This is a genomic window from Galactobacter caseinivorans (genome assembly GCF_003640665.1).
GTDB classification, from domain to species: Bacteria; Actinomycetota; Actinomycetes; order Actinomycetales; family Micrococcaceae; genus Galactobacter; species Galactobacter caseinivorans.
In genome coordinates, this window is the sequence record NZ_QQXL01000001.1 from 456,266 (window position 1) to 513,936 (window position 57,671).

50 protein-coding genes (2 of these 50 running past the window's edge) are annotated in these 57,671 nt (G+C 67.0%); 40 read left to right on the top strand and 10 right to left on the bottom strand.

The features are described from left to right. The 25 genes from dinB to nrdR form a co-directional block, all read left to right on the top strand. Positions 1-886, top strand: partial view of a DNA polymerase IV gene (gene dinB, locus DWQ67_RS02120; RefSeq protein ID WP_233555866.1) — the 3' portion only. 368 nt of this gene lie to the left of the window's left edge; 886 of the gene's 1,254 nt are visible here — the last part of the coding sequence; its start codon lies off the left edge, out of view; the stop codon is at positions 884-886. A gap of 129 nt (positions 887-1,015) precedes the next feature. Continuing rightward, on the top strand, positions 1,016-1,402 hold the full coding sequence (locus DWQ67_RS02125) for a DUF3040 domain-containing protein (RefSeq protein WP_121484234.1): 387 nt from the start codon (positions 1,016-1,018) through the stop codon (positions 1,400-1,402). A 492-nt stretch (positions 1,403-1,894) separates the two neighbouring features. Then, on the top strand, positions 1,895-2,326 hold the full coding sequence (gene mraZ / locus DWQ67_RS02130; protein ID WP_121483920.1) for a division/cell wall cluster transcriptional repressor MraZ: 432 nt from the start codon (positions 1,895-1,897) through the stop codon (positions 2,324-2,326). 147 nt (positions 2,327-2,473) lie between these two features. Next, positions 2,474-3,493: a 16S rRNA (cytosine(1402)-N(4))-methyltransferase RsmH gene (gene rsmH, locus DWQ67_RS02135; protein ID WP_199712573.1), complete on the top strand. Its 1,020-nt coding sequence runs from the start codon at positions 2,474-2,476 to the stop codon at positions 3,491-3,493. Further along, positions 3,490-4,245: a hypothetical protein gene (locus tag DWQ67_RS02140; RefSeq protein WP_121483921.1), complete on the top strand. Its 756-nt coding sequence runs from the start codon at positions 3,490-3,492 to the stop codon at positions 4,243-4,245. The genes rsmH and DWQ67_RS02140 overlap by 4 nt, the downstream gene beginning before the upstream one ends. Positions 4,246-4,286: 41 nt before the next feature. Further along, positions 4,287-6,101 carry a peptidoglycan D,D-transpeptidase FtsI family protein gene (locus DWQ67_RS02145; RefSeq protein WP_121483922.1) on the top strand — a complete coding sequence of 605 codons (1,815 nt, stop codon included), beginning with the start codon at positions 4,287-4,289 and terminating at the stop codon, positions 6,099-6,101. Positions 6,102-6,105: 4 nt separating this feature from the next. Continuing rightward, positions 6,106-7,776, top strand: coding sequence for a UDP-N-acetylmuramoyl-L-alanyl-D-glutamate--2,6-diaminopimelate ligase (locus DWQ67_RS02150; RefSeq protein WP_233555867.1), 1,671 nt, complete (start codon positions 6,106-6,108; stop codon positions 7,774-7,776). Between the two features lie 13 nt (positions 7,777-7,789). Further along, entirely contained in the window at positions 7,790-9,265 is a 1,476-nt protein-coding gene (locus DWQ67_RS02155) for a UDP-N-acetylmuramoyl-tripeptide--D-alanyl-D-alanine ligase (RefSeq protein WP_121483923.1), read from the top strand. Between the two features lies 1 nt (position 9,266). Beyond that, positions 9,267-10,376 (top strand): phospho-N-acetylmuramoyl-pentapeptide-transferase, encoded by a 1,110-nt coding sequence (mraY, locus tag DWQ67_RS02160; RefSeq protein ID WP_121483924.1) that lies wholly within the window; start codon positions 9,267-9,269, stop codon positions 10,374-10,376. Continuing rightward, the gene (gene murD, locus DWQ67_RS02165; protein ID WP_121483925.1) at positions 10,373-11,905 is read left to right on the top strand and encodes a UDP-N-acetylmuramoyl-L-alanine--D-glutamate ligase; all 1,533 of its coding nucleotides are present in this window, start codon (positions 10,373-10,375) and stop codon (positions 11,903-11,905) included. Before mraY ends, murD begins: the two co-directional genes overlap by 4 nt. A gap of 37 nt (positions 11,906-11,942) precedes the next feature. Beyond that, positions 11,943-13,196 (top strand): putative lipid II flippase FtsW, encoded by a 1,254-nt coding sequence (gene ftsW / locus DWQ67_RS02170; protein ID WP_158595331.1) that lies wholly within the window; start codon positions 11,943-11,945, stop codon positions 13,194-13,196. Continuing rightward, on the top strand, positions 13,193-14,302 hold the full coding sequence (gene murG / locus DWQ67_RS02175) for an undecaprenyldiphospho-muramoylpentapeptide beta-N-acetylglucosaminyltransferase (RefSeq protein WP_121483927.1): 1,110 nt from the start codon (positions 13,193-13,195) through the stop codon (positions 14,300-14,302). Before ftsW ends, murG begins: the two co-directional genes overlap by 4 nt. Next, on the top strand, positions 14,299-15,711 hold the full coding sequence (gene murC / locus DWQ67_RS02180) for a UDP-N-acetylmuramate--L-alanine ligase (RefSeq protein WP_121483928.1): 1,413 nt from the start codon (positions 14,299-14,301) through the stop codon (positions 15,709-15,711). The genes murG and murC overlap by 4 nt, the downstream gene beginning before the upstream one ends. Further along, positions 15,708-16,457 carry a cell division protein FtsQ/DivIB gene (locus DWQ67_RS02185; protein WP_121483929.1) on the top strand — a complete coding sequence of 250 codons (750 nt, stop codon included), beginning with the start codon at positions 15,708-15,710 and terminating at the stop codon, positions 16,455-16,457. The genes murC and DWQ67_RS02185 overlap by 4 nt, the downstream gene beginning before the upstream one ends. 220 nt (positions 16,458-16,677) lie before the next feature. Then, a complete protein-coding gene (gene ftsZ / locus DWQ67_RS02190) occupies positions 16,678-17,901 on the top strand; it encodes a cell division protein FtsZ (protein WP_121483930.1) in 1,224 nt (407 codons plus the stop codon). An 80-nt stretch (positions 17,902-17,981) separates the two neighbouring features. Further along, the gene (locus DWQ67_RS02195; RefSeq protein ID WP_121483931.1) at positions 17,982-18,677 is read left to right on the top strand and encodes a polyphenol oxidase family protein; all 696 of its coding nucleotides are present in this window, start codon (positions 17,982-17,984) and stop codon (positions 18,675-18,677) included. 53 nt (positions 18,678-18,730) lie between these two features. Then, entirely contained in the window at positions 18,731-19,498 is a 768-nt protein-coding gene (locus DWQ67_RS02200; protein WP_121483932.1) for a YggS family pyridoxal phosphate-dependent enzyme, read from the top strand. Between the two features lie 62 nt (positions 19,499-19,560). Beyond that, positions 19,561-20,100 (top strand): cell division protein SepF, encoded by a 540-nt coding sequence (locus tag DWQ67_RS02205; protein WP_121483933.1) that lies wholly within the window; start codon positions 19,561-19,563, stop codon positions 20,098-20,100. A gap of 13 nt (positions 20,101-20,113) precedes the next feature. Next, positions 20,114-20,419, top strand: coding sequence for a YggT family protein (locus DWQ67_RS02210; protein ID WP_325049601.1), 306 nt, complete (start codon positions 20,114-20,116; stop codon positions 20,417-20,419). A gap of 148 nt (positions 20,420-20,567) precedes the next feature. After that, positions 20,568-21,275, top strand: coding sequence for a DivIVA domain-containing protein (locus tag DWQ67_RS02215; RefSeq protein ID WP_121483934.1), 708 nt, complete (start codon positions 20,568-20,570; stop codon positions 21,273-21,275). Between the two features lie 102 nt (positions 21,276-21,377). Continuing rightward, positions 21,378-21,983 carry a signal peptidase II gene (lspA, locus tag DWQ67_RS02220; protein ID WP_199712575.1) on the top strand — a complete coding sequence of 202 codons (606 nt, stop codon included), beginning with the start codon at positions 21,378-21,380 and terminating at the stop codon, positions 21,981-21,983. After that, a complete protein-coding gene (locus DWQ67_RS02225; protein ID WP_121483935.1) occupies positions 21,983-22,915 on the top strand; it encodes an RluA family pseudouridine synthase in 933 nt (310 codons plus the stop codon). Before lspA ends, DWQ67_RS02225 begins: the two co-directional genes overlap by 1 nt. 47 nt (positions 22,916-22,962) lie before the next feature. Next, positions 22,963-26,529, top strand: coding sequence for a DNA polymerase III subunit alpha (gene dnaE / locus DWQ67_RS02230; RefSeq protein ID WP_121483936.1), 3,567 nt, complete (start codon positions 22,963-22,965; stop codon positions 26,527-26,529). Positions 26,530-26,624: 95 nt separating this feature from the next. Beyond that, entirely contained in the window at positions 26,625-28,010 is a 1,386-nt protein-coding gene (gene hisD / locus DWQ67_RS02235; RefSeq protein WP_407645776.1) for a histidinol dehydrogenase, read from the top strand. Between the two features lie 117 nt (positions 28,011-28,127). After that, on the top strand, positions 28,128-28,613 hold the full coding sequence (nrdR, locus tag DWQ67_RS02240; RefSeq protein WP_121483937.1) for a transcriptional regulator NrdR: 486 nt from the start codon (positions 28,128-28,130) through the stop codon (positions 28,611-28,613). A 186-nt stretch (positions 28,614-28,799) separates the two neighbouring features. Here nrdR and ppgK read toward each other — a convergent pair whose 3' ends face one another. Further along, entirely contained in the window at positions 28,800-29,627 is an 828-nt protein-coding gene (gene ppgK / locus DWQ67_RS02245) for a polyphosphate--glucose phosphotransferase (protein WP_121483938.1), read from the bottom strand. A 33-nt stretch (positions 29,628-29,660) separates the two neighbouring features. Next, positions 29,661-30,548 carry a type I methionyl aminopeptidase gene (gene map / locus DWQ67_RS02250; protein ID WP_121483939.1) on the bottom strand — a complete coding sequence of 296 codons (888 nt, stop codon included), beginning with the start codon at positions 30,546-30,548 and terminating at the stop codon, positions 29,661-29,663. Between the two features lie 108 nt (positions 30,549-30,656). Between map and DWQ67_RS02255 the strand changes: the two genes are divergently transcribed. The 9 genes from DWQ67_RS02255 (at position 30,657) to DWQ67_RS02285 (ending at position 39,854) form a co-directional block, all read left to right on the top strand. After that, on the top strand, positions 30,657-30,839 hold the full coding sequence (locus DWQ67_RS02255; RefSeq protein WP_121483940.1) for an SPOR domain-containing protein: 183 nt from the start codon (positions 30,657-30,659) through the stop codon (positions 30,837-30,839). A 148-nt stretch (positions 30,840-30,987) separates the two neighbouring features. After that, on the top strand, positions 30,988-32,328 hold the full coding sequence (glnA, locus tag DWQ67_RS02260; protein ID WP_121483941.1) for a type I glutamate--ammonia ligase: 1,341 nt from the start codon (positions 30,988-30,990) through the stop codon (positions 32,326-32,328). A 2-nt stretch (positions 32,329-32,330) separates the two neighbouring features. Further along, on the top strand, positions 32,331-35,375 hold the full coding sequence (locus DWQ67_RS02265; protein ID WP_233555868.1) for a bifunctional [glutamine synthetase] adenylyltransferase/[glutamine synthetase]-adenylyl-L-tyrosine phosphorylase: 3,045 nt from the start codon (positions 32,331-32,333) through the stop codon (positions 35,373-35,375). Continuing rightward, positions 35,372-36,760, top strand: a complete 1,389-nt coding sequence (locus DWQ67_RS02270; protein WP_121483942.1) for an anthranilate synthase component I family protein — start codon at positions 35,372-35,374, stop codon at positions 36,758-36,760. The genes DWQ67_RS02265 and DWQ67_RS02270 overlap by 4 nt, the downstream gene beginning before the upstream one ends. 27 nt (positions 36,761-36,787) lie before the next feature. After that, complete coding sequence (locus tag DWQ67_RS02275; protein ID WP_121483943.1) at positions 36,788-36,988, top strand: hypothetical protein; 201 nt, start codon at positions 36,788-36,790, stop codon at positions 36,986-36,988. 538 nt (positions 36,989-37,526) lie between these two features. Then, complete coding sequence (locus DWQ67_RS14190; RefSeq protein WP_267899638.1) at positions 37,527-37,652, top strand: hypothetical protein; 126 nt, start codon at positions 37,527-37,529, stop codon at positions 37,650-37,652. A gap of 446 nt (positions 37,653-38,098) precedes the next feature. Beyond that, a complete protein-coding gene (locus tag DWQ67_RS13575; protein ID WP_147433585.1) occupies positions 38,099-38,653 on the top strand; it encodes a hypothetical protein in 555 nt (184 codons plus the stop codon). A 357-nt stretch (positions 38,654-39,010) separates the two neighbouring features. Beyond that, the gene (locus DWQ67_RS02280) at positions 39,011-39,199 is read left to right on the top strand and encodes a hypothetical protein (protein WP_121483944.1); all 189 of its coding nucleotides are present in this window, start codon (positions 39,011-39,013) and stop codon (positions 39,197-39,199) included. 67 nt (positions 39,200-39,266) lie between these two features. Beyond that, positions 39,267-39,854, top strand: coding sequence for a recombinase family protein (locus DWQ67_RS02285; RefSeq protein WP_121483945.1), 588 nt, complete (start codon positions 39,267-39,269; stop codon positions 39,852-39,854). Positions 39,855-40,504: 650 nt separating this feature from the next. Here DWQ67_RS02285 and glnA (DWQ67_RS02290) read toward each other — a convergent pair. Further along, the gene (glnA, locus tag DWQ67_RS02290) at positions 40,505-41,929 is read right to left on the bottom strand and encodes a type I glutamate--ammonia ligase (RefSeq protein ID WP_121483946.1); all 1,425 of its coding nucleotides are present in this window, start codon (positions 41,927-41,929) and stop codon (positions 40,505-40,507) included. A gap of 168 nt (positions 41,930-42,097) precedes the next feature. Here glnA (DWQ67_RS02290) and DWQ67_RS02295 point away from each other — a divergent pair, with 168 nt between their 5' ends. After that, complete coding sequence (locus DWQ67_RS02295; RefSeq protein ID WP_121483947.1) at positions 42,098-42,559, top strand: RDD family protein; 462 nt, start codon at positions 42,098-42,100, stop codon at positions 42,557-42,559. Positions 42,560-42,708: 149 nt separating this feature from the next. Here DWQ67_RS02295 and DWQ67_RS02300 read toward each other — a convergent pair whose 3' ends face one another. The 3 genes from DWQ67_RS02300 to lipB are packed head-to-tail and all read right to left on the bottom strand — an operon-like array spanning position 42,709 to position 45,315. Further along, positions 42,709-43,491 (bottom strand): DUF4191 domain-containing protein, encoded by a 783-nt coding sequence (locus DWQ67_RS02300; RefSeq protein WP_121483948.1) that lies wholly within the window; start codon positions 43,489-43,491, stop codon positions 42,709-42,711. Between the two features lie 31 nt (positions 43,492-43,522). Continuing rightward, positions 43,523-44,629 carry a lipoyl synthase gene (lipA, locus tag DWQ67_RS02305; protein ID WP_121483949.1) on the bottom strand — a complete coding sequence of 369 codons (1,107 nt, stop codon included), beginning with the start codon at positions 44,627-44,629 and terminating at the stop codon, positions 43,523-43,525. Further along, complete coding sequence (gene lipB, locus DWQ67_RS02310) at positions 44,626-45,315, bottom strand: lipoyl(octanoyl) transferase LipB (protein ID WP_121483950.1); 690 nt, start codon at positions 45,313-45,315, stop codon at positions 44,626-44,628. The genes lipA and lipB overlap by 4 nt, the downstream gene beginning before the upstream one ends. A 115-nt stretch (positions 45,316-45,430) precedes the next feature. On the opposite strand from lipB, the gene DWQ67_RS02315 reads away from it, so the two are divergent. Then, on the top strand, positions 45,431-47,275 hold the full coding sequence (locus DWQ67_RS02315) for a serine/threonine protein kinase (RefSeq protein WP_121483951.1): 1,845 nt from the start codon (positions 45,431-45,433) through the stop codon (positions 47,273-47,275). Positions 47,276-47,304: 29 nt separating this feature from the next. Here DWQ67_RS02315 and DWQ67_RS02320 read toward each other — a convergent pair whose 3' ends face one another. From DWQ67_RS02320 to DWQ67_RS02335, 4 genes are all read right to left on the bottom strand, one after another. Further along, on the bottom strand, positions 47,305-47,655 hold the full coding sequence (locus DWQ67_RS02320; RefSeq protein ID WP_121483952.1) for a hypothetical protein: 351 nt from the start codon (positions 47,653-47,655) through the stop codon (positions 47,305-47,307). A 120-nt stretch (positions 47,656-47,775) separates the two neighbouring features. Then, a complete protein-coding gene (gene sucB / locus DWQ67_RS02325) occupies positions 47,776-49,584 on the bottom strand; it encodes a 2-oxoglutarate dehydrogenase, E2 component, dihydrolipoamide succinyltransferase (RefSeq protein ID WP_121483953.1) in 1,809 nt (602 codons plus the stop codon). A 127-nt stretch (positions 49,585-49,711) separates the two neighbouring features. Beyond that, positions 49,712-51,091, bottom strand: coding sequence for a dihydrolipoyl dehydrogenase (gene lpdA, locus DWQ67_RS02330; RefSeq protein WP_121483954.1), 1,380 nt, complete (start codon positions 51,089-51,091; stop codon positions 49,712-49,714). A gap of 212 nt (positions 51,092-51,303) precedes the next feature. After that, positions 51,304-52,818 (bottom strand): leucyl aminopeptidase, encoded by a 1,515-nt coding sequence (locus DWQ67_RS02335; protein ID WP_121484240.1) that lies wholly within the window; start codon positions 52,816-52,818, stop codon positions 51,304-51,306. Positions 52,819-53,142: 324 nt separating this feature from the next. Between DWQ67_RS02335 and DWQ67_RS02340 the strand changes: the two genes are divergently transcribed. The 4 genes from DWQ67_RS02340 to DWQ67_RS02355 all read left to right on the top strand — a co-directional run. Beyond that, a complete protein-coding gene (locus tag DWQ67_RS02340) occupies positions 53,143-54,045 on the top strand; it encodes a PAC2 family protein (protein ID WP_158595332.1) in 903 nt (300 codons plus the stop codon). Continuing rightward, positions 54,042-55,349, top strand: a complete 1,308-nt coding sequence (locus DWQ67_RS02345; protein ID WP_121483956.1) for an MFS transporter — start codon at positions 54,042-54,044, stop codon at positions 55,347-55,349. Before DWQ67_RS02340 ends, DWQ67_RS02345 begins: the two co-directional genes overlap by 4 nt. Positions 55,350-55,467: 118 nt before the next feature. Further along, on the top strand, positions 55,468-56,592 hold the full coding sequence (locus DWQ67_RS02350; protein WP_121483957.1) for a DUF4192 family protein: 1,125 nt from the start codon (positions 55,468-55,470) through the stop codon (positions 56,590-56,592). A gap of 287 nt (positions 56,593-56,879) precedes the next feature. Continuing rightward, positions 56,880-57,671: the 5' portion of an RNA polymerase sigma factor gene (locus DWQ67_RS02355; protein WP_121483958.1), read on the top strand. 534 nt of this gene lie beyond the right edge of the window; the window shows 792 of its 1,326 coding nt (coding positions 1-792); its start codon is at positions 56,880-56,882; the stop codon falls past the right edge of the window.

Sequence of the window (57,671 nt, forward strand, 5' to 3'; positions counted from 1 at the left end):
GCGGGTGGCGCAGCTGATCCGCGAGCGCATCCAGGAACAGCTGGGACTGCCGGCCTCCGTTGGCCTGGCCGCCAACAAGTTCCTGGCCAAGATGGCCTCCGGGCGGGCCAAACCGGATGGAATCTTCTCCATCCCACCGGGCCGGGTCCGCGAGTTCCTTGACCCGTTGCCGGTCGGCGAGCTGTTTGGGGTGGGGGCCGCGACCGCCACCACGCTGCGGCCCGCGGGTTTCTCCACCGCGGGGGACCTGGCCGCCGCGGATCCGGCGCAGGTGGAGCGCCTCCTTGGCAGGGGTGCCCTGAAGCTTGCCGCTCTGGCCCGCGGGATGGATGATCGCGAGATTGTGCTGGAACGGGAGGAGAAGAGCCTCAGCGCCGAGCACACCTACAGCGTGGACGTCACCGACCGGGAGACGCTGGAGCGCACGGTGCTGTGGCTCTCTCACCGCGTGGCAGAACGGGCCCGCCGGGCCGGGCGCGTGGGGGAGGTGGTGGCGCTCAAGATCCGGTGGGAGGACTTCACCACGCTGACGCGGCAGCGCCGCCTGCCCCGCCCAAGCGACGCCGCGACGGAGATTGACGCGGCGGTGCGGGAGCTCATGGGCGCGCTCCCGCGGCCGCTGCCCCCGGTCCGGCTGATCGGCGTGCGCCTTGACGGGTTGGCGCCACATGGTGCAGGCCTCCAACTCAGCCTTGACCAACAGGTGGACGCACGGCGGGACGTGGAGGCGACCATGGACCAGGTCAACGCTCGCTTTGCCGGCTCGCTGTCCCCGGCCTCGCTGCTGCAGCCAGGTGCTGGTCGCAGAGCGCAGCCCACGCCGCCCGCTCAGGGGAGTTCGGGTCACCAGCCAGGGAGTTCGCCGGGAGCACAGGGGTCCGGCTAGGTCAGAGTCGCGATGTCGGCTTAGAATAATGAGAACCTTGCACCGAGGAAGGAACTGGGCAGCCGCTTCGTTCGTTCTTTGGAGGGACCACCCCTCGTGACGCTCGGGGGAGAGGAAGTGGAGGACACCATGCCGCTGTCGGAGCACGAGCAACGCCTGCTCGCTGAGATGGAGAAGCAACTCCACGAGGATCCGCACTTCACCGACTCGTTGCGCCAAGCCGAGTCCGCTGGCAGGTACTCCACGCGCAACATCGCCGTGGGCCTGCTCATCGCCGTGGTTGGTCTTGCCCTTGTCCTGGTGGGTGTCTCGCTCAATCACCTCGCGGTGATTGGCATTGTGGTGGGAGTCGTTGGCTTCCTGCTCATGTCCGCTGGCGTCTACGTGGCGCTGGCCAAGCGCCCCGGCACCCCCGGCTCGGCTGAGTCCCCGGCCCCCCAGAACGCCCGCAAGTCCTCTTACATGGAGCGCCTGGAGCAGCAGTGGGAGGATCGCCACCGCGGCGACGCTCGCTAAGAGCCCAGCGCCTCGGCGCACCTGCCTCACGCACCGCCCAGATCTTGTTTCACGCACTGCCCAGATCTAGCCTCACCTCGGCTTGGCTCCAGCCGGATTGCACCTTGGTCGTCAGCCCCGCACCTCACAGTGCGGGGCTTTTTTGTGCGCCCAGAGCCGTCCTCCACTTCCCACCACCGCCCCGGCTGTTGACCCTCCACTTCCCTCCCCGTGGCCCAGTCGCCGCGCTGATGGCGGCCAATTGAGGCGGAAAGAGGGCTCCGGGCGACGCGCCGACGGGGATTCAGTGGCTTTGCACAGGCTGAAGCCCTCCACCGCGCCCCACCGCCAATTTTTCCCGTGTTTCAGCGGATTCTGAGGACTGTTGACCACCGCGAGCCCCCCGATGTTCGTTGACAGTGGAGGGTTGTGGAGTAAAGTGGGGCCATCTGGTAGGCCAGGGAGGTACTGGAGGCAAAAACGCCTCATTTTTATCCACGAAGGGGGCTGTGCATGTTTCTCGGGACATACACCCCTCGATTGGATGAAAAGGGGCGCCTGATCCTCCCCGCAAAGTATCGGGACGAGCTGGGCAATGGGCTCGTCCTCACACGGGGGCAGGAACGGTGCATTTACGTCTTTAGTGCCAGGGAGTTTGAGCGGGTCCACGAGCAGTTGCAAGGGTCCTCAATGACTTCCAAACAAGCGCGGGATTACATCCGCGTGTTCCTCTCAGGAGCGTCGGACGAACAGCCCGACAAACAGGGGAGGGTCACGATCCCGCCGCCACTGCGGCAATACGCCGGCCTCGAGCGTGAGGTCACGGTGATTGGTGCGGGCAATAGGGCGGAGATCTGGGATACAGCGTCCTGGAACTCCTATTTGGAGGAGCAGGAGCAGTCCTTCTCCGAGACAGATGAACATGTGATTCCGGGCCTGACCTAGGCCCCGGACCGGTGGGGTGCGGTCTCCTCCCCGCTCCGGATCTCCTGACTCAACTTCCCCTGAGTCAGGCCATCCGGCGCGGAGGGGGACCGGATCCCATGGGACACGGCACCAGGCAACACGCTGCAACTGAGGGGGACACGCTCTGTGACGGACGAGACGGCTACGCCCCGCCCTGCAGGAACGCGACACGTACCGGTGCTCCTTGAGAGGTGCATCGGGCTGCTAGAACCGGCCATCACGGCCGCCATCAAGAACCGCGGTTCCGCCACGGTCATTGACGCCACCCTTGGCATGGGTGGTCACTCCGAGGCGCTGCTGCAGCGCTTCCCCGAACTGCACCTCGTGGGCCTGGACAGGGACACGCAGGCGTTGGACATCGCGACGGAGCGCCTGGCCCACTTTGGCGAGCGCTTCCACCCCGTGCACACCATCTACGACCGCATCCCGCAGGCGCTGAATGAGGCCGGCTTTGATGCGGCGGACGGCGTCCTCTTTGATTTGGGCGTTTCTTCCTTCCAGCTGGATGAGAAGGAGCGCGGCTTCGCGTACTCCTACGACGCGCCGCTGGACATGCGCATGGACTCCACCACCGGCCCCACGGCCGCGGACGTCGTCAACGGATACGAACTGGACGACCTCACCCGGGTGCTGCGCACCTGGGGGGAGGAGCGCCATGCCCGACGCCTGGCGGTCGCCTTTGTGAAGCGACGCGAGTCAAAGCCCTTCACCACCACCGGGGACCTGGTTCAGGTCCTGCTGGAGAACTACCCGCGCGGCGTGGGCGGCGGTCACCCGGCCAAGCGCACCTTCCAGGCCCTGCGCGTGGAGGTCAACGACGAACTGCGCGTCCTGGAGCGTGCCATCCCGGCGTCCATGGACGCCTTGCCTGTCGGCGGGCGCGTGGTGGCCATGAGCTACCAAAGCCTCGAGGACCGGATCGTCAAGCAGTTCTTTGCCGAGGGTTCCAAGTCCTCCGCCCCGGTGGGTTTGCCGGTGGAGCCGGAGGAAAGTAAGGCACGTTTTAAGGTCATCTCCAAGGGCACGGAACGCCCCACGGAGGCGGAAATCGAAGAGAACTCCCGCGCGGCGTCAGCACGCCTGCGGGCAGTTGAACGCCTGCGGCCCCCGGTGAGCGGGAGCCACGGGAACAGGAGGACACGATGAGCGCCCTGCCCATGCCAGAACGCGATCTCGCGATCGGGCTGCCAGCGCAGCCGCTGAGCCCCACCCGGACGCGTACTCCTTTGGCGATGGTTGCCCCGCGCGCCTCCAAGCGCCGCAAGGCGCCCTTCGTTTTGCTGTGCCTGGTGCTCGTGGTGGGTGTGGTCGCCTCCGTGCTTGCCATGAACGTCTCCGTGGCGCAGACCCAGTACCAGCTGGTGGAGATGCGCAACCATGAGAAGGACCTCACGCAGTCCAACGAGGCCATGACGGCGGAGTTGGATAACAAGAAGGCGCCCCAGAACTTGGCGGCAGCCGCCGCCAAGCTGAGCATGGTCCCTGCGGGCCAGCCGGGCACCGTGGACCTGGGCTCCGGGAAGGTGACGGGGAAGGCGGACGCGGCGGCAAAGCCGGAGAAGCAGGACAAGCCCCAGCTCTCGCAGCCGCTGACGCCCGCTGAGCAGTCCGCACTCAACGCCAAGAAGCAGGCCGCGGCGCAGAAGTCCACGTCCCCGGCGGCGGAGAACACCACCGCCAAGGCTGGCGCGGCGGCCGGCGCGGACGCCGCAGACGCCGCGACCGGAGACGGCGCGGCCGAGGGCACCACCGCCCAGGCCGCAGAGGCAGCCAAGAAGGCCGCCGAACGTGGCGCTGGGACCGACGCCGCGGCGTCGGGCACCACCACGCCTCGCAACCCCACCTTCTCCAAGAAGGAACTGGGCGGCGGAACCATTCCGGCGCCCCGCAGCAACTGATCCGCGCGGTCCCCGACCGTCAACGCCCGCAGGAGGGCCCCATGCCGCAGCAGAACGCGACGACCCGCCCACCGCTCTCGGTGCGGCGCATGCGCTTCACGCTCTTCGCCGTGCTCGCCGTACTGGTGCTGCTCGGCGCGCGGCTGGTCTGGGTGCAGGGCATTGACCCCACGGACGCGGCGGCCGTGGCCACCAAGAACCGCAGCAGCGGCGACGTGGCGATCCCGGCTAAGCGCGGGCAGATCATCGACGCGGACGGCAACGTCCTGGCCACCTCCACCATCCGCTACGACCTGGTGGTGGACCAGCGACAGGTCAAGGACACCTTCCGTCGCAAGGACGCCGCGACCGGCAAGATCGTGAGTCTGAAGACAGAGGACGGCGTGAAGGAGCTGGCCCAGGTCCTTGGTCTGGACCCCCAGGCCGTGCACACCGCTTTCTTTGGCAAGGAGGGGGCCAAGAAAAAGGGCTACTCCGTCATCACCAAAAACATCACCCCAGAGGCCAATGACAAGGCGCGAGAGATTGGCCTGACGTGGCTGACCTCGGAGGAGACCACCCAGCGCAGCTACCCCAGTGGCAAGCTCGCTGGCCCGGTGCTTGGCTTCATCGACGCCAAGGGCAAGGGTGCCGAGGGCCTGGAGCTCTCCCAGAATGAGAAGCTCACGGGCAAGAACGGCTCCATGACCTATGAGCGCGGCGCGGACGGCGTGCGCATCCCCAACGCCCCCGTGACAGAGGAACCGGCCGTGGACGGGCAGAGCGTGAAGCTCACCCTGGATTCTGACATCCAGTATGTGGCGCAGAACGCGGTCATGGCCAAGCAGAAGCAGTTCAAGGCCAAGTGGGTCAACGCTGTGGTGATGGATGCGAAGACCGGCAAGCTGCTGGCGCTGGCGGACTCCACCTCCATGGATCCCAACAACCCGGGCGCCACGGATGCCGAGTACCGCACCTCCACCACCGTGACGCAGGCCTTTGAGCCGGGCTCCACGGGCAAGATTCCCACCTTCGCGGCGGCGCTGGATCAGGGCGTGGTGACCCCGGAGAGCCAGTTCAAGGTGCCCAACGCGTTCAAGATCGACAACGAGACCATCAACGACTCGCTCAAGCACTCCACCTATGACATGACGGCGGCCGGCGTGTTTGCCCGCTCCTACAACACCGGCACCGTGCAGGTGGGTGACAAGATCAGCGACTCCTCCCGCTATGACTTCATGTCCAAGCTTGGCCTGGGCAAGAAGATCGATGTGGGCCTGCCCGGCGCAAGCCCTGGCATCCTGGCCAAGCCGGATGACTGGGAGCGCCGCCAGCGCCTGACCACCATGTTTGGCCAGGGTTACACGCAGACCGCGATCCACACGGCCTCCATCCTGCAGGCCATCGCGAACAAGGGCGTGCAGGTGGCCCCCACCCTGATCGACGCGTACGTGGATGCAGACGGAACGGAGCACCCGGTGGAGGCGGCCAAGACGCAGCGGGTGGTCTCAGAGAAGACCTCAAGCGAGATGCGCCGCATGATGGAGACCGTCGTCACTGCCGGCACCTCAACGAAGATGGCCATTAACGGCTACCGTGTTGGTGGTAAATCCGGTACCGCGCAGGCCCAGGGCGAGGACGGCAAGTTTGACCAGCACACCAACTCCTTTGCGGGCATGGTGCCGGTGGAGGATCCGCGCTACCTGGTGGTCGTGACCATGCAGCACCCCAAGGGCTACTGGAGGGACTGGAGCGTGGGTGACACCTTCACCACCATCATGTCCTCCGTGCTCTCGAAGTACTCGGTGGCCCCGGATACCACCAAGCCCAACCCCTACAAGGCGTTTGTTGGCGAACGCCAGAAATACGCATGGTGACTCGATGAGCTCGGCCGAGAAGGCGCTGGACCCCCACGCAAACGTGGGCCAGGCGGAGAAGGCATTTCGCCCGGAGCACGAACCCACCAGGGCCCTCACGGAGCTCACGGGTGTGGCGGGGCGGGGGGCCCACTGGCTCATGGGCGGCACCCCTGCGGAGGGCATGAGTGCGGTAGCGCTCGACGCCGCTCGGGTCCACGGCGTGTGCCTCGACTCCCGCGCGGTGCAGCCGGGCGATCTTTACGCGGCGCTGCCGGGGGCTAAGTCCCACGGCGCGCGCTTTGCCAAGGGGGCCCTTGATCGAGGCGCTGCCGCGATCGTGACCGATCCACGCGGCGTCGAGCAGTTGCGTGAAGCCGACTTGCTCAGCGCGGTCCCCGTGCTGGTGACGCAGGACCCGCGGGCGGTGCTCGGCGCGCTCAGCGCCGCCGTGTACCAAAGCCACACGCTGGCGCCGGAGACTTTCGCGGTCACCGGGACCAACGGCAAGACCACCACCACTTATCTGCTGCGATCCCTGCTCAGCGCGCTGGGATGCACCACCGGCCTGATCGGCACCATCGAGATCCTGGCGGGGGAGGAGCCCATCCCCTCCGTGCTCACCACCCCTGAGGCGCCGCAGTTGCATGCGCTCATGTCTCGCATGGCGCAGGCCGGCGTGAGCAGCGCGGCCATGGAGGTCTCCTCCCACTCGCTGGAGTTCCGGCGCGTGGCCGGGCTGCGTTTTGCCGTGTCCGGGTTCACCAATCTGACCCAGGATCACCTTGACCTGCACGGGTCCATGGAGGAATACCTGGCCGCGAAGGCCCGGCTGTTCACGCCCGAATACTCCGACCGCGCCGTGGTGAGCGTGGACGATCAGTGGGGGCAGGCGCTGGCAGTGACCTCCGCCGACCTCGGCGTGCCCACCGCCACCCTGCTCACGCGCCCGGCACGCGCCGGTGAGAGCGCCGACTGGATGGTCACGGACGTGAGCCGCGTTGGCCTGGGGCACCGCTTTGGCGTGCGCCACCGCGACGGACGCTCGCTGATGGCAGGCACGGAGCTTCCCGGAGCCTTTAACGTCTCCAATGCCGCGCTGGCGTTGGTCATGCTGCTGGAGGGCGGCGTGTCTCTTGAGACGCTGCAGGCGGCGCTGGACTCTGAGGACGCACCGCTGACCCCGTCCGTTCCCGGCCGCATGCAGGTGGTGCACACCCACCCCACGGCGATCGTGGATTTTGCCCACAATCCTGACGCCCTGGTGCGCGCGTTGGAGAGCGTGCGCACGGATCAGGGCCGCGTCATTGTGGTCTTTGGCGCCACTGGAGAGCGAGACACCTCAAAGCGACCCATCATGGGTGAGCTGGCAGCGCGCCACTCAGACGTGGTGATTGTCACCGATGACGACCCACACGGTGAAGAGCCGGGCGGGATCCGCGCCCAGGTCATGCAGGGCGCCCGCGACGCGGCCGTGCCAGGCGTGGAGCTGTTGGAGGTGGCCCCGCGCGCGGACGCGATCGCCGCGGCGGCGCGGATGGCGGGGGAGCATGACGTGATCCTGGTGGCAGGGCGCGGGCATGAGGTGTGGCAGGAGGTCAAAGGGGTCAACCTGGCCCTTGATGACCGCGAGGAACTGCGCCGGGCCTTCGGCAACGGTGTCAGCGATTCATCAAGCAGGATCGACACGGAGTAAACTCGGACCAGTCATGATCACTCTCACGACGGCCGAGATCGCCGCCCTCACCGGTGGCCGCCTCTCAACGACGGCCGACCCAGACACCGCCATCACTTCGGTGACCACCGACTCCCGCGCCGTGCAGCCGGGCGCCCTTTTTGTGGCCAAGCCCGGTGAACACTCGGACGGGCACCTCTTTATTAGTGGCGCCCTTGCCTCCGGGGCAACGCTGATCCTGGCCGAGCGGGAGACCGCGTCAGAGGATGGCCGGGTGGACCCGGCTGTACTTGTTCCCGACGTGGTGGCGGCGCTCGGCGCCCTGGCCCACCATGTGGTGGCCCGCGTGCGAGAGGCGGGCGGCCTGAGGGTCGTGGGCATCACCGGCTCCGCAGGCAAGACCACCACCAAGGACCTGCTGGCGGCGATCTTGGAGACCCAGGGCCCCACGGTCAAGCCGTTTAACTCTTACAACGGGGAGATTGGCCTGCCGCTCACCGTCTTTGAGATGACGGAGGACACCGAGTTTTTGGTGGCAGAGATGGGCGCCACGCACGTGGGCAACATCGACTACCTCGCACGCATGGTGGAGCCGGAGGTGGGTGCCGTCCTCATGGTCGGAACCGCCCACGTTGGCGAGTTTGGCGGCGTGGAGAACATCGTGCTCACCAAGGGCGAGCTAGTAGAGGCCCTTCCTAGCACCGGCACCGCCGTGCTCAACGCGGACGACGCCCAGGTCTGGGGCATGCGCCCGCGCACCGAGGCCGCCGTGCTCGCCTTTGGCGAGGGCCAGGCCGCCGCAGACGGCGTGCGCGCCACTGACGTCTCGGTGGATACCGACGGCCATCCGCGCCTGACCCTGAACTTTCCCGGCACCGAGAACGCAGCAGACGGTGCCAGCTTCCCCATCGTCTCCGGCCTGATCGGCCGCCACCACGTGGGGAACGTGCTGGCCGCCGCGGCCTCGGCCTTTGCGCTCGGTGTGGCCCCCGCCGCCATTGCCGCCGCACTGGGCGGTCTGGGACCCACCTCGCGCTTCCGCATGGAACGCAGCGAGCGTGCGGACGGCGTGAGCGTCATCAACGACGCCTACAACGCCAACCCCGAATCCATGATGGCCGCGCTGCAGACGCTGGCGGCCCTTGGCCGCCCGGACCAGGACGGCCAGGCGCGCCGCACCTGGGCAGTGCTTGGCGAGATGCTGGAGCTGGGCGAGGACCGCATTCACGAACACGACCGCCTGGGGCGGCTCGTGGTGCGGATGAACATCTCCCAGACGCTGGTGGTGGGTCAGGGTGCCAAGCCCGCCTACAACGCCGCCGTCATGGAGGGTTCCTGGGGGGACGAGGCCAAGTTCGTCGAGACCCTTGACCAGGCCTTCGAGGATCTCCAGGAGCGCCTGCAGCCCGGGGATATTGTCCTCTTTAAGTCTTCCAATGGCTCCGGCCTGCGGCTCCTGGGCGAGCGCGTTGCGCACGCCCTTGACACCAACCACACCGAGGAGGCCTGACATGCTTGCCCTCGTTCTGGGTGGCGTCTTTGCCCTGGTGCTCTCCTTCGCGGGAACGCCGCTCTTTATCAAGCTGCTCGTCAAGCGCGGCTACGGCCAGTTTGTGCGTGAGGACGGCCCGGAATCACACAAGTCCAAGCGTGGCACTCCCACCATGGGCGGGCTGGTTTTTGTGCTTGCCGTGGTGCTGGCCTACTTCCTGACTCACCTGGTCATGGGGCTCACGCGGGAATCTAGCCCCGGCGTCACCGCCTCAGGCCTGCTCGCGCTCTTTTTGATGTGCGGCATGGCCCTGATCGGCTTCCTGGATGACTACGCCAAGATCTCCAAGGAACGCTCGCTTGGTCTGACCCCCTGGCAAAAAATCGTGGGGCAGGCGGTCATTGGCACGACCTTTGCGCTGCTGGCCCTGAACTTCCCAGACGCCCACGGGCGTACCCCAGCGTCCCTGTTCATCTCCGGCGCACGGGACATCGAGTGGCTCAACCTGGCCTTCCTCGGCCCCGCCATCGGCGTGGTGCTCTTCGTCATCTGGGCCAACGTCATCACGACCGCCACCACCAATGGCGTCAACCTGACGGACGGGCTGGATGGCCTGGCGACCGGCATCTCCATTGCCGTGTTCTCCGCCTACGGCCTGATCGGCATCTGGCAGAACTCCCAGGCCTGCGGCGCCGTGCGCGGCGTGGAGGGCGCCTGCTACGAGGTCCGCGATCCGCTGGACCTTGCACTCCTGGCCATCATCCTGGTCGGCGCCCTCATCGGCTTCCTGTGGTGGAACACCAAGCCGGCCAAGATCTTCATGGGTGACACCGGCTCGCTGGCGCTTGGCGGCGCCGTGGCTGCGTTCGCGATCCTGGGCCGCACCGAGCTGTTGCTGATCATCATCGCCGGCATGTTTGTCCTGATCTCCCTTTCGGTGATCATCCAGGTGGGGTATTTCAAGCTTTCCGGCGGCAAGCGCGTCTTCCTCATGGCGCCGCTCCAGCACCACTTTGAACTCAAGGGCTGGGAGGAGACCACGGTGGTGGTCCGCTTCTGGATCCTGGGTGGCCTCTTTGTGGTGGCCGGCCTCTGCCTCTTCTACCTCGATTGGTTGGTCCGCGCGTGAGCCGCGATCTCTCTGTCCTGACGCGCTGGGAATCCGATTGGCGGGAGCTGCGCGTGGTGGTGGCAGGCCTTGGCCTGTCCGGATTTGCCGCCGCAGACACGCTCATTGAGCTGGGCGCCACGGTCGTGGTGGTGGATGGCACGCGCAGCGAGGAGTATCTGCGCCGGGCGGAGACGCTGAAGATTGTGGGCGCCCACGATGTGCGCTTGGGTGCCGAGCACACACAGACCCTGCCCGACGTCGTGGGGGAGCGCCCCGATGTCCTGGTGGTGTCCCCGGGGTGGCGGCCTACACAGGCCCTGCTGGCGCAGGCGGCACAAGAGAACATTGCGATCTGGAGCGAGATCGAACTGGCGTGGCGCGTCCGAGAGCGCGAGGGGCGCCCCACCGCGCAGTGGCTCTGCATCACGGGAACCAACGGTAAGACCACCACGGTCACCATGACTGCCGAGATCCTGCGCCGCGCCGGGCTGCGCGCCGTGGCGTGCGGCAACGTGGGCACCCCGGTCCTCGACGTGGTCAGGGACCCCATCGGCTTTGACGTGCTGGCGGTGGAGCTCTCTAGCTTCCAGTTGGAGTTCACGCACTCGATTGAGCCGCTGGCCTCCGTGGTGCTGAACCTGGCCGAGGACCATGTGGATTGGCACGGCTCCTTTGAGGCGTACGCCGCCGCGAAGGCCAAGATCTACGAACGCACCCACGTCGCCGCGATCTTTAACGCGCAGGACCAAGCCACCCTTGCCATGGTGGAGGACGCGGACGTGACAGAGGGCTGCCGCGCCATTGGCTTCACCACCGGCGTGCCCGGACTCTCCATGCTCGGTGTGGTGGAGGACCTGCTGGTGGACCGCGCCTTCATCGAGGAACGCAAGACCTCCGCGGCGGAGCTGGCCTCGCTGGCTGACCTGGGCGACCCGGCGCCGCACCACACCGTCGCCAACGCCCTGGCAGCTGCGGCCCTGACGCGCGCCGTCGGCGTTCCCTCCGCGGCCGTCCGCGAGGGGCTCACGCAGTATGACCGGGGCGAGCACCGCATTCAGGTCGTGGCGCAGCGGGACGGGGTGACCTGGATCAACGACTCCAAGGCCACCAACCCCCACGCCGCGGATGCCTCACTCTCCGCCTTCCCACATGTGGTCTGGATCGCAGGCGGGCTGGCCAAGGGCGTGGAGTACGACGAGCTGGTCAAGCGCCACGCCCATCACCTGCGCTCGGTGGTGCTCATCGGCACTGACGACGAGGCGCTGAGCGGTGCCCTGAGCCGACACGCCCCGGACGTCCCGGTCTTGACCACACGGGTGGGAGACCATGGAAGTTCCGAGCCCGTGGACAAACAGCTCCTGGGCGCGGAGGTCATGGCCCAAGCGGTCGCGGCCGCGGCCGCTGCGGCACAAGCCGGTGACACCGTGCTCATGGCCCCGGCCTCGGCTTCCATGGATCAGTTTGTCTCCTATGCCCATCGCGGCACCGCCTTCGCGGAGGCCGTGCTGGCACGCTTGGGGCTGGACGCAGAGGCAGAGCAAGACTGACGCGGCTGGTGTCGCGCGAGGACACGAGGAGTCAGGCGTGGCACGCAAGAACATCCCCACGGATCAGCATGCTCCACAGGGCCGGGACAAGCGCGGCTTCCTGAAGCGGCAGTGGGACCGGGTGGAGTCAACGGACGCCGCCGGGGTGCGCACCGCGTACTACCTGATCATCATCTGCACCGTCATCCTGACCTGCATCGGCATGGTCATGGTGCTCTCCAGCTCCGCGGTGGAGTACGTGAGCAAGGATCGCGATCCCTTCTCCCTTTTTTCCAAGCAGGCCATGTTTGGGCTGGCGGGACTCGTGGCGATGTTTGCCATCGCTGCGCTGCCCATGCGCTTCTTGAAGCGGCTTGCCTGGCCGGTCTTCTTTGGTGCCGTGGCGCTGCTTGGCCTGGTGCTGATCATCGGTAAGGAGGTGCTGGGTAACAAGAACTGGATCGAGTTGGGTCCGTTCTCCGTCCAGCCCTCCGAGTTCGCCAAGTTCGCCATCATCCTGTGGGGCGCCACGGTGCTTGCGCACAAGAGCCGGCTGCTCAGGGACTGGCGCCACGCGCTGGTCCCCGTGCTGTTCCCGGGCGGCCTCGCCGTGGTGGGGCTGGTCATGCTTGGCCATGATCTCGGTACCGCGATGGTGTTGCTGCTGGTGCTCTTTGTGCTGCTGTGGACCAGCGGGGCGCCCAAGATCATCTTTGTGCTGACCCTGGTGTTGAGCCTGGTGGGCGTGATCGCCATGACCATCTTGAGCCCCAACCGCATGGGCCGCATCACCAGCTGGCTCGGCCTGAACGGTGACGACTCCTCGGGGCTGGGCCTGCAGGCGCTGCAGGGACGCTATGCCTTGGCCTCCGGCGGCTGGTTTGGGGTGGGCCTTGGCCAGTCTCGCTCGAAGTGGAGTTACATTCCCGAGGCTCAGAATGACTTTATTCTCTCCATCATTGGTGAGGAGCTTGGCCTGGTAGGCACCCTCGCCATCGTGGTGCTCTTCGTGATCCTTGCCGTGAGCATGTACCGCATTGCCCACCGCAGCCGGAATCTCTTTGTGCGGGTCGCCACCAGCGGCGTGATTGCCTGGCTCGTGGGACAGGCGTTTATCAACATGGGCATGGTGACCGGCATGCTGCCCGTCATCGGTGTCCCGCTACCCTTCATCTCCTATGGTGGATCCGCCCTGCTTGCCGCACTGTGTGGCGTGGGGCTGGTCTTGAACTTTGCGCGCGATCAGATCCGTCACGGTCTGCCTGCCTCGGAAGAGGACGTGGCTGCCGGGGCGCAGGAAAGGAAAGCATGAGTGCCTCACCCTCCGTGGTCCTGGCAGGTGGGGGCACCGCCGGTCACGTCTCCCCGTTATTGGCCATGGCAGACGCCATCGCCGCCGCCCGCCCGGATGCTCGCATCACCGTGGTGGGCACAGCGGAGGGCCTGGAGTCCCGGCTGGTGCCGGCGGCCGGGTATGACCTGCGCCTGATCCCACGCGTGCCGCTACCGCGGCGGCCCAACCTGGATGCGCTCAGGTTCCCCGCCCGCTACCGGGCCGCCGTGAGCGCTGTGAGTGAGTTACTCACCGAGGTCAAGGCAGACGTGGTGGTGGGCGTGGGCGGCTACGTCTCCACCCCCGTGTACCGGGCCGCGGCCAAGGCCGGGGTGCCTGTGGTGGTGCACGAGGCCAACGCGAGGGCCGGTCTGGCCAACAAGGTCGGCGCCAAGCGGGCCGCCGTGGTGGGCACGGCCTTTGAGGGCACCGGGCTCCCGGGGGCCCGCCTGGTGGGCATGCCCATGCGCGCACAGATTGCGCACCTGGACCGGGCCGCGCATCGGGCGCAGGCGAGGGAATTTTTTGGGCTCGACCACGAGGCCCCGACCCTGCTCGTCACGGGGGGCTCCCTTGGGGCGCAATCCCTGAACCGCGCGGTGGTGGGTGCGCTGGAGAGTTTTGCCGCGGCCGGGGTACAGATCCTGCACGTGACGGGCCGCTGCAAGCAGGTCACCGGTCCCGATGGGGGCATCCTCACGGCGCCCTCCTACCACCAGGTGGAATACGTGGACGGCATGCAAAATGCCTACGCAGCCGCGGACCTGGTGCTGTGCCGTTCCGGCGCCGGAACGGTCTGCGAGCTGGCCGCCGTCGGGCTGCCCTCCGCGCTGGTTCCGTTGCCGATCGGCAACGGCGAACAGCGCCTCAACGGCGCCCCGCTGGTGAAGGCGGGCGGCGCGCTGATGGTGGACGACGCGGCGCTGGATGCCCAGTGGCTCACCTCCACGGTGGTGCCGCTGCTGGCGGACCCCGCTGCGCTGAGCGCCATGGCCGCCGCAGCCCAAGCACACGGCGTTCGCGACGCCGCAGAGACCATGGCCACGCTCATTCTGGGCGCGGCAGAGGAAGGACACCGAGCATGAGCACCACCGCCCAGCAGCCCACCGTCAACGACCTGGGCCGCGTGCACCTGCTTGGCATCGGGGGCGTCGGCGTCTCAGCGGTGGCCAGGCTGCTGCTGGCGGAGGGCGTGAGCGTCTCGGGAACGGACGCCAAGGATCTTCCCGTACTGGATCAGCTGCGTGCCGCGGGCGCCACGGTCTACGTCGGCTTTGACGCAGATCATGTCCGGGACGCAGACACCCTGGTGGTCTCCTCCGTCATCCAGGCGGGCAACCCGGAGCTGGAGGAGGCCAAACGCCGCGGCCTGCCGGTGCTGCACCGCAGCCAGGCCCTGGCCGCCCTGATGCGCGGACGCGTGGGGGTCACCGTCGCTGGCACGCACGGAAAGACCACCACCAGCTCCATGATCGCCGTCATGCTGCGCCACGCCGGGCTGGAACCCACCTTCGCGATTGGCGCGCCCATTCCGGACCTGGGGACCAACGCCGAACTGGGCCAGGGCAGCGCCTTTGTGGCAGAGGCGGACGAGTCCGATGGCTCCTTCTTGAACTACACCCCCTCCATCGCGATCGTGACCAACGTGGAGGCGGATCACCTGGATCACTACGGCACGGCGCAGGCGGTGCACCAGGCCTTTGACCGCTACGCGGACCTGCTGCCCGCCACCGGGTTGCTGGTGGCCTGCTCCGATGATGAGGGCGCCGCCGGGACGGCCTCCACCCTGGAACAACACCGCGCGGACGTGCGCGTGGTGCGGTACGGCTTTGGGGACGCGGCGCAGCTGCGCCTGAGCGCGGCAGATCACAGCGGCCTGACCTCCACCGCCACCCTGCGCGACGCGGAGGGAAGCGAGCACCTGCTGAGCCTGCACGTGCCGGGGGATCACAACCTGCTCAACGCCGCCGCCGCCTACGCCGTGGGGCGCGAGCTGGGACTTACCCCGCGGGCGGCGTTGGACGGCCTGGCCGCGTTTGGCGGGGCGGCCCGCCGCTTTGAGTTTGGCGGCACCGCGGACGGCGTGCGGGTGTACGACGACTACGCCCACCACCCCACCGAGGTGCGCGCGGCGCTGCGGGCGGCCCGCGATGTGGCGGGCCAGGGCAAGGTGCACGTGCTCTTTCAGCCGCACCTGTTCACGCGTACCCGCGACTTTGCGCAGGAGTTTGGCGAGGCGCTCTCCCTGGCGGACTCGGTACAGCTGCTTCCCATTTATCCCGCGCGTGAGGAGCCCATCCCGGGAGTCACGAGCGAACTGGTGGCGGCCTCCGTCAGCGCGAACCATGCAGTGGTGGCGCCGGCAGGCGCCGCAGCCGCCGTGGTGGCCGCGGCGAAGGAGGGGGACGTCATCATGACGATCGGGGCCGGCGACGTGACGGCCTTTGGTGCGCCCATTCTTGAGCAGCTGCGGACCAGGGCCGCCGCCCGATGAACACCGTGGACACCGACTCCGGACCCGCTCACGACAACGGGAAACTGCTGACCCTCCCGCGGCGTCCGCGGCGCCGACTGCGCGCGTGGATGACCGCGGGCGTGGTGGTGCTGTTGCTGGCAGGGATCCTCGGGTTGTTGTACCTGACCCCGCTGCTCAGCGTCTCTTCCGTGAGCGTGAAGGGCACGCGGCTAGCGGACCAGAATAAGGTGCAGACGCTCCTGGCGCCGTTGGAGGACACACCGTTGGCGCGGGTGAGCACGGACCGCGTCAAGGAACTGCTCGCCTCTGAGCCGGCCATTCAGGACGTGCGGCTGGGGCTGGATGGGCCAAGCAAGCTGGTCGTGGAGATCATTGAGCACCGCGAGGTCGCGATCCTGAAGCAGGGGGATGGCTTCTTCCTGGTGGGAGATAACGGCGCGCGGCTGAAGAAACTGGCCAAGCGCAGCGACCGCAAGCTGCCGGTGGTGCAGCTGAGCGCCCCGGATGGGGATCGGCGCATCTTCGACACGGTGGTCCAGGCGCTGGCCCAGCTTCCCACCGAGGTGCTGGCCAAGTTGGACACAGCAGGCGCCGGCTCTGTGGACACGGTGACGTTTAAGCTCACGGACGGCCGCACGGTGGTCTGGGGGGATGCGTCGCAGGGGGCGTTTAAGGCCGCGGACCTCAAGGTCTTGCTCTCCACCTCCGGACTCAAGGACAAGACGCTGGACGTCTCCACGCCGCGGCGCCCGGTCACAAAGTAGGCCCCGGCCGCGGCGGCTGGGCGGCCAGGTATTTTGCCGAATATGCGACACGCCGCCGGGGAGATTGATCAGGCCCGCCGCTGGGCGGTTAACTCTAAGAAGGCCGGTCCTTGACATCACCCAAGCCCTCAAGTAGGGGTTGAAGGTTGAGGCGGGGGCCGAGACGCGTCGCTCCCGGCGCACTCCAGTTCATCAGCACATCGAACAAGGGACGCTAGACGTGGCAGCTCCACAGAACTACCTCGCCGTGATCAAGGTCGTCGGCATCGGCGGCGGCGGCGTGAACGCCGTGAACCGCATGATCGAGGTCGGCCTGCGCGGCGTCGAATTCATCGCGATCAACACCGACGCCCAGGCGTTGCTGATGTCTGATGCGGACGTCAAGCTGGACGTGGGCCGCGAATTGACGCGTGGCCTCGGCGCCGGCGCCAACCCCGATGTGGGCCGCCAGGCAGCAGAGGATCACGCCGAGGAGATCGAGGAGGTCCTCAAGGGGGCCGACATGGTCTTCGTGACCGCAGGTGAGGGTGGTGGCACCGGCACCGGTGGCGCCCCCGTCGTCGCGCGGATTGCCCGCTCCCTTGGCGCGCTGACCATCGGCGTGGTCACGCGTCCCTTCACCTTTGAGGGCCGCCGCCGCGCCAACTCCGCTGAGTCCGGCATCGACGCGCTGCGCGACGAGGTGGACACGCTCATCGTCATCCCGAATGATCGCCTGCTCTCTATCAGCGATCGCAACGTCTCCATGCTCGACGCCTTCCGCTCCGCCGATCAGGTGCTGCTCTCCGGCGTCCAGGGCATCACCGACTTGATCACCACGCCCGGCCTGATCAACCTGGACTTCGCGGATGTGAAGTCCGTGATGCAGGGCGCCGGTTCCGCGCTCATGGGCATTGGTGCCGCTCGCGGGGAGGACCGTGCCGTGCAGGCTGCGGAGCTCGCCATCGCGTCGCCGCTGCTTGAGGCGTCCATCGACGGCGCCCACGGCGTGCTGCTCTCCATCCAGGGTGGCTCCGATCTGGGGCTGTTCGAGATCAACGAGGCAGCCCGCTTGGTCCAGGAGGTGGCCCACCCCGAGGCCAACATCATCTTCGGTGCCGTCATTGACGACGCCCTGGGTGACGAGGTCCGCGTGACCGTCATCGCCGCCGGCTTTGATCAGGTGGACATGACCAGCAAGCCGCAGACCCCGCGCATCCAGGAGCAGCCGACCCAGTCCTCGCAGGCCTCCGCGCAGCGCCCGGTCAGCTCCGTGCCCGGCACGGTTCCGGTCGCGGCCGGCACGGTGCCCGGCACCGTGCCGATCGCTCAGTCGGCTCAGCCGGCCGTTCCTCAGCTCCCCGCGAGCCTGGACGATGAGGGCGAGGATATGCCGGACTTGGTGGAGCCGGATCTGCCGCGCAGCACGCACGACGATCTGGATATCCCCGATTTCCTGAAGTAGAACTCAAACTGGAAAGCGAGTTCGCCGGGCCCCACGGGGCACGTGCGGGCTCGCTTTCCTCGTGGAGGGAGCACCGGCGCATGAGGCTGGAGCGCTTTGAGCTGTACCCGCAGTTGGTGGCGGTCTTTACCGGTCGCCAGGAGGGCAATCTCGCCGGGCACACGGGCCAGGACCCCGAGCGTGTGGCGCGGAACCGCGAGCGGCTGGCCGCGGAGCTGGGGATGGCCCCTGAGCGCCTTGGCCTGATGCGCCAGGTGCACTCCGCCGTGGTGGCGCCCGTGGCTGAGCCTGGCGCGCAGCCGCCGGAGGCCGATGGCCTGGTGGATGCCAGCGGGCTGCGCGCGCCCGTGGTGCTCACTGCGGATTGTGTGCCGGTCCTCTTTGCTGCACGCGCCGGCGCGGTGGCGCTGTTGGCGGCGGCGCACGCCGGGCGCAAGGGCCTGCTCGACGGCGTGTTGCTGGAGACGGCGCGCCAGCTTGAGTCGGCGGGCGGCACCGGACTCGAGGCCTGGATTGGCCCCAGCATCTGCGGCGCCTGCTACGAGGTGCCCGCGCAGATGCAGGTGGACTCTGAGGCGCGGATGCCAGGCATCTCTGCCACCACCTCGTGGGGCACCCCCTCGCTGGATCTGGTGGGCGCCGCCGCGACCCAGCTCCGCTCGCTCGGGGTGGCCGTGCACTCCACCGGCATCTGCACCCTGCATGATGAGGGTTACTTTTCCTATCGCGGGGCAGACGCCAGCCCGCGCAACGCCAGCCTGGTTTACTCCCTCTAGCCCCCTCGCCTCACCCCGTCCGCCTTCCACCCCACGTCACAAGGAGCCTCACGGTGAGCCAGCCGTTGCAGAGTCAGATCACCGAGGAACGCGCCGCCGAGCTGCGGAGGCGACTGAGCGGCGTCGAGCAACGAATCCAGGCCGCCACCGCGGCCTCCGGCCGCACCGAGGCCCCAGGGCTGATCGTGGTGACCAAGTTCTTCCCCGCCTCTGACGTCTTGGCGCTCACCCGGCTCGGCGTGGATCAGGTGGGAGAGAACCGTGAGCAGGAGGCGGGGCCAAAGGCCGCGGAGCTCGCGGAGGCGGGCGCGCGGCCGCACTGGCACTTCATAGGACAGCTGCAGAGCAACAAGGCCGCGCGGGTGGTGCGCTTTGCGCAGTCTGTGCACTCGGTGGATCGGGTGGGGCTGGTGAACGCCTTGGAGCGCGCCATGGCCCGGAGGGCCGAATCTGAGCCCGTGGAGGCGCCGCTGGGTTGTTACCTGCAGCTAGACCTGCGCACCCAGGCCTCGCGAGAGCAGAATCCGGACGCGCCGCGTGGTGGGGCTGAGCCGGGGGAGATGATCCGGCTCGCGGACGCGGTGGCTGGCTCCGCCCACCTGAGGCTGGAGGGCCTCATGGCGGTCGCGCCGCTGGGGGAGGACCCGGCGCCGGCGTTTGAGCGACTTGCACTGCTCTCCAGCGCGCTGCGGGAACGCCACCCTGGCGCCGTGCAGATCTCTGCCGGCATGAGCGGGGACCTTGAGGCGGCCGTTGCCGCTGGGGCGACACGCCTAAGAATCGGCTCCGATGTTCTGGGGCGCCGTCCAGGTCTGAGGTAGCGTCAGAGTGCGCGGTCGCGTCAGCACCGTGACGTGCACATCTTGAACGTAAGGGGACCGACATGGCCGGAGCACTCCGCAAGACCATGATCTATCTCGGCCTGGCCGAGGGTGACGAGCAGTCTGAGACTGAGCGTCACGAGTTGCAGGAAGTATCTTCGCGCGCCGCGGAACAGCCGCGCCAGCAGGCGGCGGCCCCCGCGCCCCGCCTGGTTGAGGCGCCGGCGCCCCGTCAGGCTCCCGTCGAGGACGAGGTCACGGAGTTCCGTGCGCCCGTGACCCCCATTAAGCGCGCTGCCGCTGCCCCGGAAGAGGACACTGATTTGCGTCAGATCACCACGGTTCATCCGCGTTCCTACAACGATGCCAAGACCATTGGCGAGAGCTTCCGTGACGGCATCCCGGTCATCATGAACGTGACTGACATGGGCGAGTCCGAGGCCAAGCGACTGGTCGATTTCTCCGCGGGCCTGGTCTTCGCCCTCCGCGGGAACATCGAGCGCGTGACCAACAAGGTTTTCCTGCTGACGCCCGCCGGCGTTGAGATCCTGGGCGAGGAACTCGCCGGGGACGAGCAGTCGGCCTTCTTCAACCAGAGCTGAGGCCCTGCCGCTCATGTCGCTGATGAACGCGCTTTTTGGAGTGCTTTACATCATCCTGACGCTGCTGATGCTGCTGCTCATGGCGCGTATCGTGGTGGACTTTGTTCAGATGTTTGCCCGGAGCTGGCGCCCGCGTGGCGCCTCCCTGGTCTTGGCTAGCACCGTGTACCGCACCACCGACGCACCCCTGAAGTGGGTCGGACGGATCATCCCGCCGCTGAACCTGGGCGGGATCCGCTTGGACCTCTCCTTCATCGTGGTGTTCTTCGTGGTGAGCATCCTGCAGAACGTGGTGCTGCGGATCGGTCTAACGCTGTAATCAATAAACTTGCGCCAAGCACTGTTCTAATCGTTATATAGTAAGAAACAGTGAAGGCGGCTCGGGGTACCTTTCCAGGAATCCCGTCCTCCGTGACGATGTCGCTCAGTCGGCATTGCCATACGTACCCAACTATCGAGGTGACCCGATGGCTCTGACGCCAGATGATGTAGTCAACAAGCGCTTCCAGCCGACGAAGTTTCGCGAGGGCTACGACCAGGATGAGGTCGACGACTTCCTCGACGAGGTCGTTGAAGAGCTCCGCCGTCTGACCAAGGACAACGACGAGCTGCGTGCGCAGCTTGCCGATTGCCAGGCAGGCAAGGCAAGCGACGCCCCCGTTCCGGCCCCCGTGGCCGTTGCGGCGACGGAGAGCAAGCCCGAGCCCGTCCCGGCCATCAACACGGTCAAGGCCGCGCCCGCCGTGGCAGAGCCTGCCGCTCCGGCCGCCGCCGTTTCCGCTCCCGTTGCCTCTGCGGCTCCCGCAGCCGGTGGCAACAGCGCCGAGAACGCCGCCGGCGTCCTCGCGATGGCCCAGCGTCTGCACGACGAGTACGTGAGCGCCGGTGCCACCGAGCGCGATCGCATCGTTGCAGAGGCCGAGACCAAGGCCGCTGGCCTGGTGTCCGGTGCAGAGGCCACCGCCCGCAAGACCACCTCTGAGGCCGAGGAGACCAAGCGCAAGACGCTGGCCGAGCTCGACCGCCAGCGGACGGGCCTCGAGTCCGAGATCGAGAAGCTGCGTGGCTTCGAGCGCGATTACCGCTCGCGTCTGCGCACGTACATCCAGGGTCAGCTCAAGGACCTGGATTCGGCCGGCCCCGTCGTGGGCGAGGCCAACGGTTCCTCGAACTAAATGTGACTGACGGCGACTCAGCCGTGACGACGGCGGCACCTCTTGGGTGCCGCCGTTGTTGTTTGACCTAGCACCCCCCCTTCCTCCAGGAGCTCCCAGCACATGCCAAGTAGCAGTACCGAAACCTCCCGCCGCCGGCCCCCGGCGACCCGTGGGACGGTCCTGACGATCGCGGCAGTGGTGCTGCTCATCGGTTACAGCGCGGATCAGTTCACCAAGTACCTCGTGGTCACCCATATGCAGCTCGGCGAGGTGATCTGGGTGCTGCCGCCGTTCCTGAAGTGGTACTCCATCCGCAACCCCGGCGCCGCCTTCTCCATGGGTGAGGGCTACACATGGATCTTTACGGTCTTTATGGCCATCGTGGCCGTCGGCGTCCTGGTGATGCTCCCGCGGGTTCGCTCACGGCTCTGGGGCCTGGCGCTTGGCGGATTGCTCACCGGCACGCTTGGCAACCTCACCGACCGGCTGTTCCAGCCCCCCGGCGCCGGTTCCGGGCACGTGGTGGACTTTGTCTCCGTCGGAAACTTTGCGATCTTCAACATCGCGGACTCCTTCATTGTCTGTTCCGTCATCGGGATCGTGGCGCTGCTGTGGTTCGGCGTGCAGATGGATGGCAGCCGCGGCGAGAAGGCCAAGGAAGAGACAGCGAAGGACTCGGCGCACGACGCCGAGGCAACACCAGAGCCTGGAAAGGACGCCGCCTGATGTCGGAAGAGAACGTGGCAGAGACTCACCTGAGCGTGGACCCCGCCGTCGTGGACGGCGAGTCCCGCCTGGACGTGCTCGTGGCGATTGAGGCAGAGGTCTCGCGCAGCGTCGCCGTGGCCTGGCTTAAGGAGGGCCGCGTGAGCGTGGACGGCAAGGTGGCCGCCAAGTCCCTCAGGCCAGCCGCCGGCGCACAGATTGTGGTGCGCGTCCCCGCCCCCAAAAGCTACGTGGAGGAACTCGTGCAGCCGCTGCCGGTCCTGTATGAGGACAACGACCTGATCATCATCAACAAGCCGGTCGGCGTCGCCGCGCACCCGTCCCCGGGTTGGGTGGGCCCCACGGTGTCCGGCCAGCTGGTGGCGCAGGGCGTGAGCATCTCCACCTCCGGAGCGGCGGAGCGCCAAGGCATTGTGCACCGGCTGGACGTGGGCACCTCCGGCTGCATGGCTGTGGCCAAGAGCGAGCGGGCCTATACGGGGCTCAAGGCAGCCTTCCATGACCGCACGCCCACCAAGGTGTACCACGCGGTGGTCCAGGGTCTCCCGGAGCCGCTCAAGGGAACCATCGACGCCCCGATCGGTCGCCACCCCGGGGCCTCCTGGCGCTTCGCCGTCACGACCGAGGGTCGCCGCGCCGTGACCCACTACGAGGTGGTGGAGGCCTTTGGCCCGGCCTCGTTGGTGCAGGTGCGCCTGGAGACGGGGCGCACGCACCAGATCCGCGTGCACTTTGCCGCGCTGCATCACGCCCTGGTGGGGGATCAGCAGTACGGTGCGGATCCCAAGGCGGCCGCCCAACTGGGCCTCACCCGGCAGTGGCTACACGCCGTCGGGCTGGGTTTTGAGCACCCCGTCACCGGGGAGCGGGTGGAGGTCCAGGCCGAGTACCCCAATGATCTGGTGACGTCGCTGGAGATCCTGCGCGGCTGAGCGCGTACACCCAGCAAGTCGTCGGGGTCACTGGCTAGGATGGATGGGTGCCAGGCAGCCTTGACGACGGTTTCGTCCATCTCCATAACCACACCGAGTACTCCATGCTGGACGGAGCCGCCCGTTTGGGCGATCTGTTCGAGGAGGTGCAACGCCTCGGGATGGATTCATTGGCCATCACCGATCATGGCTATCTCTTTGGCGCCTTTGATTTTTGGAATAAAGCGAAGGCGGCCGGGGTCCGTCCCATCCTCGGGATCGAGGCCTACGTCACCCCCGGCACAGCCCGCGGTGACAAGACCCGCGTGCGTTGGGGTGAGGAAAGCCAGCGCAAGGATGACGTCTCTGGCGGTGGCGCATACACCCACATGACCATGTGGGCGCAGAACAACGCCGGCTGGCAGAACCTCACGCGCGCCGCCTCCAGCGCCTCCCTTGACTCGGTTTTTGGCAAGTGGCCGCGCTTTGATCGCGAGCTGATCTCGCGGCACTCCGAGGGGATCATCGCCACCACGGGCTGCCCCTCAGGCGAGGTGCAGACCCGCCTGCGCCTTGGCCACTACGAGGAGGCCGTGAAGGCCGCCGCGGAGTTCCAGGACATCTTTGGCAAAGAGAACTACTTCTGCGAGCTGATGGACCACGGCCTTCCCATCGAGAATCGGGTGCGTCAGGACCTGCTGCGCCTATCCAAGCAGCTGCAGATTCCGCTGGTGGCCACCAACGATCTGCACTACACGCACGAGCAGGACGCCAAGGCACACGAGGCGCTGCTGGCCATCCAGTCCGGCTCCAATCTGCTGGAGCCCACCTATGATCAGGGCGGCTCGCGCTTTGCCTTCAGCGGCAGCGGCTACTACCTGAAGTCCCCACGGGAGATGCGGGAGCTGTTTCGCGACCTCCCAGAGGCGTGTGACAACACGCTGCTGATCGCCGAGCGCTGCGAGGTGGAGTTTGATCAGTCCATCGGCAAGTACATGCCCAAGTTCCCCACCCCTGAGGGCGAGGATGAGAACTCCTGGATCATCAAGGAGGTGGACAAGGGCCTGCACTACCGATACCCGGATGGCGTCCCGGAGGAGTCCCGCAAGCAGGCGGACTACGAGCTGGACATCATCATCAAGATGGGTTTCCCCGGCTACTTCCTGGTGGTCGCGGACTTCATCAACTGGTCCAAGGATCACGGGGTGCGCGTGGGGCCGGGCCGCGGCTCCGGCGCCGGCTCCATGGTGGCGTACGCCATGCGCATCACCGACCTGGATCCGCTAGAGCACGGTCTCATCTTTGAGCGCTTCCTCAACCCGGAACGCATCTCCATGCCTGACTTCGACGTTGACTTTGATGATCGCCGCCGGGCGGAGACCATCCACTACGTGACGGAGAAGTATGGGGCGGAGAAGGTCTCCATGATCGTCACGTACGGCTCCATCAAAACCAAGCAGGCGCTGAAGGACTCCTCACGTGTGCTGGGTTTCCCCTTCAGCATGGGTGAGCAACTGACCAAGGCGCTGCCGCCTGCCGTCATGGCCAAGGACATCTCCCTGGCGGACATCGAGGACACCAATGCCAAACGCTACGGCGAGGCGGGGGAGTTCCGGGAGTTGCTGAAGACCGATCCGGACGCCCGCAAGGTGTTTGATACGGCGATTGGCCTGGAGGGGCTCAAGCGTCAGTGGGGCGTGCACGCGGCCGGCGTCATCATGTCCTCAGACCCCATCATCGACGTGGTCCCGATCATGCGCCGCATCCAGGACGGCCAGGTCATCACGCAGTGGGACTACCCCATTTGTGAGTCGCTTGGTCTGATCAAGATGGACTTCTTGGGCCTGCGTAACCTCACGATCATCTCCGACGCCCTGGAGAACGTGCAGATCAACACGGGGGAGGAGATTGACCTAGAACGCCTTGCGGTGGACGACGCGGAGTCCTACAAGCTGCTCTCCCGCGGCGACACGCTGGGCGTGTTCCAGCTGGACGGCGGGCCCATGCGCTCGCTGCTTCGCCTGCTGCGCCCGGATAATTTTGAGGACATCTCCGCCGTCATTGCGCTGTACCGACCGGGCCCCATGGGCGCGGACTCCCATACCAACTACGCGCTGCGTAAGAACGATCTGCAAGAAAAGACCCCCATCCACCCGGAGCTGGCGGAGCCGCTCGCGGAGATCCTGGATACCACCTACGGCCTGATCGTGTATCAGGAGCAGGTCATGGCCATTGCGCAGAAGGTGGCCGGCTACTCCCTTGGCCAGGCGGACCTGCTGCGCCGCGCCATGGGCAAGAAGAAGAAGTCGGAGCTGGATAAGCAGTACGCCGGCTTCCATCAGGGCATGCTTGATCGCGGCTTCTCCGAGCCGGCCATCAAGTCGCTCTGGGACATCCTGTTGCCCTTCTCCGACTACGCCTTCAACAAGGCGCACTCGGCCGCCTATGGGTTGATTTCCTACTGGACCGCCTACTTCAAGGCCCACTACCCGGCCGAGTACATGGCCGCCCTGCTCACCTCCGTGGGAGATGACAAGGACAAGTCGGCGCTGTATCTGAACGAGTGCCGCCGCATGGGCATCTCCGTGCTGCCCCCGGACGTGAATGAGTCGAACCTGACCTTCACGCCCGTGGGCCGCGACATCCGCTTCGGCATGGGCGCCATCCGCAATGTGGGCTCCAACGTGGTGGACGGGATGGTGGCCGCCCGCGAGGAGAAGGGCCGCTTTGAGTCCTTTGCGGACTTCCTGAACAAGGTCCCCGCCGTGGTCTGCAACAAGCGCACCATCGAGTCCCTCATCAAGTCCGGCGCCTTCGATTCCCTGGGGGAGAGCAGGCGCGCGCTCTTGAGCGTGCATGAGGAGGCCGTGGAGCAGGCAGTTTCTCTCAAGCGCAACGAGGCGGCCAACCAGTTTGACCTGTTCTCCATGTCCGGTGATGACTCGCTCATGAACGCCCTGGAGATTGAGGTTCCGCCGCTTCCGGAGTGGGACAAGAAGGACAAGCTGAACTTTGAGCGAGAGATGTTGGGGCTTTACGTCTCCGATCACCCGCTGAAGGGTTTGGATGACATGTTGGCCAGCCAGGCGGACATGGCGGTGAACCGCGTGGTCTCCGAGGACGGGCCGGCGGACGGGCAGCGTGTGACGATCGCCGGCATGATCTCCGGCCTGCAGCGCCGCGTGGCCAAATCCTCCGGCAACCCCTATGCCCGCTGCGAGATCGAGGACCTCTCCGGTTCCATGGAGGTCATGTTCTTTGGGCAGGCGTACCAGCCCATTGCCACGGTCCTTGCAGAGGACCTGATTGTGGTGGTGACCGGCCGCGTGCAGCGCCGCGACGACGGTTCCATCACGCTCTCCGCGCAGGAGCTGCGGATCCCGGACATCGTGGAGGATGGCACCACGGGCCCGGTGGTGCTCTCGCTGCCCACCCATAAGGCCACGGAGCCGGTGATTCAACGCCTGGCGGACGTGCTGCGGGCCCACCCGGGGCAATCCGAGGTGAGGGTGAAGCTGCACGGGACCCAGTCGGTGGAGATCATGCGGCTGGGACACGCCTTCCGCGTGAGCCCCAACCCGGCGCTCTTCGGTGACCTGAAGGTGCTCTTGGGTCCCACCTGCCTGGACGGCTAACGGTTGACGGCTGACGGCTGACGGCTGACGGCTGAAGGGCGCGGGCCGCGCGTCACGTGGGCGGGCCCTGGGGCACGCCTCACTAGAATGGTGGGGTGAGTGATCTTGCGAACCTGAGCCTGTCCGTCACCGATCTGCGCGGTGCCGCGAAGAGCAGTACCCTCCCGGGCAGTGCCGCCCCGAGCGATGCCGAGTTGTTGGCCGCCCTGCCGCGCCTGCATCGCGCCCCGGGGGACGGACCGGAGGCCGCGGTGTGCGCCATTCTGGACCAGGTGCGTGGCCGGGGCGCCGCTGCCGTGCAGGAGTTCTCTGAGCGGTTCGACGGCGTGCGCCCGGCTCGGTTGCGCGTGCCGGCCGCCGCGTTGGTGGCGGCCCTGGAGGAGCTGGACCCTGCCATCCGGGCGGCCCTCGAGGCCTCCATCGACCGGGCGCGGGCCTTCGCCGCGGACCAGCTCCCGCAGGACGTCACCACAAGCTTTGGCGCGGATGCCTCCGTCACGGTGCGCTGGGTCCCCGTGCAGCGTGTGGGGTTGTACGTGCCCGGCGGGCTGGCCGTGTACCCGTCCTCGGTGATCATGAATGTGGTCCCGGCGCAGGCGGCGGGCGTGAGCTCGGTGGCGTTGGTGTCCCCGCCCGCGCGCGATGGCTCGGGGCTCCCGCACCCCACCATCCTTGCCGCGGCGCAGCTGCTCGGGGTGAGCGAGGTGTACGCCATGGGCGGCGCCCAGGCCATCGCCGCGCTGGCGTACGGGCTGGAAGCGGACCCGGAGCAGGGGCTTCCAGAGGCGCTGGCCCCGGTCAGCCTCATCACCGGTCCCGGCAACAAGTTTGTGGCGACCGCTAAGGGCCTGCTCAAGGGCCTCGTGGGTATCGACGCGGAGGCCGGGCCAACGGAAATCGCCATCCTCGCGGATTCCACCGCGAACCCGGAGTTTGTGGCAGCGGACCTGATCTCGCAGGCGGAGCATGATCCGGAGGCGGCGAGTGTGCTCATCACCGACTCTGAGGCGCTGGTGAGCGCCCTGCAGGAGCCGCTGGCCCGGCAGGTGGCCGCCACCAAGCACACCGAGCGCGTGGTGACCTCGCTGACGGGTGAGCAGTCTGGGGTGCTGCTCGTCGCGGACCTGGACACCGCCGTGCGTGCCGCCAATCTCTACGCCGCGGAGCACCTGGAGATCCACACCGCCGATCCGGACGCCGTGGCGGAGCGGATTGTGAATGCCGGCGCGGTGTTTGTGGGGGAGTACTCACCCGTGAGCCTTGGCGACTACTCCGCCGGGTCAAATCACGTGCTTCCGACCCTGGGCACTGCCCTTCACGCCTCCGGGCTGCACACCGCCACCTTCCTGAAGGCCCAACAGGAGATCCGCTACGGGCGTGCCGGGCTGGCCCAGGTGGCCGGCCACGTGCGCACGCTGGCGGATGCGGAGGACCTTCCCGCGCACGGCGACGCGGTGGATGTGCGCTCCAGCCTGGCGTAGCCGGGGGATTTCACAGCTTCTTGTTGTTGTTTCACAAGTCGTGGATCTATGCTTGGCGCACGAGTGCCAGCGCCGAGGCGGCGTTGGCAGATCCCCACGAGGAAAGGAGTCAGGGCCATGTTCTGTCCATATTGTCGTCACCCAGATTCCCGCGTGGTGGACTCGAGAGTCTTTGAGGACGGCTCGGCGATTCGCCGCCGTCGTCAGTGCAGCAACTGCGGCCGCCGCTTCACCACGTTGGAGACCGCGAGCCTCTCCGTCTTGAAGCGCTCCGGCGTGGCAGAGCCCTTCAGCCGAGCCAAGATCATCAACGGTGTCCGCAAGGCGTGCCAGGGGCGGCCGGTCTCTGATGATGACCTAGCACTGCTGGCCCAGGAGGTGGAGGAGAGCATTCGCGGCGAGGGCGCAGCGGAGGTGGACGCCCACCGCGTTGGCCTGGCCATCCTTGCTCCCTTGCGCCGGCTGGATCAGGTCGCCTATCTTCGTTTTGCGAGTGTTTACCAGGACTTTGAAACCCTGGCGGACTTCGAGGCCGCGATCGCCACGTTGCGTGAGGACCACGGCGACGCGGCACCGGCCCAGAGACCGCTCACGGCGCGTTAGCCGGGAGCCACGGACACCGGCGGCGGTGTGGGAGGGGAAGCCCAGGCCGTCGCCGGTAGCACGCCAGCACAACTGCCGGTCAGCACAGCTGCCAGTCGGTACAACTGCCGGTCGGCACTACTGCCGGCAAAACAGCACAGGCCCAGCACCCGTTCGGGTGCTGGGCCTGTGCTGTCACCGGGTGTCTTAGGCGCCCTTTTCGGCCTTCTCTGCCTTCTTCGCCTTGTCCTTGCTCACCTGGGTGGCGTGATGCGCGGCCCCCACGATCCCGGCGTTGTTCTTGAGCTTGGCGGGGAGGATGGGGGTCTTGAGGTTCAGCAGAGGCAGGAAGTCCTCGCTGCGCTTGGAGATGCCGCCGCCCACAATGAAGAGCTGCGGGGTGAAGAGGAACTCGACGTGGCTGAAGTAGCGCTGCAACCGGACCGCGTACTCCTCCCAGCTGAGGCCATCGCGCTCCCGCGCGGTGGCGGAGGCCTGGGACTCGGCGTTGTGGCCGTCAATCTCCAGGTGACCCAGCTCGGTATTGGGAACCAGGCGGCCGTTGCTGACCATGCCGGAACCGATGCCCGTGCCGAGCGTGATGGTCATGACGGTTCCCTCCGTCTCCTTGCCTGCGCCGTAGATCGCTTCGGCCAGCCCAGCGGCGTCGGCGTCGTTCATCAGGCGCACCGGGCGGCCGAGCGTGGCGGTGAAGAGCGCGTCCGCGTCCGTGCCGATCCAGGACTTGTCCACATTCGCCGCGGAGAGAGTCACGCCGTCCGCAACAATCGCGGGGAAGGTGACGCCCACCGTGGTGTGCGCTGCGGGGGCCTCGGGGCGCGAGGTCAGCTCGGCGACCACGGCCGCGAGCGTCATGGCCACGGCCTCCGGGGTGGCGGGTTTGGGGGTGTCCAGGCGGAAGCGTTCGCCCACCAGCTTGCCCTTGCGCAGGTCGACGATGCCGCCCTTGATGCCGGTGCCCCCAATGTCGATGCCGATGGCATAGCGGTGAGAGGCGGAGTCGTGGTGTCCCATACGAGTCGTGTACTTCCTGTACGTGGCCGGAGCTTAGGCGCCGGCGGAGGTCGGGAGGGTCAGAATTTCTGCGCCGTCCTCGTTGACGACCAGCGTGTGTTCGAACTGGGCTGTCCGGCGGCGATCGCGCGTCACCGCGGTCCAGTCATCGGCCCACAGATCCCACTCGATGCCACCGAGCGTCAGCATCGGCTCGATCGTGAAAACCATACCGGGCTGGATCACCGTGGAGTAGCCCGGCGCGGCGTCGTAGTGCGGAACCACCAGGCCGGTGTGGAAGGCCTCGCCCACGCCGTGCCCCGTGAAGTCCCTGACCACGCCTAGCCCGTGCCGTTTGGCGTAGACCTCGATGCTGCGTCCAATGATGTTGATTTCGCGGCCCGGTTTCACGGCCTTGATGCCGCGGCGCAGCGCCTCCCTGGTGTGCTCCACCAGTGCCGCGGACTCGGCATCCACGTCCCCGGCCAGGAAGGTGGCGTTGGTGTCCCCGTGCACGCCGCCGATGTAGGCGGTGATGTCGATGTTCACGATGTCCCCGTCCTGGACCACGGTGGTGTCCGGGATGCCGTGGCAGATGACCTCGTTGATGGAGCTGCACAGAGACTTGGGGAAGCCGCGGTAGCCCAGGGTGGAGGGGTACGCGCCGTGGGAGATCAGGTAGTCGTGGCCCACCCGGTCCAGCTCATCCGTCGTGACCCCTGGGCGCACGTGCTCTCCGACCAGCTCCAGCGCGTCCGCCGCGATGCGGGAGGCCACGCGGATGCGGCTGAGCGTGTCGGCGTCCTTGACCTCCGAACCGGTGAAGGGGGTCGGTGCCGGGCGGTCCACGTACTCGGGACGGGGGATCGAGTGAGGAACGGGGCGGCGGGGGGACACGGTGCCGGGGACGAGAGTTCCCAGGGGGGCTGAGGCGGCGGGCATGATCTGCAGTCTATTCCTCGCCGGAGGCGTGCGCGCGGGCTAGGGTGTTTTGCAACGAGGTGTCCCCACCGGGGACGCGCCACGTCAAGCAACACGAAGGAGTAGACCATGTCGGATGCGCGCGAGGGCGACTACTGGTACAACGTGAACACCCATGAGGTGGAGGTGGGCCCGCAGTCGGATTGGACGCAGCTGATTGGGCCGTACAAGACCCGCGAGGAGGCCGCGGCAGCGCCCGCCAAGGTGAAGGCGCGCAACGAGGCGTGGGATGGCGAGGACGCGGAGGACTAGGCCAGGACGGCTGAACCATGTTTCAGTCGTGTGAACCCTGCGGCGCCGCCGAGGAGGAGTCAGGCTCCTCTGGTTAGAGTGGAGGCGGGCGCCCCGCGCGCCCGCACCCACCGGCCTTTCGCCGGCCCGCCTGCCCCCAGGAGAGGTCATGGATCGTCAGCAAGAGTTCGTCCTGCGCACCATCGAGGAGCGCGACGTACGCTTTGTGCGCTTGTGGTTCACCGACGTCGTCGGCTCACTGAAGTCGGTGGCGCTGGCACCGGCAGAGGTTGAGGGAGCTTTCGCGGAGGGCCTGGGTTTTGACGGCTCATCCATCGAGGGGCTCTCGCGGATCTCTGAGTCCGACATGCTGTTGCGCCCGGATCCCTCCACCTTCCAAATCTTGCCGTGGCGCGGCGAGGTGGAACCCACCAGCCGCATGTTCTGCGACATTCTGACCCCGGATGGGGACGCCTCCCCGGCGGACCCTCGCCATGTGCTCAAGCGCCAGCTGAACCTGGCAGCTGACCTGGGGTTCACCTGCTACACCCACCCAGAGGTGGAGTTCTACCTGCTCAAGAGCGATGAGCTTGGCGCCAACGGCAAGCCGCGCCCCGTGGATCAGGGTGGCTACTTTGATCATGTGCCCGGCGGCGTGGGTCAAGACTTTAGGCGCCAGGCCGTGACGATGCTTGAGGATGTGGGGATCTCCGTTGAGTTCTCACATCACGAGAACGGACCGGGTCAGAACGAGATTGACCTGCGTTACGCGGACGCCCTCACCACGGCGGATAACCTCATGACCTTCCGCACCGTGGTCAAGGAGGTGGCCCTGCAGCAGGGCATCTACGCCACGTTCATGCCCAAGCCCTTCTCTGAGCATCCGGGCTCTGGCATGCACACCCACTTCTCCCTCTTTGAGGGGGACAGCAACGCGTTCTTTGAGGCTGGGCAGGAGTATCAGCTCTCCACCACAGCCCGCCAGTTCATCGCCGGGATCCTGCGCCACGCGCCGGAGATGACGGCCGTGACCAACCAGTTTGTGAACTCCTATAAGCGCATGTGGGGCGGCGGTGAGGCCCCCAGCCACGTGTCCTGGGGGCACAACAACCGCTCCGCCCTGGTGCGGGTGCCGCTGTATAAGCCCAACAAGGGCCAGAGCGCTCGCATCGAATATCGCGGCATCGACTCCGCCTGCAACCCGTACCTGGCCTACGCCGTGGTGCTTGGTGCCGGGCTCAAGGGCATCCAGGAGGGCTACGAGCTGGGCCCCGCCGCAGAGGATGATGTCTGGAGCCTGACCACCTCGGAGCGCCGCGCCCTGGGCCACAACCCGCTTCCGGGCTCGCTCCACGACGCGATGCGCGCCATGGAGAACTCCGAGTTCATGGCAGAGGTGTTGGGGGAGCGGGTCTTTGAGTCGGTCCTGCGCAATAAGCAGGACGAGTGGGATGCGTACCGCCACGACGTGAGCCCGTTTGAACTGAACCGCTACCTCGGCATGCTCTGAGCGTGTCCCCCGCGGAAGAGGTGAGCACTCGCGCCCTGTTGGGCGCGGGTTTCCTCGACGTTGAACGGGCGCGGCGCTTCCTCTCTGCCGCCGAGCTGGAGGCCGCCTCACCCGAGCGCCTGTTGAGAGGTCTTGCCCTGGCGGCTGACCCGGACCAGGCCCTGATGGGCCTGGTGCGCCTGGCGGAGCGCGCGCCGGGCGTGGTGGCCCTGGCGGACGACGTCATGGCGCACCGCCCGCTGTTCCGCCTCCTGGGTGCCTCTGAGGCTTTGGGGGACTTCCTGGTGCGCCACCCAGGGCACCTTGGCTTGGTTGCCCTGCAACGCGACAGGGACTTCATCCCTGCCAATGCGCAGGACCTGCGCGAGGAGCTGCTGCTGGCCGTTGGCGCCGACCCGGAGGATGCCGAGCCGGTGGCTGGCCTGAGCGGCGCCGAGGGGGCAGAGGCCCTGCGCTCGGCCTACCGCGCCGCGCTGGTGGACTGCGCGCTGCGAGATGTCAGCGTGGCGGATCCGGTGGCCGCCGTGGGCTGGGTGGCCGTGGAGCTGGCGGACCTGGCCGGGGCGGCAGTGGAGGCCGCGCTGGCGATTGCCCGCGCCGAGGTGGCGGCCGCGCACCCGGAACTCCAGACCTCCGCCGTGCACCTGGCCGTGATCGGCATGGGCAAGTGCGGCGCCCGGGAGCTGAACTACATCTCCGATGTGGACGTCATCTACGTACACAGCGTGGACCCGGAGGCCAGCCAGCAGACGCAGGACGCCGCAGCAACCCTGGCCACGGAGCTCGCCAAGGCCACCACGCGCGCCGTGTCCGCGCCCGGCAAGGAGCCTGCCCTGTGGGAGCTGGACGCCAATCTGCGCCCCGAGGGCAAGGACGGAGCCCTCTCGCGCAGCGTTGACTCCCACGTGAACTATTTGGAGCGCTGGGCGCGGGACTGGGAGTTCCAAGCGTTGCTCAAGGCGCGCACCATCGCAGGGTGCCGCAGCCTCGGCGCGGAGTATGAGAACGCCGTCGGGCCCTATGTTTGGGCCTCTTCACAACGTCCAGGCTTTGTGGAATCCGTGCAGCAGATGCGTTCCCGCGTCACGGATAACATCCCCGCCGCGGAGGTGGACCGCCAGCTCAAGCTGGGCCCGGGCGGGCTACGGGACGTGGAGTTCACGGTGCAGCTGCTGCAGCTGGTGCACGCGCGCGTGGATGAGAGCCTGCAGGTGCGCGGCACCCTTCCGGCACTGAACGCCCTGGGCAAGGCCGCCTACATTTCCCGGGAGGACGCGGCGGAGTTCAGCCAGGATTACAAGGTGCTGCGGCTGCTGGAGCACCGCATTCAGCTCACCCGCATGCGCCGCACGCACCTGATGCCCACGCGGGAGAATGAGCAGCGCGTGCTGGCCAGGGGCGTGGCGGATCCGGACGCCATGCAACGCACCTCTGGCGCGGAGCTGCTTAAGTCCTGGCGCAAGGTCAAACAGCGGGTGCGCGGGCTGCACCAGAAGCTCTTCTTCCGCCCGTTGCTGGCCACCGCCGCGCGGCTGGGGGATGAGGAGGTGCGCCTGAGCCCGGAGGCCGCACAGGCCCGCCTGGCCGCCTTGGGTTACGCGGATCCGCGCCAGGCCATGCGCCACATCGAGGCCCTCACCACCGGCGTCTCACGGACCGCCTCGGTGCAACGCCAGCTGCTGCCGGTGATGCTGGGGTGGATGGCAGAGGGCGTGGACCCGGACGCCGCGCTGCTGGGTTTCCGCCGCCTCTCCGATTCCCTGGGCGGCGGCCACTGGTTCCTTGGCATGCTGCGCGATTCCCCGGCGGGCGCCGAGCGACTGTGCCGCATCCTTGGCACCTCTCGGCTAGTCACGGACCTGCTGGAGGTCTCGCCGGAGTCCACCGCTTGGTTGGGCGATGACCGGGAGTTGGAGACGGAGTCCTGGGACCGGCTCTGGACGGAGATCTCCTCCAAGCTGCGCCGCCATCAGCAAGATCCCGACGGCGGCATGCGCCTGGTGAGGGTGCTGCGGCAACGCGAGCAGCTGCGCACGGCGCTGGCGGACGGCGCCGGGTTGCTTGGCGTGGAGGGCGTGGGGCCCGCGCTCGCCGACGCCGACCGCGCGGCGATCCTCGGCGCGCTCCGAGTCGCGGAGCAGCGCGAGTTTCTGGCCACTCCGCAGCTCACACACCTGCTGGTGGTGGCGATGGGCCGCCAGGGCGGGCGCGAGATTGGCTACGGCTCCGACGCTGACGTGCTCTATGTCCACGCGCCCACCCCCGGAGCGGATCCGGAGGCGGCACAGGCCCAGGCGCTGCGCCTGGCTCAGGGCATGGCGCAGATGTTGCAGAAGCCGCTCTCCCCGCCCGTGTTGGGGGAGCGCAAGCTGCAGCTGGACTCGGACCTGCGACCGGAGGGCCGCCAGGGGCCCCTGGTGCGCACAGTGGAGTCCTACGCCGAGTACTACACGCGCTGGGCGGAGGTCTGGGAGCGACAGGCGCTGATCCGGGCTCGTCCGTTGGCCGGCTCCGACGAGGTGGCGGCGGCGTTCGCGGCCGTGATTGACCCGGTGCGCTACGAACGCGGCCTGAGCGATCACGACTTGTATGAGATCCGCCGCATCAAGGCCCGCGTGGAGGGCGAGCGGCTGCCCCGCGGCGCCGATCCCAAGCGCCACCTCAAGCTGGGACCCGGTGGCCTCAGCGACGTGGAGTGGCTGGTCCAAACACTGCAGTTGCGTCACGCGGGCGAGTACCCAGAGCTGCGCGTGACGGGCACGCTGGCCGCGCTGCGCGGACTCGCGGCCGCCGAGCTGCTGACCCCGGCGCAGGCCGCGGCGCTGGAAAGCGCCTGGCTGCTGGCCTCGGACGTCCGGGCAGCCGTGGTGGCCTGCACCGGGCGTGCAGCGGACTCGCTGCCGACCAACCGCCAGGAGCTCCAGGCCGTGGCCCAGTGGACCGGCTACGGCAAGGATCACGCCGTGGCGCTGGAGGAGGACTGGTTGCGGATCTCCCGGCGCGCCCGCGGAGTCTTTGAGGACTTCTTCTACCCGGGCGGCATGTGAGCGCCACCATGCAGGCGGAAGACCTGGCGCGGGTGATCTGGGATCAGGGCCGTGACCTGGTGTGGACGGAGGATGCCGTCACCGGGTCCGCCTTTGTGGGCACCGGGGAGACCCTGCTGAGCGGTGCCGAGGTGGATTCCCTGCTGGAGAGTTTGATCGTGGGTCAGCAACCGGAGGGGGCCCCGGCGGACCCCGGGCTCGGGTGGACCGGCTGGCTCAGCTACGAGGGCATGCGCGGGGCGCTTGGCGTGCCCGGATACGGCGAGGAGCACGGCGGTCACCGCTTCCTTCACGTGCTCGACGGCGTGCGCTTTACCCCCGACTCCCCGCCCCGGTGGGTGGTCCAAGACTCGGTGCGCGGCCCCGAACGGGAGCGGCTTTGTGCCGCGGCGCGTCAGCGGTGGGCGGCTGCGCTGACCGCTTTTGCACAAACCGGCCCCGCGCGGTCCGGCCCCGTGCAAGCTGGCGTTGCGCAGTCCGGCCCCGCACCCGAGGGGCCGCTGGCAGGCGGAGCCCAGCCACCGTCGTCGGGCAAGGTGTTGTGGGCGCACACCCGCGAGGAATACCTCGGGGCGGTCGCGGATGCCCAGGCGGCCATCGTGGAGGGCGAGGTCTTTGTCCTCTGCCTCACCACCCGCGCCACCGTGGCAGGGGAGTGGGACGCATTCGAGACGTTCCTTGCCCTGCGAGAGGCGAGCCCCACCCAACACCTCGCGCTGCTGCGCTTGGGTGAGGTCAGCCTGGTCGCCGCCTCTCCGGAGCTGCTGCTGAGACTGGACGGTGCCCGCCGGGCACGCACGCACCCCATCAAGGGCACCCGAGCCCGCGTCCCGGACCCGGAGCTTGACGCGCTGGAGGCGCAGGCGCTCGCCGCGGATCCCAAGGAACGGGCCGAAAATCTCATGATCGTCGACGTGGCGCGCAACGATATGAGCCGCGTGTGCGAGCCCGGCAGCGTGCGCGTGGAACGGCTCTGGGGCGTGGATTCCTATGCGGGCCTGCACCAGCTGGTGAGCGAGGTCAGTGGGACGGTGGAGCAAGGGGTGAGCGTGGGGGAGGTGCTGCGATCGCTGGCGCCGGGATGCTCCATGACAGGGGCGCCCAAGCACAGGGCCGCGCAGCTGATCCAGGACCTGGAACCGGTCCCGCGCGGGCTCTATTCGGGGTGCTTCGGCACCGTTGGCCCGGGTGGAACGGTGGAGCTGGCCATGGCCATCCGCTGCGCCGTGATGACGGCCGACGCCGCCAGCGTGGGGGTGGGCGGTGGGATTACCTCAGATTCGGTCCCGGAGCGGGAGTGGGCGGAGGTTCACTTGAAGGCGCGGCTAACTCTGGGGGGGTTGCGCGCATCGAGCCCCGTGGCAGGGAACGTGGGGGCTGTCTGACGGTAGGGCGTCGCCCCGAATCTTTGCTTGCTTGCCGCCGACCACGGTGAGCGGGACGCGATCTTGCGCCGCGAGCACCTGTACTCCTCCCACATGACCGAGTGGCGTAAGGCAGCCGAGGCCGAGCTCGAGCGGACGAAGGCGCTGTTGGACATCTTGGGAAAAACACACGCGCTCTTGGAGACGCTCTCCGAGAGCAAGGGCATCCAGAAGCCGCGGCAGCGGTGATCATCCCGGCCGTCGACGACATCGCCGAGCATGAACCGACTCCTTCGCACACACGCAGCGGCGGGTGAGCGTCGCCGCCAGGGCACCCATGCGGCGCGGAAGAAGCCCGAACTGCTGGCCACGGGACCGGGCCAGATCTGGTCATGGGGCATCACGAGAGTCCGTGGGCCTGTCAGCCGGTGTCGAACGAGAACCCGTATAGCGAGGCCGCGTGGATCCATCAGCCGTTACCGGAGGCGCTCATACAGACAGCGTGACGAGCAATGTCTCAGACTGCTTCGCATCTTCCGGAACATGGCAGTCCTCACCTACGTCACGGAGGATCTCGGGTACCAGCAGGCGCCCGTCGTGGTCGTGGATGATACTGAAAGGACCGCCATGACCGCGAGTAAGCGAGCACCTGGGAGGCCCCGCAGAGATGGAGGGGCCAAGCAGGGGCGCAAGAAGGTGAGGCTTTGAGCGTGGCCGTGGCGAGCGCAGGTCCGGGGCTGGCCCATCGGCCGCCGTACCTACGTGGCATCGAGCGGGGGACACATCTGTGCAGATGCCCCTACAGCCGCAGCAGCAAGCGGAGGACCTGGCTGAAGAGTGGGGCCCCACCTTCGGAGAGCTCCTGTTCAATGCGCTTACACCCTTCGTCGGGGATCCGCACCTGCTCTCCTAGATAAGCACTTACAGCTGGCAAGTCAGGAGGTGAACACCATGGATTCAAGGACTCGGGCTGCCGGAATAAGCGTCGGGAGCTGCGCCGGCCGCTACTGGACTGCTTGCGACCGTTGCTTTCTGAACTTGATGTTCGTTTCCGCTTCGACGAGCACGTTTTGGGTCATGGATGTTCGAGTGTAGATGAATGCAGGTCGGCTCTCGTCAGCGGTGTACGCGGAGCTCTTGCCAAATTTTGGGCGCGGGCCTACCGTGATATGTAATTAGTGCGTAATCGTCAACCGTCAGGAGTCACCGGGATCATTATCGGTGTACGGGATTGGAGCTTGAAATGAAGATGAGGAACCTGCTTGTCAATGGGGTTGCTTTAGCTACTCTCATTGCTACTGGAACGGTGGCCGCCCCCCTGCGGCGGCGGCCTCGCCCGTTGATTCGGATATCTATGTTGTGGATGCCGCAAGTGCAGAGCACATTGACGGCAAGACGTTCTACCCACTTCCCACGTCTGCAGAAGATGCGTTGGTCGTGATGCCGGATGTGGCAGCAGAGGCTGGCATTGAGCCTGGTGTTGTAAAACCTCAAGATGAGGCCAGGGTTCGGGTCGCTCTAGACGAGTCCAATCGGCGACTTGAGGCGAGATCACCCAACAGTGTTTCTAAAAACACACATGCATCAGCCCTGGCGTCCTACACCGTAGATTTCAATGTTTGGCCCGTCCAAGAAGTCAGGTCGTCTTGGACATCGGCTTACATTGGTACGACGGCAGCAACCCGCAAGATGTACAACTTTTCAGTCAATCAGGGTGGAGCCAGGGTCTCCTTTCAGGGTCTTGGATACTACAAGGGATACAACGGCAGCGACTTCGGGCTCTGGTCAAAATACTATCTTATCAACAGCGGTACATCTGGAACGAACTCCGTACCGTGGGGTAACGTTTCAGGCAAGCCCTCGGCCCTCATCAAGAACACAACTCCATATTACGGCATTGGACGCTGGAGCTGACCCATCAAGGACTAGGGAGGATGAATGAAATTCAATTGGAAACACTGGATCCGAGATGTCGGGGACACCATTAATCGCTTGGCCGGCCAATCAGTTCCGGATCGAAGCCGTGACGATTACGACTCTGGCCTTTCTTCCGGAGACACCCGATTTCCTGAGCTTCCGTTGCCTCGAAGAGAAGTGGTAGAGGATCATCCCATCCAAGACGATAGTTCCGACGCGAAGTAAGTGTTCCTGCTTTTGGGGCGGAGCGCACATAAATATGTGTGGCTCCGTCCCTGCTTGTTTTAATTAGGCTCTTCTATCGGTGTTGACCCGCTCTGGGTTTATTGGAGGCTCCTGACCTTGGAAGCGAGAGTGGAGTCATGGGAGCAAAGTGAGGATCCGGAGCTTCGGGGCCAGCTCGCGGCCATAGTGGTCGGCGTCGAAGATCTAGAGCTCCTAGAGCTCCTAGAGCAGCTGGAGCAGCTGGAGCCGCTGGAGGTGGCGCAGGACCAGGATGACGGAGTCTGGGTCTCCCCGAGTGAGCCGCGCGGCACGCCGTAAATTGGGTGACTCGAAACGCTGGCACGAAACCAAGGGTGCTCCGAAACTGCTCCGACACGGTGCGGGCATGAATGTGAGCACCGGGAGCGGGCACCTTATCGGGCATGCCCAGGTCTCCACAGTCGCTCCGGACGCCGCAGCACAGATCGACGCGCTGCAGGGCGTTGGATGCGTGCGAGTGTTCACAGACCACGCCACCGGCACCGACAGGAACCGTCCGCAGCTCGCGGCCGCCCTGGATCATCTCAATGCTGGCGACACGCTTGTGGTGTGGCGCTTGGACCGCTTGGGACGTTCGATGACCGACCTGCTCGCGATCGTCACGGGGTTGGGGGAGCGGGGTGTGGATCTGATGAGTGTCACGGAGGCGATCGACACCAGCACCCCAGCTGGGCGCTTGGTGTTTCACCTAGCCGGCGCTTTCAGCCAGTTCGAGAGAGATCTCATTCGCGACCGAACCGTGGCCGGCCCCGAAGCCGCTCGCAGCCGCGGACGCGTCGGCGGACGTCCGCCGGCACTGGGCGAGAACGACGTTGAGGCCATGCACACGACGCTCGCTGCCGGCATGAACCAACGCGCGGTGGCACGGACCCTCAAGGTGGCGCCGGCGACAGTGGACAGGGCGCTGCTGCGCACCCAAGAGTGCCTGACGTAGACGGGGATCCGTGATGACGTACGTACTGCCGCACAGATAGGTGACATCTGAGCTTGTAGTACACCCGGTTGCCGCGGATGTGGGCGCATGAGTAGCCCGTTCGAAGACTGCAAGGCGTCTAGTTACCGTACTGGCACCGCGGCGTCGTGCTGCCACAGCCTCACGTGTGCTTGCCACACGCGGCCGTGTCGCTCCTCAATCGGCACGACGCTCACCAGCGACTGGTGAGCCCTCACAGCCCGCCCAGATCGTGCCGCTCGGCGCGGCCTTTTCGGTCCCTCTAGAGGGCACCCCGAGATCCCCACACGGCAGCTCTTCATCCGGCTGGTCGAGGACGCCCTCAACATCGTCAAAGTCTGATCCGTGCTGGCCAGGGAGACCCAAGCTGACAGCCCCAGGCCGCGCGAAAGCTGGAGCAGGGTCTGCCTGTGTATGCCGACTACAGCCGAGGGTACTGGTTCATTTCTGAGCTGAATATCTGCGGATGGCCAGCGGCGGCCGCAGTCGAGGTTGGCAACACGTCCATCGGGCAGGAGCGCTCCGCGACACCTTTGCCGGGCGCCCGAGAACGCCGAGGGCCCGCCACCTGAAAAGGTGACGGGCCCTCGGTTGCTCACCACACGCCGTCGGGCAGGGGGTGTGCTGGCAGATTAGACGCCGTAGTACAGCTGGAACTCAAACGGGTTCACGCGGATGGAGAGCGGCTGGATCTCCTGCTCGTACTTGTAGCTGATCCAGGCCTCGATGAGGTCCTCGGTGAAGACGTCGCCGGCCAGCAGATACTCGTGATCCTCGCGCAGTGCCTCCAGCGCCTCTTCCAGGGAAGCCGGGGCCTTCTGAATGTCCTTGGCCTCCTCAGCGGGGAGCTCGTAGAGGTCCTTGTCGATGGGATCCGCCGGCTCAATGCGGTTGCGGATGCCGTCGATGCCAGCCATCAACTGCGCGGAGAAGGCCAGGTACGGGTTGGAGGAACCATCCGGTGCGCGGAACTCAAGGCGCTTGGCCTTGGGGTTGGAACCCGTGATCGGGATGCGGATACCGGCGGAGCGGTTGCCCTGCGAGTAAACCATGTTCACGGGGGCCTCGAAGCCCTTCACCAGGCGCTTGTAGGAGTTCACCGTGGGGTTGGTGAAGGCCAACACGGAGGAGGCGTGCTTGAGCAGGCCGCCGATGTACCAGCGGGCCGTATCTGAGAGGTTCGCGTAGCCCTTCTCGTCGTAGAACAGCGGCTCGGAGCCGTTCCACAGCGACTGGTGGCAGTGCATGCCAGAGCCGTTGTCATCAAAGAGCGGCTTGGGCATGAAGGTGGCGGACTTGCCCCAGTCATCGGCAACGTTCTTGACGATGTACTTGAACTTCAGCAGGTCATCCGCGGCGTGAACCAGGGTGTTGAACTTGTAGTTGATCTCCGCCTGACCGGCCGCGCCAACCTCGTGGTGGGCACGCTCAACCTCAAGGCCAACGGCCTCAAGCGCGAGGCAGATCTCGTCGCGGAGGTCAGACTGCTTATCGGTGGGGGCCACCGGGAAGTAGCCGCCCTTGATGGGGGTCTTGTAACCCTGGTTGCCACCCTCTTCCTCGCGGCCGGTGTTCCAAGGGGCCTCGATCGAATCGACAGAGTAGAAGGAGGACTGCGCGGTGGACTGGTAGCGCACGTCGTCAAAGATGAAGAACTCGGCCTCAGAGGCAAAGAACGCGGTGTCCGCGATGCCGGTGGAGGCCAGGTAGGCCTCGGCACGCTCGGCCACGCCGCGGGGATCGCGGTGGTAGGGATCGCCGGTGCGCGGGTTCACGATGGAGAAGTTCATCGCGAGCGTCTTGTTGGCGCGGAACGGGTCAAGGAAGGCCGTGGTCACGTCCGGGATGAGCTGCATGTCAGACTCCGCGATGCCTTGGAAGCCGCGGATGGAGGAGCCGTCAAAGAGCTGACCGTTGACGAAGAAGTCTGCGTCCACGCTCTTGGCGGGCACGTTGAAGTGCTGCTGGACACCTGGCAGGTCGGTGAAGCGGATGTCGACAAACTTGACGTCCTCGTCAGCAATGAACGTGAGGACTTCCTCGGGGCTGCTAAACACAGTTTCGCTCCTGAATCTGGGTGGCTGTGCGGGAGGCGACCCCCCGCGTGCATGACCCATTCTACGAAGTTGCGGTGTCGCGAGGGTGTCTCGAATGTTTCTTCCTTGTAACACTGGCATGTTTCGCGCGGAAGCGGGCAGTATGCCCCGGACGCCTAGACTGGAAACATGAGCGAGAAGGACCCCGAGCGCATCACACGCTCCGACATTGGCTCCTGGATTTCCGGGCCGCCGCAACAGAGCCAGTACAACTTTCCGGGCGAGCGCCTTGGCAGGCCCCAACGTGGCCCCGCCTCGGTTGCCCGCTGGGGCGTGAGGATCGTGGCGCTGCTGATCGACTGGGCTATCGCCATGGGCCTGGCCTGGATCTTCTTCCGTGGGGATTCGTGGGGCAACCTGGCGTTCTTTGTGGTCCTGCAGATCCTGATGGTGGGCTTCTTCGGCTACTCCATTGGCCACCGCATCATGGGTATGCAGGTGCAAAAGATGACCGGCAAGCCCGTCAACTACCTGGACGCCCTGGTCCGCGCCTTGCTCGTGGCCCTGATCATCCCGCCGTTCCTGCAGGATCCGGACCAGCGCGGCCTGCACGACCGCCTGCGCGGCACCATCCTGGTGATGATCCGCTAAACCGGCCCCGCCCCCTCAACCGGGCAACACGCCGTCGGGCAAGCAAGACAACCGCAAGCACAACAACACCAAGGGCCGCCGCTTCCTTGGAAGCGGCGGCCCTTTGTGTGGCCTTGATGGGGCGGGCATGAGTGCCCGACGGCGGGTGCTCAGCGCCCGCGCATGGCCTTACGGTTGGGGCGCATCCGGTTGGGGTCAATGCCCTTGGGGATGGGGGGAGCGGACATGCGAAGAGTGTTCAGACGCTGATCGACAGCCGTGATCTCCTGGCGGGAGATGGCCTTCTTCAACGCCTTGGCTTCCTTGCGCACGCGGTGCAGTTCCACCTGGCCCTCATGCTCGCCGGCGTTGATGACCGTCACGGGGACGTTCTTGACGGCGCGCTGGATGTCACGCTTGGCGCCCTCCACGAGGGGGCGAACGCGTGAGGTGGGGCCCTCTGCGACCAGGACGACTCCGGGGCGGCCAATGGCCAGGAAGACCAGGTCCTGGGTACGCGGGGAGATCGCGACGGGCTCTTCCTTCACGATCCAGCCGCGGCCCATGGTGCTCAGGGCTGCGCCCACGGCACCGGGGCGTCCGGCGATCTGAGCAAACGCTGCGCGCTCGGCGCGGCGATTCATGTACAGCAGGGCAAGGAACAGGCCAATGACCAGACCAAGAATGGCGAAGGTGATGGGGTTACCCAGGAACCAGCCAGCGGCAAAGCCGATCAGTCCCAGGCCCAAGAACATGGCCAACATGACCCACGGAACGGCCGGCTCGGCCTTCCGAGTCATGTCAAAGACTTGCTTAATCTGCCCCATCCGGCCGGGACCCTTGTCCTTCTTGCCGGACTTTTTCGCGTCTTTTACCGCCTGTTTTTCGGCTTTTTCTTGAGCGCGCAGACGCGCGATCTCTGCCTTTGCGGTGTCGTCAAGTTTGTTGGCCATAGCGAACCAAGTCTACTTGATCGCGGAGCCCTTAGCGCGCCATCAAGGTGGCGGCTTCCTGGCGTGTGCTGCCGGAATCCTGGATGTGTGCCAACTGCTCCGGGATCTCCCGACCGTGCGAGCGCATGGCGCGCGCCCACAGGCGTCCGGCGCGGTAGGAGGAACGCACCAGCGGGCCGGCCATGACGCCGAGGAAGCCCAGTTCCTCCGCCTCCTGGGACAGCTCCACAAACTCCTCCGGGCGCACCCAGCGATCCACCGGGAGGTGACGCTGGGTGGGGCGCAGGTACTGGGTCAGCGTGATGATGTCTGTGCCCGCCTCGTGCAGGTCCCGCAGCGCCTCCGAGATCTCCTCGCGGGTCTCTCCCATGCCAAGAATCAGGTTGGACTTGGTGATGAGTCCGCGGTTGCGCCCATGCGTAATGGTGTACAGCGAGCGCTCGTAGCGGAAGGCGGGCCGGATGCGCTTGAAGATGCGCGGGACGGTCTCCACGTTGTGCGCGTAGACCTCTGGATCCGAGTCGCAGATGACGTCCAGCGCGTCCGGCTCGCCGTTGAAGTCAGGGATCAACAGCTCGACGCCGGTGCCTGGGTTGAGTGCGTGAATGCGGCGGACGGTCTCCGCGTACAGCCAGGTGCCCTGATCCTCCAGATCGTCCCTGGCCACGCCGGTGACGGTCGCGTAGCGCAGGCCCATCTGCTCGATGCTGCGGGCCACCTTCTCCGGCTCAAGGCGGTCAAGGGTGGTGGGCTTGCCCGTGTCGATCTGGCAGAAGTCGCAGCGCCTGGTGCACTGCGAGCCGCCAATCAGGAAGGTGGCTTCCTTGTCCTCCCAGCACTCAAAGATGTTGGGGCAACCGGCCTCCTCACACACGGTGTGCAGGCCCTTGTCCTTGACCAGACCCTTGAGGCCCACGTATTCGGGACCAATCTTGACCTCGGCTCGGATCCACTCCGGCTTGCGCTCCACGGGAACGGCGGAGTTGCGTGCTTCCACGCGCAAGAGACGGCGGCCCTCCGGGACCGGCGTGAGCGGATTGGCAACGGAGGTGCCGCAGCCGCCGCCGGTGGGCGCCGGTGCGGCGGGGGTCTCTGATGCGGTGGACGCCGTGCTGGGGTTGGGCAAGGTGCTGGTCATCGCGCGATGGCTCCTTCGGGGTGGGGGGCCGTGGTGTGAGAAGTAGAAAGTGCGGGTGTCAGGTGGCGCAGAAGGGCGGCCTCCAGGACGGGGGCCACGATCTGGGGGGTGAGGTCCTGGCCGGTCTGCGCTGTCAAGGTGGTGACACCAGCGTCGCTGATGCCGCACGGGACAATGACGCGGTAGGGCTCCAGGCTGTTGGAGACGTTCAGGGCCAGGCCATGCATGGTGACGCCGTGCTCCACGTGGATGCCGATGGCGGCGATCTTGCGATCCTGCTCGCCGGGGGTGATGACCCAGACACCGGCGCGCCCCTCCACGCGGGTGGCACTCACGCCGAAGTGCTCCAGCGTGTCGAGGATGGCCTCTTCCAAGCGGAAGACGTAATCCTTGATGGCCATGGGGTCCGCGAGGCGGGCAATGGGGTAGGCCACCAGTTGCCCGGGGCCATGCCAGGTGATGAGCCCACCGCGGTCAACGTCCACCACCGGGGTGCCGTCAGTGGGGCGGTCCGCGTCGGTGGTGCGCCGTCCCGCCGTGTAGGTCGGGGTGTGTTCCAGCAGCAGGAGGCGGGCCTGGGAGCGATCCTGGGTGACGCGCGCGTGAAGCGTACGTTGCAGCTCCCATGCCGTGCGGTAGTCCACCAGCTCCGGAGAAAAGCCGAGATGAGTGACAGTCAGCGACATGTGAGGGACGCTACGCCTCGAGGAAAGCCCCAGAATCCGCGAAAGAGGCTCCAGGCGCGTGGATCCCTGTGGATAAGCCAAAACACGATTCCGATTTATTAGGCACACTCTCGTCATGGAGAGTGAACGCGAGGGGCGGCGCGCGGGCGCCGGAAGGCATGCCAAAGCGTCCGACGCCGAGGGCGAGGGTCCCGCACGCCCCGCCAACACGGGGCGGGGGTGGCGTGGAGGCCCGGAAGAGGGGCTCTCCGAGCCGGTGCAACTGGGCCAGGTGGATGATGCAACCACGGCGCAACGCGCGGCCGGGCCAGGGCCCGGAGCGGAGCCAGGTTTCGACGAGCTCTTGGGCCTGGGCGGTGAGGCCACGGCACACCTGATTCACGCGGATGGTCAACGGCTGGTCCGGCGCTCCGCGTTGGATCCGGAGGCGACCTGGGGGGAGGTGCCAGAGGCGTGGGATCACCCGCACCTGGTGTGGATCAAGGACGTGGAGCGGCGCAGGCGCGGGCTCTTGTTGGAGCACCTGCCTGGCGGGTCCGCCGCCGGGCTGGTCGCGGCCAGGGGGCGGCTGCCGATGGGTGAGGCCGTGACGCTGCTGGTCCCCGTAGCCCGCGCCCTGGGACACCTGCATTCGTGGGGCGCCACCCACGGGGACGTCCACCCGGGCAACGTGCTCTTTAGGGCGGACGGCGCACCCGTCCTGGTGGACCCTGGCCTCGCCAGGGCGCTCGGGGAGGCTCCGAGCGGGGCAGGGGCAGCGGGCTACAGCGCCCCGGAAACGGAGCACAGCGCCGCGGCGGATGTCTACGGGTGGGGCGCCCTGGCATGGTTTGTGATGACGGGCGAGGCCCCGGGGGAGGGCGAGTATCGTGTGCCACTTTCCCTGCAATGTGACGGGGTCTCGGCCGGGACGGCGGACCTGATCGAGGACTGCCTGGATCCCGATCCGCTCATGCGGCCCGCCGCCGCCGATCTGGCGCCGGAACTGCTGGCCGCGCAAGACGCCGCGCCCCTTGACGCCACGGCCGCCGCGCAGGCAGAGGGCGCGGCACACCTGATCACTCGCGGCGCGGGGAGCCGCCACTCGCCACACCTGCCGACGGCTGGGGCCTTTGGCCGCCTCACGCCGCGGGGATGGGTGATCCGTCGTGGACGACGCCGCGAGGCCGCCCTGGCACTCAGGCAGGGGTTACGAAGCCGTGACAGCGCGCCACCGAGCCGGGGCAGCGGGCCACGCAACCCCGCGGGTGGCCTGCGCAGATGGCTGGGCGCGGACCAGCGTGTGACTGACTTTGTGCGACGAGACAGCCGTGCGGCGAACCGTCGATCCGTGGGGCGGCGGCCCGCCCCGTGGAGCTGGTTGCTGGTAGCCGCAGCAGTGGTGCTGGGGGCTGGGGCGCTCTGGGTCGGTGTGGATGGGCCAGGGTGGCCGTCCGCGCAGCGGGCCGCCACTGAGGCGGTGCCCGTCGGGGCCGGCCCCACGCCGTCGGGCGCTGTGTCTCGGGGCGGCACACCACCCCAGTCACCCCAGGCGCCGACAACCCAGGCATCGTCGCCAGCGGCGCCGCAAGCGAGCCAGCGGGCTTCCGAAGCGACCTCTGCCCTGACGGCGCTGGACCGCGTCCGCACGGCCGCAATCAAGCAGGGTGACCCCGCGGCGCTGAAGCGGGTTTACAGCTCGGCCAAGGCTCGGGCTGCGGATGAGGCGCTCCTGAAGGAGCTGCAGCGTCGCGGCGTGCGCTACGAGCGGCTCGAGAGCCGGGTGGAGAAAGCTAAGGTATTGGCCTCCACCGGCGGCTCGCGCCCCACCGTGACCGTCCGGGCTCTCGCCACGAGTGTCGCCGTGGAACGCCGGGCCACCGGCGCAGGCCAGGGCGACGCTCGAGCCCAGTCAACGCTGCACTTCACGCTGGTGCTCACCGGGGAGGGGTGGCGCATCCAGGCCATCAAGCCAGCGTAGGAGCCGGTGGCCCCAGCGTCCGGGGCTTTCTAGTGCCAGAGGGTGGCCACCAGAATGTTGATGAAGGCCATGCCGCCGACCGCGTGGGCCAGGCCCTTGGAGACGGGCTCATCTTTCCTGACCTTGCGGTAGCCGATGATGGCCGCGACCAGAACGATGACGGCAAAGACCGTCTTGACGGCGATCTTGATGTGGTTCACGGGGTCAGGTCCGGCCTCAGCCAGACCCACGAGGGCCAGGCCGGTCACGACCTGAACAATGGCGCCGGCGAACTGCCAGACCGTGACGGTGGGGGTCTTGAAGGTGGCGAGCCAGCCGCCAAAAATGGCCGCCGCACCGAGGATGTGCAGGGCAACAAGGAGGGTTTGCAGGAAGTCCATGAGGCTATCTTAGGCGTTTATCCGACACTCTGTCGACAACACGATCTGGCTCCCGAATCGCCTGAGGGCCGCCACGGTTTCCCGTGACGGCCCTCAGGTGAGGAAAACTCCTGACGAAAACTACAGACCAAGCTCCGAGGCGAAGTCGGCAGCCTCGAGGCGAGCCTTCACCGACTGCAGGAAGCGGCCTGCATTGGCGCCGTCCACCAGGCGGTGGTCGTACGTCAGCGACAGGTACATCATGTGACGGATGGCAATGACATCGTCGCCATCGGCGTCGGTCACCACGACCGGGCGCTTCTGGATGATGCCCGTGCCCAAGATCCCGACGTTCGGCTGGTTGATGATCGGGGTGTCAAAGAGCGCACCCACGGAGCCGATGTTGGTGATGGAGAACGTGGAACCCGAGAGCTCCTCCGGACCGATCTTGTTGGTGCGGGCGCGATCCGCCACGTCCGCGATCTTCTTGGACATGCCGGCCAGGTTCAGGTTGCCGGCGTCAGCGACGACGGGAACCAGGAGGCCCTTGTCGGTATCCACCGCAAAGCCGAGGTGCTCGGCGTCGTGGTAGGTGATCTCCTGCTTGGTCTCATCGTAGGAGGCGTTGAAGGCCGGGAACTGCTTGAGGCCCTCAGTCACCGCCTGGGCGATGAACGGCAGGTAGGTCAGGTTCACGCCGTTGTTGGCGGCGAAGGAGGACTTGGCCGCCTTGCGCAGCTTCACGATGCGGGTCATGTCCACCTCCTGCACCTGCGTGAGCTGGGTGGAGACCTCGAGGGACTCGCGCATGCGCCGGGCGATGACCTGGCGGATGCGGGGGGCCTTCACGGTGGTCCCACGCAGCTTGGCGGCCTCGGCCGACGGAGCGGCAGGAGCCTTGGGTGCTGCGGCGGGGGCAGCGGAGTCCGCAGCCGGAGCAGCAGAGGCGGCGGGCTTGGCGTCAATGGCCGCCTGCACGTCCTGCTTGCGAATCCGACCGCCAACGCCGGTACCGGAGACCGAGGCCAGATCGATGCCGTGATCGTTGGCGAGCTTGCGCACCAGCGGCGTCACGTAGCTGGTGGACTCGGCGGCAGCGGCCGGTGCGGCAGCCTGTGCCGGAGCAGCGGCCTGCGCCGGAGCAGCAGCCTTCGCCGACTCTGCAGGGGCGGGCGCGGCGGCCGGCGCAGCAGCCGGGGCCTCGGACTTCGCCGGGGCCTCCGACTTCGCCGGAGCGGCGGAGGATGCCGAAGCAGCCGGAGCCTCTGAGGGAGCGGGTGCGGCGGGCTCGGCAGCGGGGGCGGCGGCGCTGGCGCCGGAACCGATGATGGCCAGCACAGCGCCGACCTCCACGGTGTCGTCCTCGTTGGCACGGATCTCTACCAGGGTGCCGGCCACGGGGGACGGAATCTCGGTATCAACCTTGTCGGTGGAGACCTCCAGCAAAGGCTCATCCACCTCTACCTGCTCACCCACCTCCTTGAGCCAGCGGGTGACGGTGCCCTCGGTGACGGACTCGCCCAGTTCGGGGAGCTTCACCTCGGTGCCCTCGCCGTTGCCGGCTGCGGGTGCCTCCTCCTTGGCGGGGGCCTCCTCAGCGGCTTCCTGGGCCGGGGCCTCGCTGGCGGCGGCGGGAGCCTCTTCGGCAGCGGGAGCTTCCTCAGCGGCAGGGGCTTCCTCGGCGGGGGCCTCGGCCGGGGCGGCGGAGCCGTCTCCGGAACCGATGCGCACCAGCGGGGCGCCGACCTCTGCGGTCTCGTCCTCGGCCACGAGGATTTCCTCGATGACGCCGGCAACCGGCGACGGGATTTCCGTGTCGACCTTGTCGGTGGAAACCTCCACCAACGGCTCGTCGACCTCAACGTGCTCGCCGACCTGCTTCAGCCAACGGGTGACGGTGCCTTCGGTGACGGACTCACCGAGGGCCGGAAGATTGACGGTTTCAGACATATTGTCCCCGTTCTCCTCTGTCTGCCCCGCCGGAGTAACCGGTTGAGGGCCTTGTGCGATGCGTGTGTGGTTCGTGGGTGCTACTGGCGGTGGGGTGGGGCCTGTGTGGCCCCACCCCACCGATACATCAGCCGTGCAGCGGCTTGCCGGCCAGGGCCAGTGCGGCCTCGCCCAGCGACTCGTTCTGCGTGGGGTGTGCGTGGATCAGGGTGGCGACATCCTCGGGGAAGGCCTCCCAGTTCACGATCAGCTGGGCCTCGCCGACCTGCTCGCCAAAGCGACCGCCGATGCCGGTCACACCGACGATGGGGCCGTTCTTGACGCGGATCAGCTTGACGATGCCGGAGGTGCCGAGGATGGAGGACTTGCCGTTGCCGGCCAGGTTGTACTCCACCGTCTCGATGTTGTCCTTGCCGAACTTCTCCTCAGCCTTGGGCTGGGAGTAGCCAACGGACATGATCTCCGGCTCGCAGAACGTCACCTTGGGGATGTTGACGTCCTCGACGATCACCGGGTTCATGCCGGCGATCTCCTCGGCAACAAAGATGCCCTGCTGGTAGCCGCGGTGCGCCAACTGCACGCCGGGGACAATGTCACCGATCGCGTAGATGTTGCCGACGCCGGTGTGCAGGCGCTCGTTGGTGATGACAAAGCCGCGGTCAAGGGTGACGCCCTGCTCGGCGAAACCAAAGCCCTCGGTGACGGGGCCACGGCCCACTGCCACCAGCACAATGTCAGCAGAAACTGACGTTCCATCTGCCAGGGAGACGGTCGCCTGATCGGCGTCCTGGTCAACCTTCTCGAAGAAGACGCCGGTCTTGAACTTGATGCCCTTCTTCTTGAACTCGCGCTCCAGCACCTTGATGATCGCGGGATCCTCGTTGGGCACCAGGGAGGGCAGGCCCTCAACGATGGTGACCTCAACGCCAAGGGAGTTCCACATGGAAGCGAACTCGACGCCAATGACGCCGCCGCCAAGAACGATGGCGGACTTGGGCAGCTCTGACATCTCCAGGGCCTCGGTGGAGGTGATCACGCGGCCGGAGATATCCAGGCCCATGGTCTTGGAGGTGGAGCCGGTGGCCAGCACGATGTTCTTGCCGGTGTAGGCCTGGCCACCCACCGTGATGGTGTTGGGGCCGGACAGGACGCCGTCACCCTCGATGACGTTGACCTTCTTCATCTTCAACAGGCCGGTGAGGCCCTTGAACTTGCCGGCGACGATCGAGTTCTTGTGATCGCGAACCTTGGCCAGGTCAATGGACTCAAGCGTCACGTTCACGCCGTACTTGGCGCTGGTGCGAGCATCATCCGCGAGCTCGGCGGAGTGCAGGTACGCCTTGGTGGGGATGCAGCCCGTGTGAAGGCACGTGCCACCCAGCTTGGCGCGCTCCACGAGGCCAACGGTCATGCCCAGCTCGGTGGCGCGGATCGCGGCGGAATAGCCTGCGCTGCCGCCGCCGAGGACGAGGACATCAAATTCATGCGTTGCAGCCGTGTCAGCCACTGAACGCTCCCTACTGTCGAAGGTGCTTGGCTCGGACCCCTCAGCCAAGGGACCCGACGGACGTCTGGTTGGTACTCACCCAGGAGTGCGGTCCCGGATGTCAAGCGACTATCAGACGTGATCGTAGTCGCTTCAAGCGGCGGCTTGCCACTAGCGAAGGGTAGGTCACGCGGTGGCGTGAGCGTACTCACGCCACCAGCGTGGACCGACCACTATTTGCTGGAGGGCAATGCCTCCGCGACGCCGACCAAGGTGCGCACACCGAAGCCGGTGCCCTCCTTGGGTGTAAAGCCCCACGGCGAACCGGTGTTAAAGGCCGGGCCTGCCACGTCCACGTGGCCCCAGGTGGGTCCCTCGACGCCCTCGGCGCCAACAAACTCGCGCAGGAAGACGCCCGCCTTGAGCATGCCGCCGTTGCGGTTGCCGGAGTTGCGAAGATCAGCCGTCTCGGAATCCAGGTCCGCTCGGAGGTTCTCCGGCAGCGGCATGGCCCAAAACTGCTCGCCCGTCAGAGTCGCGGCCTCGAGCACAGCGCCGGTCGCAGCGTCGTCGCCCATCACGCCAGCGACCCGCTCACCCAACGCCACCATCTGCGCTCCGGTGAGCGTGGCGACGTCCAGCAACAGATCCGGCGCGTCCTCGGAGGCCTTGGAGAGGCCATCGGCCATGACAAGGCGTCCCTCGGCGTCAGTGTTGGTGACCTCAACGGTCTTGCCGTTGTGCATGGTGAGCACATCGCCGGGGCGGGTGGCGTTGGATCCGGGCATGTTCTCAGCCAGGCACAGCCACGCGGTGACGCGCACCGGCAGCTTGAGCTCCGCGGCAGCAAGCGCCGCGTGCAGCACGGTGGCCGCGCCAGCCATGTCAGACTTCATCTCTTCCATGCCGGCCGGCTGCTTGAGCGAGATGCCACCGGTATCAAAGGTGATGCCCTTGCCCACGAGCGCCAGGTGAGCCTTGGCCCGGGAGGGGGAGTAATCCACCTTGACCAGGCGCGGCGGGCGGGCGGAGCCGCGGCCCACGCCGAGGATGCCCCCCATGCCCTCCGAGTCCAGCTTCTTCTCATCCCAGACGGTCACCTTGACGTCCAAGCCCTTGGCGGACTTCTGGGCGTACTCGGTGAAGCTCTGCGGGAAGAGCACGTTGGCAGGGGTGTCCACCAGGTGGCGCGCGCCCTTGGTGTGGCGGGCCACGACCGCAGCGTGCTCCAGGCGGGCCTTGAGCTCCTTGCCTGCACGCAGATCCGTGGCGATGACCGCCTCGCGCAGCGGCGCTGCGTCCTCAGAGACCGAGGACTTCTGGGCGGTGAAAGCGTCGGCGCCAAGCGAGGCGCCCTCTGCCACGGCGCTGAAGGCCTCATCGGACTCGGCCGGGAAGAGGAACACCGCCTTGTCAATGCCGGTTGCGGCGCGAGCGCCGACGCCGGCGGCGCGGCGCAGTTGCTCCGGGGTGACGTCGGTTTTTACCTCACCCACGCCAACAAAAAGGAGGGTCTCCGCGGCGTCATCGGCGCCGGCCGGGACGCGCAGCGTCTGGCCGGCCTTGCCCTTGAAGCCCAACTTCGGCAAAAGGGCGGCCAACTCAGCCGAGCGCGCGGCGTCGAACGCCTCGCCAAGCAGGCTGGGCCCGCTCTCGCCGCTGGCGGCGGCAACGATGGCCAGGTCGGCGCCCAAGCGGCGCTGGCCCCGGGCCACGACGGACAGGGTCACTTCGTCAGTGGAGTACACCAACATCATCCTTCCGAGATGGGCGCCCCGCGACGGGCAGGTGGCCGTGCTTCAAGAACGGAAGGCACCCCTCATCCCAGACTATCCCGGTATGGCGCGGGCCACCCAGCCGCGGCGGCGCGTCGCCGGATCCCGGGCGGATCCTCGTATGGCCGGAGGGCCGGTCTGAAAGCGTGCGGGTGGCTGTGGACACATGGGAGCGCCAGGGAACAATGCGCGCGGCTACAGTGTTGAGATGGTGTTGGGTGTGTCTTGGCTGCCGTGCCGGGATCGCCGCCAGCTAGCCAGAAGAATGGAGTGTGCTCAGTGCGGGCCGAGGAGCTGATGGACGTGTACGCCGGTGCTCGCCGCCGGGTGGCCGGAAAGGGCCTGCCCGTGGTGACCCTGCTGGATGGCGTGTTTGATGCCGGAGGAGCCGTGGCCGCCATGCGTAGTTCCCTCATCGACGGGCTGGCCTCTACCCCCCTGGCAGAGTTTGACGCGGACCTGCTGGTGGATCACCGCGCCACCCGCCCCAGGATCACCTTCCACGACGGCTCCTTCTCCAGTTACACCGCACCCCGCCTTGCCGTCGACGTTCTGACGGATGACCTGGGTAACCAGGCGTTGCTGTTCTCTGGCGCTGAGCCGGTGCTTGGCTGGGAGCGCATTGCCGCCGCCTTTGGTGAATTGCTGGACGACGTGGGGGCTGGCTCCATCTCGGTGGTGCACTCTGTGCCGCTTCCGGTACCGCACACCCGGCCCATCAGTATTCGCCGCCACGGCGACGATTCCGGCGAGAGCATCGGCCCGTTCGAGATCCCCGCCTCTTTCTCCCACCTCGTCGAGACCCGCCTCACCGAGGCCGGCCGCGACGTGAGTGGGATGACCATCCAGGTGCCCCATTACATTGCGGACTCCGAGTACCCGCCCGCCGCCGTCGCCGGTTTGGAGGCCATCGCCGCGGATGCTGGCCTGGCCGTCCCCACCGAGGAACTGCGCCAGGCGGGCCGCGAGGTGGACGCGCACATCGCGGCCCAGATTGAGGACAATCCGGACGCCGAGCGGTTGGTGGCTGGCTTGGAGCTGCGCTACGACGTGGACGCGCCGCAGTTGGCCCAGCGCTCCACGCTGGTCGCGGAGGGTGAACAAGTGCCCGACGGCGATGAGTTGGGTGCCGCCGCGGAGCGTTACCTTCGCAGCGTGGATGAGGCGGAAGGGCAGCAGCCCAAGGACCAGGAGAAGTGAGCGCTCCGGCCACGCCGCACTCCCGGGCGTGGCTGGTGTGGGGCGCGGCGGTCCTGGCGTATCTGGTCTCCGTCACGCAGCGCACCAGCTTTGGCATCGCCGGGCTGGAGGCCACCGAGCGCTACGACGCCAGCGCCTCCATCCTCGCGACCTTCTCGGTGGTGCAACTGCTCGTGTACGCGGGCATGCAGATTCCCGTGGGCGCGTTGGTGGATCGCTTTGGGTCCCGCAAGATGATTGCCGGCGGGGCAGCACTGATGGGGGCTGGCCAGTTGGTGCTGGCCTTCTCCGACGTCACCGCTCTTGGTTTCCTTGGCCGCGTGTTGGTCGGGGCGGGGGACGCCATGACCTTCGTGTCCGTGATGCGCCTGCTGCCCGCGTGGTTCCCGCCGCGCAGGAACCCGATCATGGCGCAGCTGACCGGCATGGTGGGCCAGGTGGGACAGATCGTGTCCCTGGTTCCCTTCGCGGCGCTGCTGCATCTCTCCGGCTGGACCAGCGCATTCCTGTCCCTGGCTGGCCTCTCCGTGCTGGCCTTCACCCTGGCCGCCCCCGCCGTGCGCGACCGGCCCTCCGGCGTCCCCGCGCCGGCAGCGGAGAATGAATCCCTCGGCAGCCTGATCAAGCAAGCCTGGGCCGTTCCCGGTACCCGCCTAGCCTTCTGGACTCACTGGATCAGTGCCTTTGGGCTCAACGTCTTCCTGCTCTCCTGGGGCTACCCGTTCCTGGTCTCCGCCCAAGGGGTGGAGCCGGCCATGGCGTCCACCATCATGGCCCTCTTTGTGGTGGTGGCGATCGTCTTTGGCCCCGTCGTTGGGACCGCGGTGGCGCGCTTCCCCCTGCGCCGCAGCAATCTGGTGCTACTGGTGGTGTTTGCCGCGATGCTCACCTGGTCCGTGGTGCTGCTCTGGCCTGGCCGGGCGCCGCTGTGGCTCCTGGTGGTGCTCGCGCTGGTGGTGGCGGCCGGCGGGCCCACGTCCATGGTGGCCTTTGACTTTGCCCGCACGGAGAACCCGCCCCGTTTGATCGGAACCGCCACCGGCCTGGCCAATGTGGGCGCCTTTTCCGGTGCATTGATCGCGATCTGGTCCGTTGGCGTGGTGCTTGACCTGGCCCAGCACGCCTCCGGAGGCGGGCGTGAGCTGTATTCACTAGATGGCTTCCGCCTGGCGTTCCTGGTGCTCTTCGTGTTTTACGCCGTGGGCCTGATCGGCTTCTTCATTGAGCGGCGGCGCACGCGCAGGCTGCGGGGACCCGTGCCGCCGCTGTACCGCTCGGTGGTGCGGCGGCTGCACCGAGGCTGAGTGGGGGGGACGCGCCCCGTCCCTCACATTTGGGCCGCAGAGCCTCCGCTTCGGCGTGTCGTCACCGATCGGCGTCGGGCACCGCCCATGCAGGCCGACTTCTCGGCAGGCTCTGCGCATGGAACAGATACCTGAAACCAAAGATGACACCCTCTCCAGCCTGGCCGATGTGGTCGCGATGGTGCCGCACAGAATGGGATTTCATCCCCAGAACAGCCTGGTGCTGGTGCTCGTGGATGCGGACGGACGCTGGTTTGCCACGGCCCGTCAGGACTGGCGGGAGGAGACCCCACCCGGCCGCCTCTGCGAGTGGGTAGAGGACGTGGCTTGCGACGCGGACCACGTACTGGTGGGTCTCTACGGGCCGCGGCAGGAGGCACGGGATCTGCTGATGGTGGTGACCGTGTGCGTGGAGAACGTGGCCCGCGGCTGGGTGATGCACCCGGACGGCTGGGACGAGGCCGTGCCGCCAGGGCGGTGGGTGGAGCACCCGCTGGAGGAGGTGTGGGCCTCCCCGGCGCAACTGGAGTGTTGGAGCGAGGGCAGCACGCCAGGGGATCAGCCACCCGCCCACCCGCTGGTGCCGGCGTGGGAGGGCGCACGCGGGCGCGACTGGCGTCGCTCCCTGGAGCAGGCGCGGGAGCAATTGCCGCAGGACACACCCGCGAGTATGAGCGATACCTGGGGGCTGGTGGCCTGGGATCACGTGCTCGGGGAGGTCAGCGAGGCCCTGGAGGCGGGCGCGGAGATCCCGTGGGAAGCGCTCCTTGAGCCGCTGGCGGTGGCCGTGCTTGGGCTGAACAGCCCCACCGTGCGTGACTCCATGTTTGTTGGCGCGCTGGTGGGGCCCCGCCCCGCTACGCCGGAGATAGCCGCGACCCAGGGGCCGTGGCGCGATGACTGGTGGGATGAGCAGAAGGGGCGCCTACTCACGGACACGGAGATGGGGACCCGGGTGCTGCTGGGAGAATTTGATGCCCCGCCGCGCACCGCGGCTGGAACGGCGCTGCGCGTGGTCCTGGAGGAGATGGTGGAGCAGTCCCCGCCGGACTGCGCGGCACACATGCTGTGCCTGCTCTCCTGGATGGACTGGGCCATGGGGCGCGGTTCCATGGCTGCCGCCGGGTTGGAACGGGCGCTGGCCCTGACGCCGGGGCATCCCTTCGCCACGCTCCTGCTGAGCTTTGTTGATACCGGCACGGTGCCGCGGTGGCTGCGCAGGGGGTACCGGCCCCTGCCGTGACGGTGTCCGTGGCCGGGTCGGGGGAGTGCAGGAGGGAGCCCCGGCTGGGGCCCTGGCGGGAGTGCCGGTGGGGGCCGCCAGGGGCGTGGGGTGTGAGCGGCGGAGCAAAGACGTGTCACAATGGAGGTCAAGACCCTTTCGGGTCCGCAGCCCTCCTTGGGTCTTTGCCGCGTGAAGTGGCGAGGGAACAAAGTGGGTGGGGTGGTCGTTATTGATAGCGACCCTGCCCCGATTCTCGCCTTTTGGCGGGAAGCGGACTTGACAGGGTCACAGTGGTGTTACGCCAGATGAGACACCACGCGCACTCGTCAGAAAGGGAACTCGTGCCCACGAAGAAGCCGGCTGAGGCCACTCAGGACACTACCGAGGAGGCCACCTCGGCTGCGAAGCCGGAAACGGCCGCTCGCAAACCCGCCGCTCGCAAGCCGGCTGCCAAGAAGCCTGCCGCTCGCAAGCCAGCTGCCGCAAAGACAGCTACCGCCGCCAAGGCCACGGCCTCCAAGGCGGCAGCCGCCACGTCTCCCGCCGTTGCCGAGTCTCCCGCCAAGGCAGAATCCGCGGAAGAGGTCACGCCCGCCACGGAGAACACCGAGGCGGCCGCAGAGCCCAAGGAGGAAGAGGAGTCCAAGGGCTTTGTTCTGACCTCCAACGATGAGGACGACGCACCGCAGCAGCAGGTCACCGTTGCCGGCGCCACCGCGGACCCCGTCAAGGATTACCTGAAGCAGATCGGCAAGGTCGCCCTGCTCAACGCCGAGCAGGAGGTGGACCTCGCGCTGCGCATCGAGGCCGGCCTGTTCGCCAATCACAAGATCCAGGAGGCCGCGCTGGAAGGCGTGACGCTGGATCGTCGCCTGCTCTGGGACTACGAGCAGATCATCCACGACGGCAAGATCGCCAAGAACCACCTGCTCGAGGCCAACCTGCGCCTCGTGGTGTCCCTGGCCAAGCGTTACACCGGCCGCGGCATGCTCTTCCTTGACCTGATTCAGGAGGGCAACCTTGGGCTCATCCGCGCCGTAGAGAAGTTTGACTACACCAAGGGCTTCAAGTTCTCCACGTACGCGACCTGGTGGATC

What these genes read in the sequence shown, in the direction of transcription:
- murC (WP_121483928.1), top strand. Translation starts at nt 14,299, where the DNA reads ATGAGCACCACCGCCCAGCAGCCCACCGTCAACGACCTGGGCCGCGTG.
- DWQ67_RS02315 (WP_121483951.1), top strand. Translation starts at nt 45,431, where the DNA reads ATGGAGAGTGAACGCGAGGGGCGGCGCGCGGGCGCCGGAAGGCATGCC.
- DWQ67_RS02210 (WP_325049601.1), top strand. Translation starts at nt 20,114, where the DNA reads ATGTCGCTGATGAACGCGCTTTTTGGAGTGCTTTACATCATCCTGACG.
- DWQ67_RS02255 (WP_121483940.1), top strand. Translation starts at nt 30,657, where the DNA reads ATGTCGGATGCGCGCGAGGGCGACTACTGGTACAACGTGAACACCCAT.
- DWQ67_RS02145 (WP_121483922.1), top strand. Translation starts at nt 4,287, where the DNA reads ATGCCGCAGCAGAACGCGACGACCCGCCCACCGCTCTCGGTGCGGCGC.
- lipB (WP_121483950.1), bottom strand. Translation starts at nt 45,315, where the DNA reads ATGTCGCTGACTGTCACTCATCTCGGCTTTTCTCCGGAGCTGGTGGAC.
- DWQ67_RS02320 (WP_121483952.1), bottom strand. Translation starts at nt 47,655, where the DNA reads ATGGACTTCCTGCAAACCCTCCTTGTTGCCCTGCACATCCTCGGTGCG.
- murG (WP_121483927.1), top strand. Translation starts at nt 13,193, where the DNA reads ATGAGTGCCTCACCCTCCGTGGTCCTGGCAGGTGGGGGCACCGCCGGT.
- DWQ67_RS02295 (WP_121483947.1), top strand. Translation starts at nt 42,098, where the DNA reads ATGAGCGAGAAGGACCCCGAGCGCATCACACGCTCCGACATTGGCTCC.
- lspA (WP_199712575.1), top strand. Translation starts at nt 21,378, where the DNA reads ATGCCAAGTAGCAGTACCGAAACCTCCCGCCGCCGGCCCCCGGCGACC.
- DWQ67_RS02155 (WP_121483923.1), top strand. Translation starts at nt 7,790, where the DNA reads ATGATCACTCTCACGACGGCCGAGATCGCCGCCCTCACCGGTGGCCGC.
- lipA (WP_121483949.1), bottom strand. Translation starts at nt 44,629, where the DNA reads ATGACCAGCACCTTGCCCAACCCCAGCACGGCGTCCACCGCATCAGAG.
- glnA (WP_121483941.1), top strand. Translation starts at nt 30,988, where the DNA reads ATGGATCGTCAGCAAGAGTTCGTCCTGCGCACCATCGAGGAGCGCGAC.
- DWQ67_RS02215 (WP_121483934.1), top strand. Translation starts at nt 20,568, where the DNA reads ATGGCTCTGACGCCAGATGATGTAGTCAACAAGCGCTTCCAGCCGACG.
- DWQ67_RS02225 (WP_121483935.1), top strand. Translation starts at nt 21,983, where the DNA reads ATGTCGGAAGAGAACGTGGCAGAGACTCACCTGAGCGTGGACCCCGCC.
- DWQ67_RS02350 (WP_121483957.1), top strand. Translation starts at nt 55,468, where the DNA reads ATGGAACAGATACCTGAAACCAAAGATGACACCCTCTCCAGCCTGGCC.
- map (WP_121483939.1), bottom strand. Translation starts at nt 30,548, where the DNA reads ATGCCCGCCGCCTCAGCCCCCCTGGGAACTCTCGTCCCCGGCACCGTG.
- DWQ67_RS02140 (WP_121483921.1), top strand. Translation starts at nt 3,490, where the DNA reads ATGAGCGCCCTGCCCATGCCAGAACGCGATCTCGCGATCGGGCTGCCA.
- DWQ67_RS02300 (WP_121483948.1), bottom strand. Translation starts at nt 43,491, where the DNA reads ATGGCCAACAAACTTGACGACACCGCAAAGGCAGAGATCGCGCGTCTG.
- DWQ67_RS02185 (WP_121483929.1), top strand. Translation starts at nt 15,708, where the DNA reads ATGAACACCGTGGACACCGACTCCGGACCCGCTCACGACAACGGGAAA.
- DWQ67_RS02125 (WP_121484234.1), top strand. Translation starts at nt 1,016, where the DNA reads ATGCCGCTGTCGGAGCACGAGCAACGCCTGCTCGCTGAGATGGAGAAG.
- nrdR (WP_121483937.1), top strand. Translation starts at nt 28,128, where the DNA reads ATGTTCTGTCCATATTGTCGTCACCCAGATTCCCGCGTGGTGGACTCG.
- DWQ67_RS02340 (WP_158595332.1), top strand. Translation starts at nt 53,143, where the DNA reads ATGGACGTGTACGCCGGTGCTCGCCGCCGGGTGGCCGGAAAGGGCCTG.
- mraZ (WP_121483920.1), top strand. Translation starts at nt 1,895, where the DNA reads ATGTTTCTCGGGACATACACCCCTCGATTGGATGAAAAGGGGCGCCTG.
- ppgK (WP_121483938.1), bottom strand. Translation starts at nt 29,627, where the DNA reads ATGGGACACCACGACTCCGCCTCTCACCGCTATGCCATCGGCATCGAC.
- DWQ67_RS02150 (WP_233555867.1), top strand. Translation starts at nt 6,106, where the DNA reads ATGAGCTCGGCCGAGAAGGCGCTGGACCCCCACGCAAACGTGGGCCAG.
- DWQ67_RS02285 (WP_121483945.1), top strand. Translation starts at nt 39,267, where the DNA reads ATGAATGTGAGCACCGGGAGCGGGCACCTTATCGGGCATGCCCAGGTC.
- mraY (WP_121483924.1), top strand. Translation starts at nt 9,267, where the DNA reads ATGCTTGCCCTCGTTCTGGGTGGCGTCTTTGCCCTGGTGCTCTCCTTC.
- DWQ67_RS02205 (WP_121483933.1), top strand. Translation starts at nt 19,561, where the DNA reads ATGGCCGGAGCACTCCGCAAGACCATGATCTATCTCGGCCTGGCCGAG.
- DWQ67_RS02195 (WP_121483931.1), top strand. Translation starts at nt 17,982, where the DNA reads ATGAGGCTGGAGCGCTTTGAGCTGTACCCGCAGTTGGTGGCGGTCTTT.
- sucB (WP_121483953.1), bottom strand. Translation starts at nt 49,584, where the DNA reads ATGTCTGAAACCGTCAATCTTCCGGCCCTCGGTGAGTCCGTCACCGAA.